This window comes from Pseudokineococcus sp. 1T1Z-3 (genome assembly GCF_037482365.1).
GTDB lineage: Bacteria > Actinomycetota > Actinomycetes > Actinomycetales > Quadrisphaeraceae > Pseudokineococcus.
In genome coordinates this window covers 1-56,736 of record NZ_JBBHZF010000020.1, presented here as the reverse complement: position 1 = coordinate 56,736, position 56,736 = coordinate 1, and the positions used below count along the sequence as shown (strand labels likewise).

The window sequence follows — 56,736 nt, the reverse complement described above, 5'->3', positions numbered from 1 at the left end:
CACCGCGAGCTGCAGTGGATCGCCCACGACGGTCGCCGCGCGAAGAACCACCTGCTCGAGGCCAACCTGCGCCTCGTCGTCTCCCTCGCCAAGCGGTACACCGGCCGCGGGATGCTGTTCCTGGACCTCATCCAGGAGGGCAACCTCGGTCTGATCCGTGCGGTCGAGAAGTTCGACTACACCAAGGGCTACAAGTTCTCGACGTACGCGACGTGGTGGATCCGCCAGGCCATCACCCGCGCGATGGCCGACCAGGCGCGGACGATCCGCATCCCGGTCCACATGGTCGAGGTCATCAACAAGCTGGCCCGCGTCCAGCGCCAGATGCTCCAGGACCTGGGCCGTGAGCCCACGCCGGAGGAGCTGGCCAAGGAGCTGGACATGACGCCCGAGAAGGTCGTCGAGGTCCAGAAGTACGGCCGCGAGCCCATCTCGCTGTCCACGCCGCTGGGCGAGGACGGCGACAGCGAGTTCGGCGACCTGATCGAGGACTCCGAGGCCGTCGTCCCGGCCGACGCCGTGTCCTTCACGCTCCTGCAGGAGCAGCTGCACTCGGTGCTCGACACGCTCTCCGAGCGCGAGGCCGGCGTCGTCTCGATGCGCTTCGGCCTCACCGACGGGCAGCCGAAGACCCTCGACGAGATCGGCAAGGTCTACGGCGTCACGCGCGAGCGGATCCGCCAGATCGAGTCCAAGACGATGTCCAAGCTGCGTCACCCCTCCCGCAGCCAGGTGCTGCGCGACTACCTGGACTGACCGCCGCTCGGCTCGCAGCGGCAGGCGACGGCCCCGGCACCCTCGTGGTGCCGGGGCCGACGTGCGTGGACGAGCTGGTCGGCCCACCACCGACCGACCCCGCCGACCGATCTCACCGGGGTAGTACGACCGCGATGCCGGTGCTCGCCCTCAGTCACCACGGTCACACGATGGAGTGGTCGTGTGTGCCTTCCGGTGGCAGGTCTGCGCACAGTGGTCGGGGGACCAACGACGGTCTCCTCTGCCGGCGAGCGGAGCAGGACCTCACATGGGCAAGCGCTTCAACCCCCCACCCACCTGGCCCGAGCCTCCTGCGGGATGGTCCCCACCGAAGGGGTGGCGGCCGGACCCGTCGTGGCCGGCCCCACCGCCCGGATGGTCCCTCTGGGTGGACGACCAGACCTCCGGTGGCCCTCCCGCCGCTGGTCTGCTGCGCGGTGGGGCGACGCTCCTGGCCGCAGGTCTGCTCGGGCTCGGGGCGCTCCTCGCCCTCGCGGCCCTCGTGACGGGTGACCCGGGCGTCGCGGTCGTGCTCGTCGGCCTGGCCCTCCTGCCTGTCGCTGCGGTGACCGCCCTGGCTGGCGGGACGCAGCTGCCGGGACTGCGCAGCCGCAGGCGCGGCGGCGCCGCCGCCGCGGTCGCGGTGGCGCTCCTCCTGCTGGGGGGGACGGTGGTCGGTGCGGGGGAGCAGACCTCCGACGAGGAGGTCGCCGCCACGGGCACCCCGGCGGCCACGGCGCCGTCGGCTCCGACCCCGGCCACGGCGTCACCCCGGGCGACCCCGTCGGCCACCTCTCCTCCCTCGCCTGCCGAGAGCGCGGCCGCGACGACACCGGAGCCGAGCCCGGAGGCTGCCGGCGAGGAGGCTGTGCCGCCCGTCCCGGCCCAGGTGCCAGACGCGGGGCCGCAGGGCGAGCCGGCAGCACCGGGAGAGGCGGCGCCTGCGGCGGCCAGCGAGGCGAGGGGCGACCGCTTCAGCTGCTCGGACTTCGCCTCCCAGCCGGAGGCGCAGGCAGAGCTCGACCGGGACCCGGCGGACCCCTCCAGGCTCGACGGGGACGGTGACGGCATCGCCTGCGAGGCGCTGGGCGCCGGCACATCCCCTGCCGCCGCGCCCGAGCCGCCGGCTGCACCGGCCGCCGCGCCCGAGCCTCCGGCTGCACCGGCCGCCCCGCCCGAGCCTCCGGCGCCTGCCGACCAGCAGGGCGACGAGGCGGCGACCGACCCGCGCTTCGACTCCTGCACCGCGCTGCACCGGGCGGGGTACCGCGGTGAGTACGTCGCCGGGGTCGACGCGGAGTACGGCTGGTACCGCGACGGCGACTCCGACGGCGTCGTCTGCGAGCGGTAGGACCCACGGCTTCCCGGGTGCTGCGCAGCACCCCCGCCGCGCTCGCCGTCTCGCGTGCCCGCCGCGCCCTCAGGGGAGGCGGGTGCCCAGCCCGCCGAGCGGCGCGAGCGCAGCACCGGACTCCTCGCACACCCAGTGCGGGTCGGGGCCGAGGTCGGGCAGGACGTGGAGCACGTGCGGCTGCGTGCCGTCGTCGTGCCGCGCCGGGCAGGCGGGCCAGCGCACGCCGCGGTCGTCCAGGAGGGCTTCCTGGACGTCCTGGGCCACCTGCCCGGCGACGTGGTCGGCGCCGCCCGGCCAGGCGTCCAGCCACCAGCGGCGCTCGCGCACGCAGCCGTCGACGACGTCGACCAGCGGGGCGACGTCGAGGCCCTCGGCGGTGAGGTCGGCGACCACCCGGACCCGGGCGCTCAGCAGGGCCGGGTGGGTGGGGGAGGCGTCCGGGTTGCCCGGGCCAGAGCCGCCCGGGCCGGACCCGCCCGGGCTCACCGCAGCCACCACAGCACGGCGGAGAACCAGATCGTCGCCGAGACGAGGACGGCGGCCAGCTCGACGAGGAGGGCGACGCCGGCGGCGCGCAGCCCCGTCTTGGTGCTGGACCAGGCGGCGGCGTGGGTGGGCTGGCGGTAGCGCTCGGCGGCGTACAGGCCACCGAGGAAGCCCAGGACCAGCCCGAGCACAGGGACGACGAAGAAGCCGACGATGCCGACCAGCCCGGCGACGACCAACGAGCGGTTGGGCACGCCGGCGCGCTTGAGCGAGACGCCGGCGGTGAGGTACTCCAGCACCTGGCCGGTCACGAGCACCAGCAGGACACCCGCGAAGACCCACCACGCGGCGCCGCCGGTGACGACCGCCCAGACCAGCACCGCGGCGCCGACCAGGAGCCCGCCGGGCAGGACGGGCACGATCGTCCCGACGACACCCACGACGACCGCGATGCCGGTCAGCACGGTGACCGTGTCGGCGAAGCCGGCCATCACCTCAGCCACGGCACGTCGCCGCGAGGCGCCGGAGCCCGGAACGGGGCACGGACGGGGGCACGGACCGGAGGCCGGACGCACGACGGCCGCCGTCCCGGCAGGGGCGGCGGCCGTCGTGCAGCAGCCTGGAGCAGGGGCTGCTCACTCAGGTCAGGAGCCGGCGAGGCGCGCGGACTCGTCGCGGATGTCGGCGCCGGAGGCGCGCAGGCTCTCCTCGTGCGCGCGACCGTGGTGGTTGCAGAAGAGCAGCTCCCCGCCGGAGGGGAGCTTCACCATCAGGTAGGCCTGGGCGCCACAGCGGTCGCAGCGGTCGGCGGCGGTGAGGGTCTCAGGTGCCAGGGTCGAGGTCACGTCGTCCTTCCCAGGATCTCTCGGTGGTGCCGTCCTTCCACGTGGTCAACAGTGCACCACGGGCTGCCAGTTCCCCCATCGGCGACGCTCCCGTTCGCCACGGGAGAAAACGGCCGTCCGCCGCCGGCGTCGGCGACGCGTCACCCGGACGGCGCAACGGGCCCCGCGCCGGCTGTCGTCCGGGACGCTGCCGGGCCATCCCCCTAGCCTGGGGACGTGGCCCAGCAGACCTCCGCCCCCGGCCGACCGCCGTCCCCGCGCGCCGGGGCCCCGCGCGCAGGAGCAGAGGCCAGCCGCGACGACGCCTACACCGCCCGCCACCTCTCGGTGCTGGAGGGCCTGGAGGCCGTCCGCAAGCGCCCGGGCATGTACATCGGCTCGACCGACTCGCGCGGGCTCATGCACTGCCTGTGGGAGGTCATCGACAACTCCGTCGACGAGGCCCTCGGCGGGCACGCCAGCCGCATCGAGGTGGTGCTGCACGCCGACCGCTCGGTCGAGGTCCGCGACGACGGGCGCGGCATCCCCGTCGACGCCGAGCCGAAGACGGGGCTGTCCGGCGTCGAGGTCGTCTTCACCAAGCTGCACGCCGGCGGCAAGTTCGGCGGCGGGTCCTACGCCGCCTCCGGCGGCCTGCACGGCGTCGGCGCCTCCGTCGTCAACGCGCTCTCGGCGCGCCTGGACGTCGAGGTCGACCGCGGCGGGCGCACCCACGCCATGAGCTTCCGCCGCGGCGAGCCGGGCGTCTTCGACGACGGCGAGGCCGGCCCGCGCGTCGACGCGCCCTTCGCCCCCTTCACCGACTCCTCCCGCCTGCGGGTCAGCGGGCGCGCGCGCAAGGACGCCCCCACCGGCACGCGCATCCGGTACTGGGCCGACCCGCAGGTCTTCCTGCGCAAGGCGGCCTTCGCCTACGAGGAGCTGCTCGCCCGGGCCCGGCAGACGGCCTTCCTCGTGCCGGGGCTGCACCTGGTGCTCGTCGACGAGCGCGAGGGCGTCGACGGGCGGCGGGTCGAGGAGTTCCGCTTCGACGGCGGCATCACCGAGTTCGCCGAGCACCTGGCGACCGACGCGCCCGTCAGCGACGTCTGGCGGCTGCAGGGCAGCGGGCGCTTCACCGAGACGGTGCCGGTGCTCGACGCGCGGGGGCACCTGGAGCCCACCGAGGTCGAGCGCGAGTGCGTCGTCGACGTCGCCCTGCGGTGGGGCACCGGGTACGACACGACCGTCCGCAGCTTCGTCAACATCATCGCGACGCCTAAGGGCGGGACCCACGTCGCCGGCTTCGAGGCGGCGCTGCAGAAGGTGCTCAAGGCGGTCATCACCGACAACGCCCGGCGGCTGAAGGTCACCTTCTCCAGCAAGCCGGGCGGGGACAAGCTCGAGCGCGACGACGTCCTCGCGGGCCTGACGGCCGTGCTCACGGTGCGCCTCGCCGAGCCGCAGTTCGAGGGCCAGACCAAGGAGGTGCTCGGCACCGCCGCGGTGCGCGGCATCGTCAGCCGGGTCGTCGAGGGCGAGCTGGCCGCCCGGCTGCGGTCCACCCGGCGGGAGGACAAGGCGCAGTCCGCGGCGGTGCTCGACAAGGTCGTCGCGGAGATGAAGTCGCGCATCAGCGCGCGGCTGCACCGGGAGACCCAGCGGCGCAAGACCGCGCTGGAGAGCTCCTCGCTGCCGCCCAAGCTGAAGGACTGCCGCAGCAGCGACCCCGAGCACAGCGAGCTGTTCATCGTCGAGGGCGACAGCGCCCTCGGCACCGGGATGAGAGCCCGCCAGAGCGAGTACCAGGCGCTGCTGCCCATCCGCGGCAAGATCCTCAACGTCCAGAAGGCGTCGCTGGCCGACATGCTCGGCAACACCGAGTGCGCCGCCATCCTCCAGGTGGTCGGGGCAGGGTCGGGGCGCTCCTTCGACCTGGACGCTGCGCGCTACGGGCGGGTCATCGTCATGACCGACGCCGACGTCGACGGCGCGCACATCCGCACGCTGCTGCTCACGCTCTTCTTCCGGTACATGCGCCCGCTCGTCGAGGCGGGCCGGGTCTTCGCGGCCGTGCCGCCGCTGCACCGGGTCGAGGTGGTCGGCGCCGGGCGCCGACCGGCCGAGGTGGTCTACACCTACTCCGAGGCCGAGCTCGCCCGCACGCTGCGCGACCTGGAGAAGAAGGGGCGGCGCTGGAAGGACGGCATCCAGCGTTACAAGGGCCTCGGCGAGATGGACGCCGACCAGCTCGCCGAGACGACCATGGACCCCACCCGCCGCACCCTGCGGCGCGTGCGCATCGAGGACGCCGCGGCCGCCGAGCGGGTCTTCGAGCTGCTCATGGGCGGGGAGGTGGCGCCCCGGCGCGACTTCATCGTCGAGGGCGCCGCCGACCTCGACCGCGAGCGCATCGACGCCTGAGCCGGCGGCGCGAGCCCGCTCTCGCACCAGCGACCGGGCCCGCGCGCGGTGTCATCCGTCTGCGGGCCCCGGCTCGCGGCGGACGGGCTGGCGCAGGAGCGTGCGCAGCCTCTCCGGGGCGCACCGGCGTGGGTCGCCCAGGTAGATCTCGTGGTGGCGGCCGACCATCCGCAGGGACCGCCCCGGGATCACCTCGTCGTGCATCGTCGCCAGGAGGGGGCCCTCGTCGTCGTACGGGCCGACGTGCAGCGTCTGCACGGCCAGGCCCTCGACGAGGGTCTCCAGCCGGAGCCGCTCGAGGGCCGGCCCACGGCCCTGCCGCCGCACCGCGTCGACGGCCGTCACGACGTCGTCGGAGGTGAACCAGCTGGGCGTCATGACCATGACCGTCCACGACCACCGGCTCTTGTCGCGGGCGGCCGTGAAGGCGTGCATGTCCTCCGCCCACCACAGCGCCTCCAGCGGCATGACGGTGTGGTCGCGGCCTCGCTCCGTGCCGAGGCGCTTCAGCGCGTAGGCCACCGGGTAGACCGTCGCGAGGGCGTCCTCGTAGGCCCGTGAGGTGTTCGGGTCCCCCCGCCCGTCGACCATCACGTACTGCAGCGACGGCACCTCGACCACGTCGAAGCGTCCTCGTCGCGCGCGGTAGGTGCTGATCTCCCGCTTCAGGTCCACCGTCATGACGCCACCGGCCTCCTCGTCGGCGACGGGTGCGCTGGTCAGGGACCTGCGCCCGCCGAGCCCGCCCCCAGGCAGTGTGACGGCGACAGGACGTGGCTGGGTCCGACGCGGCTGGGTTCGAGGCAGCTGGGTCCGACGTCGCCGGGCTGGGCCTCCGCTGCCGGGGGCAGCCCGCGGGCCGCAGCGACGGAGCAGGACGGCGGCCGGTCAGCGCGGGGCGTCCCGCAGCACGCCGTGCGGCGCCGTCGCCTCCCCGAGCGGGCGCCGAGGCCGCGGCGGGACGGCGGCAGAGGGCTGGTGCGCCGGAGGGCCGAGCGCCTGCTCGGCGAAGTCCGCGGCCGGGAGCGGGCGGGAGAAGAGGTAGCCCTGGCCGTAGCGCACGCCGAGGGCGAGCAGGGCGTCGCGCTGCTCGGTGGTCTCGACGCCCTCGGCGAGCAGGTCCAGGCCCAGCGTGGAGGCCATGGCGACGATGCCGGCGACGAGACGGCGCTGGACGGGCGTCGTCACCGAGTCCACGACCGACTTGTCGAGCTTGAGCACCTCGACGGGGAAGCGGCGCAGGTAGGACAGCGAGGTGTAGCCGCGCCCGAAGTCGTCGAGGTGGACGGCGACACCGGCCTCGCGCAGCCGCCGCAGCGTCCTGCCCGCCGGTCCGTCGGCGGGCAGCTCCTCGTGCTCGGTGACCTCCAGGTGCAGCATGGCGGCGGGCACCCCCGCGAGCGCCAGGAGGTCGAGGACCCGGTCGTCGAGGCACGGGTCCAGCAGGCTCGAGGTCGTCAGGTTGACGCTGACCGGCAGGGTGGCCCGCCCCTCCGAGCGCCAGCGCGCGAGCTGGTGGAGCACCTGGCGCAGCACCGCGTCGTCGAGGGCGCTGTCGAGCGAGGCCGCCGAGACCAGGGGCAGGAAGGCGTCGGGGGGCAGCAGCCCGAGCTCGGGGTGCTGCCACCGCACGAGGGCCTCGGCGCCGACGGTCCGGTCCCCGGCCAGCTCCACCAGCGGCTGCTGGTGCACCACCAGCTGTCCGGCGTACCCGGGGACTGCCGGGTCGAGGAGCCGCTGCAGGTCCGTCGTGAGGCGGTGGCGGCGGAGCACGTCCTCCCGCATCTGCGGCGTGAAGGGGACGCAGCGGTCCCGACCGCCGGACTTGGCGAGCGACAGGGCGATGTCGGCGCGGGTCAGCAGCTCGTCCAGGTCGGCGCGGGGGTCGGCGTCGGCGAGCCCCAGGCTCACGCTGGTCGACATCTCGTGCTCCCCGAGGCCCACGGTGGGCCGGTTGACCCGCAGCACCTCCTCGGCGACGGCACGGGCCTGGCCCGCGCGGGCGAGGACGACGAACTCGTCGCCGCCGAGGCGGGCGACGACGCCCGCCGGTCCCACGACGGCCCGCAGCCGGTCGCCCACCCGTCGCAGCAACGCGTCCCCGACCGCGTGGCCGAAGGCGTCGTTGACCTTCGTCAGGCTGTCCAGGTCGACGAGGAGGAGGGCCCAGCCGCCGGGGCTCGACGAGGAGTCGAAGAGCCGTTCCAGTCCGCGGCGGTTGACGAGGTCCGTGAGCGGGTCGTGCTCGGCCGAGTGCTCGCCGCCGCGCATGGCGAGCGACGCCCGCACCAGGCACAGGACGGCCGCGAGCGACGCCCCCGCCAGCAGGACCTCCGTCGGCAGCCCGGTCGCGCCGCTGGCGCGCGCGACGGCCCACAGGGCGACGGGCACGGCCATGAGGGGCAGCAGCCCCAGCAGGGCGCCCGAGGGTGCCCTCCGACTTCTCGGCGAGGGCGGGCGGAAGACCTCGGTCATGCTCGGGTGCAGCGCTGCGGCCCCGAAGAGCAGGGCGGTGACCCCGAGCGCCTGGGCGGTGTCACCGGGCAGCGCGACGCGGCTGCCGTGGATGCCCGAGAGGAGGTCGAAGAGGATCGTCGTCACGCCCGCCGCGACCAGCAGGTGACCCGAGCGGGCCCGGACCCTGTGCGAGAAGACGAAGGCCAGCAGCAGCCCGAGGATGGCGACGTCGACCGCCAGCGACACCACGACCGTCGTGGCGCGGGCGGACCCGGTGGCCGCCGTGGCCACGGCCTGCGCGAGGACGAGGCCGACGACGACGACGACGACCGTGGCGTCCAGCACCCGGGTCGCTCGGGCGCGAGGCGGGCGCCGGGACCTGGCGCGACCCGGCCAGGGGAGCAGGGTGACGGCGACGACGAACGCGGCCAGCTGCGCCAGGGCGAGCAGGGCGACGCCGAGCGGGGGGACTCGACCCTCGACCTGGACGACGGTGATGGAGGTGGACCACGCCGTCAGGGACACCACGAGCGCCCACCACTGCCAGGCGTCCCGAGGTCGGTGCCAGAGGGTCCCCGCGACGAGGAGCGCGACGGTGGTCCACGCGGCGCCCACCACGGCGGCCGGGCGCACCGCGGGCACGGCGAGCAGGAGCAGCACCGCGGCGCCGGTGACGACGACCACGGCGGCGGCGCCGCGGGCCGACGCCCGGGGACCTGCTGCGCAGCCCTCGCCGCCGGAGATGGTCACGCCCTCTCATCGAGCGCCGGGGCACCTGGACGGAGGACCCCGGTGCGTGTGGTCGTGGCGGTCACCCGGTCAGGTGACCGCGGGCGGCCTCGGCTGGCGACGGCAGAGCCGGCCGGGACCCTCAGCCGGTACGGCCGCCCAGGCCGACGACCGGCTGGGCCAGCGGTGTCCCGGAGCCGTCCCGGCGTCCTGGCTCCTCGGGCAGCGGCACCGCGGCGCCCGACGCGGCACCGGCCACGACCGGCCCCGGTCCGACGTGCGCCAGCAGGAGCGCGTCCTCACCGCGGAGGAGACGGTGGCAGCGCACCCCGCCGGTGCCGCGGCCCTTCGCCGGGTACTCGGTGAAGGGCGTCACCTTGGCCGTGCCCGCCTGCGTCCCCGGCAGGGCGCCGGCCGCTCCCGCCACCGTGACGACGACGGCGTCCTCCTCGGACCCCGTGGCCACGGCCCCGAGCGCCAGGACGCTCGCCCCGGCCGAGAGCCGGATCCCGGCCATCCCGCCCGCCGAGCGCCCCTGGGGCCGCACCGCGGAGGCGGCGAAGCGCAGCAGCTGCGCGTCGCTCGTCACGAGCACGAGGTCACGCGCGTCGTCGGGCAGGTCCAGCGCCGCGACGACCTCGTCGCCGTCCCTCAGCCCGATGACGTCGAAGTCCTCCCGCCCCGGCGCCTCTCCCGGCGCCAGCCGCTTGACCACGCCGCCCGCCGTCGCGAGCGCCAGGCCCCCCGCGCCGCCCTCGCCGGAGGTCGGCACGTCCAGGCGCGCGAGCCCGACGACCCGCTCGCCGCGGGCGAGGGAGGGCAGCAGGTCGAGCACGGGCACGCCCCCGGCCAGCGAGGGTGCCGCGCTGGTCGGCGGCAGCGCGGGGACGTCGACGACGGGCACCCGCAGCACCCGCCCGCCGCTCGTCACGGCGCCGACCTGCGCGCGGGCGCTCGTGGGCACCGCGGAGGCCAGGACGTCGTGGGCGGCCCGGTCGGCGCCCGGCAGCCCCGCGGGCACGGGCGCCGGGGGCGTGCCCTCGCCGCCGCCGCCGCTCGTCCGTGCGAGCAGCCCGGTCGCCGACAGCAGCAGCCAGCACGGCGCGTCCGGCACCTCCAGCGGCGCGGCGGGCCCCCGGCCCCGCGCGCCGCGGGCGGTGGGCGCGGCGGTGCCCGAGGCCTCCAGCAGCACCGTGCGCCGCGGGGTGCCGTGCTCGCGGGCCACCTCGGCGAGCTCGTCGGAGACGAGCGTCCGCAGCCGCGTCTCGTCGCCGAGGACCGCCTCCAGCTCGGCGATGGTCGCCTGCAGCTCGTCCCGCCGGGCGGTCAGCTCGATGGTCGAGAAGCGCGTGAGACGGCGCAGCTGCAGCTCGAGGATGTGGTCGGCCTGCGCCTCGCTCAGGTCGAAGACGCTCCTGAGGCGCTCGCGCGCCGCGGCGGTGTCGTCGCTGGAGCGGATGACGGCGATGACCTCGTCGATGTCGGCGACCGCCACGAGCAGGCCCTCGACCAGGTGCAGCCGCTCGGCCGCCCGGGCCAGCCGGTAGGCGCTGCGCCGGCGGACGACGTCGAGCCGGTGGTCGACGTAGACCTCCAGCAGCCTGCGCAGCCCGAGGGTCTGCGGCTGCCCGCCGACGAGGCAGACGTTGTTGATGCCGAAGGTCTCCTCCATCGGCGTGAGCCGGTAGAGCTGCTCCAGCACCGCCTCGGGGTCGAAGCCGGACTTGACCTCGACCACGAGGCGCAGGCCGCTGCTGCTGTCGCTGAGGTCCTGGACGTCGGAGACCCCCTGCAGCCGCTTGGACTTCACGGCGTCGCCGATCTTCTCGATCACCCGCTCGGGCCCGACCCCGTAGGGCAGCTCGGTGACGACGAGGCCGCGGCGGCGCGGCGTCACCTGCTCGACGCGCGTCGTGGCACGGGTCCGGAAGGTGCCCCGGCCGCTCGCGTACGCCTCGCGGACGCCCTCGAGCCCGACGACGCGCCCGCCGGAGGGCAGGTCGGGGCCGGGGACGAAGCCCAGCAGGTCCTCCAGCGTCGCGTCCGGGTGGTCGATCAGGTGACGTGCGGCGGCGACGACCTCGACGAGGTTGTGCGGGGGCATGTTCGTCGCCATCCCGACGGCGATGCCGCTGGCGCCGTTGACGAGCAGGTTCGGCAGCGCCGAGGGCAGCACGGCCGGCTGCTGCAGGGAGCCGTCGAAGTTGTCGACGAGGTCGACGACGTCCTCGTCGAGGCCGGCCACCATCGGCGTCGCCGAGCTCGCCAGCCGCGCCTCGGTGTACCGGTGGGCGGCCGGGCCGCTGTCGAGCGAGCCGAAGTTGCCGTGCCCGTCGACGAGCGGCAGGCGCAGGCTGAAGTCCTGCGCCAGCCGCGCGAGCGCCTCGTAGATGGCCGAGTCCCCGTGCGGGTGCCACTTGCCCATGACCTCGCCGATGATCCGGCTGCACTTGACGTGCGGGCGGTCCGGGCGCAGCCCCAGCTGGGACATCGCCAGCAGGATCCGCCGCTGCACGGGCTTGAGCCCGTCGCGGGCGTCGGGCAGGGCCCGGGAGTAGATGACCGAGTAGGCGTACTCCAGGAAGCTGCCCTGCATCTCGGCCGCGACGTCGATGTCGACGACGCGGCCCTCGCCGGGCGGCGGGGCGGGCGGGGCAGGTCGGCGGGCCATGCCGCCATCCTCGCGGACGCCCCCGACGGCAGGGCGCAGGTCAGCGCCAGGCGGTCAGGCCGGCAGGTCGGCGGCGGGCCGGTGCTACGCCAGCGGCCGCCCGAAGCAGCCGAGGTGCGCGACGTCGTCGAGCGGACGGCGCCGGGAGGGGCGCCGCGGCGCGGCGCCCGCCGGGAGGCCCGGCTCGCCGTCGCCGACGTCACCGAGCTCGTCGTCCGGGTGGCCGGCCGGCGTGCCGAGCGCCACGACCATGACCGGCGTCCGGTCGGCCGGGACGCCGAAGGCCGTCCGGACCGCATCGACGCGCGCGGTCGGGACGGCGAAGGGGCAGGCGCCCAGCCCGTGGTGCTCGGCCGCCAGCAGCAGCAGCGCCACGGCCATGCCGACGTCGACGTGCCAGTAGGGGACGGGCCAGCGCGCGTCGAGCCCCGCCGGGGCGTGGCTCCCAGAGGCCTTGTCGGGCAGCGCGTACCGCTCGCGGTAGGCCGCCTCGCGGCTCCAGGCGAGCACCAGGGCGGGCGCTGTCCGCATCCCGCGCAGCCACCGGTCGGCCGGTCGCGAGGGGTCGGCGGTCGCCGCCCAGTAGCGCCCGACGTCCTCGCCGTCGAGCACGAGGAAGTCCCATCCCTGGCTGGCTCCCGCGCTGGGCGCCCGCGTCGCGAGGTCGACGAGCTCGCGCAGCACCGCCCGCGGCACGGGCGCGCCGGCGTCGAAGGACCGGCGCACGCGGCGCCGGCGCACCAGCTCGGGCAGCTCCACCGGACCCCCTCGGCAGCTCGGAGACCGTCCCGCGACGGCCCATGACGGACTTCATGGCCCTTCTCCCGCGACACGCCGGGAGAGGGCGGAGGAAGGCTACGAAGTCCCGGGGACCACGGCGCCCCGCAGGTGCTCACGAGGGCGTCCGGGACCTCGGGACCCGACGTCGCGAGCGGGGCCCACGGCTACGCTCCGTGCCGTGGAGGCGGCGCAGGAGGGGCCCGTGCCGGCGGCCGCCCCGGCCTACCCCCGCCACTGGGAGGCCGACGTCCTCCTGCGCGACGGGACGACGGCGCACCTGCGGCCCATCAGCCCCGGCGACGCCGACGCGCTGCAGCGCTTCCACGTCGCCCAGTCCGCCGAGTCGACCTACCTGCGCTTCTTCTCGGTGATGCCGCGCCTGTCCGAGCGCGACCTCGAGCGGTTCACGCACGTCGACCACGCCGACCGGGTCGCGCTCATCGCCACGAGCGGCGAGGACATCATCGGCATCGGGCGCTACGACCGGCTGGACCCCGACGAGCACGGCGGCGTCCCCGGCCGGGCCGGCGGCGGCACGGCCGAGGTCGCCTTCAACGTCGCCGACGCCCACCAGGGCCGCGGCCTCGGGTCGGTGCTGCTGGAGCACCTCGCGGCGGCCGCCCGCGAGCGCGGCGTCCACCGCTTCACCGCCGAGGTGCTCCCGCAGAACCGGCGGATGACGAGCGTCTTCGCCGAGGCCGGCTACGAGGTCACCCACGCCTACGACGACGGCGTCGTCACCCTCGGCTTCGACATCGACCCGACCGAGCGCTCCCTGGCCGTGACCGCCGCGCGCGAGCACCGCGCCGAGGCCAGCAGCCTGCGGGCGCTGCTGACCCCGCGCTCGGTCGCGGTCGTCGGCGCCAGCCGCCGCCCCGGCTCGGTCGGCGGCGTGCTGCTGGCCGACCTGCTCCGCGGGGGCTTCACCGGCCGGCTGCACGCCGTGCACCCGGAGGCGCCCGAGGTCGAGGGCGTGCTCGCCTCGGCGAGCCTGCAGGACCTGCCCGAGCCGGTGGACCTCGTCGTCGTCGCCGTGCCGGCCGGCTCGGTGCTCGCCGTCGTCCGGGACGCCGCGAGGGTCGACGCGCGCGGCGTCGTCGTCGTCTCCAGCGGCTTCGCCGAGACGGGGCCGGCGGGGCTGGAGCGCCAGCGGGCGCTGGTGCGCCTGGCCCGCGAGGGCGGCATGCGCGTCGTCGGGCCCAACTCCTTCGGGCTGCTGAGCACCGACCCGCAGGTGCGCCTCAACGCCTCCCTCGCCCCGGACCTGCCGCCCGCGGGCGGGCTCGGGCTCTTCAGCCAGTCCGGGGCCCTCGCCGTCGCCCTGCTGTCCTCCGCGGCCCGTCGCGGGCTCGGGGTCTCCAGCTTCGTCTCGGCCGGCAACCGCGCGGACGTCTCCGGCAACGACCTCATGCAGTTCTGGGAGGAGGACGAGCGCACGCGCGTCGTCGGCCTGTACCTGGAGAGCGTCGGCAACCCCCGCAAGTTCTCCCGCGTCGCCCGGCGGCTGGCGCGCAGCAAGCCCGTCGTCGTCGTGAAGTCCGGCGGCTCCGGCGGCGCCCCGCCCGGGCACGCCGTGCGCACCTCGCGGGCGCCGCAGGAGGCCTTCGACGCGATGCTGCGCCAGGCCGGGGTCATCCGCGTCGAGACCGTGCACCAGCTGTTCGACACCGCGCAGGTGCTGCTCACCCAGCCGCTGCCGGCCGGGGAGCGGGTCGCCGTCGTCGGCAACTCGGCGGCGCTGGGGGCGCTGGCGGCCAGCGCGCTGCGCAGCTGGGGGCTCGTCGTCGCGGGCGAGCCGCGCTCGGTGCACCCCGAGGCCACCGCGGCGCAGTGCCGCCAGGTGGTCGAGGAGGTCTTCGCGCGCGAGGACGTCGACGCCGTGCTCGCCTGCTTCGCCCCGCCGGTCGGTGGCGTCGACACCGACGTCGCGGGCGCGCTCGCGCAGGTGGCCGCGCGCTCGCGGCTGACGACGGTCGCCTGCTTCGTCGGCGTCCACGGCGCCGAGGAGGCCCTGACGGCACCGGGACCGGACGGCGGCCCGCGAGTCGTGCCCGCCTACCCGAGCCCCGAGGAGGCCGCGCGCGCCCTCGTCGCCGCCGTGCGCTACGCGCAGTGGCGCCAGCGTGACGCGGGCCCACGGGTCGACCCCGACGGCGTCGACGCCGCGGCGGCGCGGGCGCTCGTCGAGGACGCCCTCGCCCGGGTCCCCGCCGACGAGGACGGCCGGGTGGCCCTGGAGCTCGGCGCGGACGCCGCGGCGCGGCTGCTCGCCTGCTACGGCGTCCGCCTGGAGCCCTCGCGCGTCGTCGTGGACGCGGGCGCCGCGGCCGAGGCCGCCGAGGAGCTCGGCTACCCCGTGGCGCTGCGGTTCGCCGACCGTGCCCTGCGCCGCCGCCGCGACCTGGCGGGGATGCGGGGGGACATCGCGACGCCGGGCGAGCTGCAGCGGGACTGGGCCGCGCTCACGGCGCAGGAGGGCGCGGGCGGTGCGCCCGTCCTGGTGCAGGCGATGGCGCCGCCCGGGGTGCCCGTGACCGTCTCCAGCATGGAGGACGAGCTCTTCGGGCCGCTGGTCTCCTTCGGCCTGGCCGGCGACGCCTCCGAGCTGCTCGGCGACGTCGCCCACCGCATCCCGCCGCTGACGACCGGGGACGTCGCCGACCTGGTCCGGGGCGTGCGGGCCGCGCCGCGCCTGTTCGGCTACCGCGGCTCCCCGCGGCTCGACGTCGCCGCGCTGGAGGACCTGCTGGCCCGCGTCAGCGTCCTGGCCGACGACCTGCCCGAGGTGGCGCAGCTGTCGCTGACCCCCGTCGTCGTCTCCCCGCAGGGGCTGCGGGTGCTGCTGGCGCGCATCCGCCTGTCGCGGGTCGAGCGTCGCCGCACCGACACCGGCTCCCGGCGCGTCCTGCGCTGAGCCTCAGCCGCCCAGCGGCACCACCGGCAGGCCCAGCGCGGCCAGCTCGCCGCCGGCCCGCGGGGTCAGCAGCCAGTCGCGGTGGCGGGCGTCGGCGTGCGGGCGGGCGTGCTCGACGAGGGCGTCGTCGGTGACGAGGTAGGCGCGCAGGCCGAGGCCCTGCAGCGCCCGCTCGACGCCCGGGACGTCGGCGGCCGGCAGCAGCTCCAGGAGCAGGTCAGGCCGGGTGGCCTCCAGGAAGCGCCGGCCCGAGCCGAGCACCTCGACCTCGGCGCCCTCGACGTCGACCTTGACGAGGGCCGGGCCGAGGCCCTCGCGCACGGGCCCGCCGCCGCCGTCGGGCGCGGCGCCCCCGCCCGTCAGCAGCGCGTCGAGCGAGCGGGTCGGCACGAGGACGCCGTCGGCCGCCTCGCTCTCGACGGAGAGGAAGTCCGGCAGCGCCGAGCCGCCGCGCCCCGACGGCACCCGCAGGGTGCCGCCGTCGCGGCCCACGCCGGCCAGGTGCACCTCGACGCGGGGCAGCAGGTCGTTGGCGAGGAGGTTGTCGAGCAGCGCGACGGCGTTGGCGGGCACGAGCTCGACGGCCACCACCCGCGCGGACGGCGCCGCCAGCGCCCCGAGGAGCGAGAAGACGCCCGTGTAGGCGCCGACGTCGACGACCGTGCGGGCCGAGGGCGCCAGCGCCGCGAAGGCCTCCAGCGCGAGGTGGTCGGCCCCCGCGGGGCGCCGGCCACCGCCCCAGTAGAGCTCCTTGGCCACGACGCAGCGGGAGGGGTCGAGCATCGTGAACTCCTGGCCGCCGACGCGGGCCGTGACCCGGCGGACCGTCAGCGGCACCGGCAGGCGGGCCGCGGCCACGGCGCCCGAGCGGCGCGCGAGCACGGCGTGCGCGGCGGGGGAGACCCCCGGCAGCGAGACGGCGCGCTTGACGTGCCGCTTGGCGCCCCACCACGACTGGCGGCGGCGGCGGGCCTCGCCCGCACGAGGTGCACCGGCCGGGCTGTCCACGTCCGCGGGGGCCATCGCGCGACGGTATCGCCGCGGGAGCGCGCCGCGACCCGGCAGGGGCGGGCAGGCGGCAGAACGCGGCTCTCGCGCGGTGCGGGGCCGTCGTCGGGCCCCGGTGGCACGATGCCCCCGTGCCGTCCTCGCGACCCCATCGCCCCTCCCGTCCCGCCGCCCACCGCGCCCCGGCGCCGGGGGACGCCCTGCCCGCGCCGCTGCGGCGCGCCGTCGACCACGCGGGGTACTACCCCGACCTCGTCGCCGACGTCGTCGCGGTCGCGCTGGGCGGGGAGGAGGTCACCGAGCACCTCGTCCACCAGGAGACGACCTTCGACGGCGAGGAGGTGCGCCGGCACGTCACCGTCGTCGTGCTGACGCCGAGCCGTCTCGTCGTCGCGCACGCCGACGACGGCACCGACCTCGTCGAGGGCCCCGCCGCCGCCGCGCCGCGCTCGCACGCGGCCGCCGCCACCACCGAGGCGGTGCCGCTGGCGCAGGTGCGCTCGGTGCTGCTCTCGCACGTCGTGCAGCGCCCCGACCGCTACCGCGGGGGCGACCCGTCCGCGGAGCTCACGGTCACCATCGGCTGGGGCTCGGTCCAGCGCCTGGACCTCGAGCCGGCCAGCTGCGCCGACCCGCAGTGCGAGGCCGACCACGGCTACAGCGGCTCCCTGGCCGGCGACGACGTCGTGCTGCGGGTCAGCGCGGCGGCCGACGGGGCCGACGCCGTCGCCCGGGCGCTGCGCTTCGCCGCGGCGCTGTCGGCGGCCACGGGCGGTCGGGCCCGCGCGTGAGCGCTCCGGGCCCGGTGTGAGCCGCCGGTGACGCCGGGGGAGGGGCCGGGCGCCACGCTGTCCGACGTCCTGCCCGCCGCGGCCGCGGCGCTGGGCGCCCCGCAGCGGCCCGTCGACCTCGCCCTGCCGGGCGCCGCCCGCGTCGTGGTCCTGCTCGTCGACGGTCTGGGCGAGCGTCAGCTGGCGGCGGCCGGGCGCGACGCCGCCTTCCTCGGCGAGCTGCGCGCCGACGGGCAGGTGCTCACGGTCGGGCACCCCTCGACGACGGCGACGTCGATGGCCTCCTTCGGCACGGGGCTGCTCCCCGGCGCGCACGGCCTGGTGGGGTACGAGGTCATGGACCCCGCGCGCGGGGTCCTGCTCAACGAGCTGTCCTGGGACCCGGCCGTGGACCCGCGCGCCTGGCAGCCGGCGCCGACGGTCTTCGAGCACCTCGTGGCCGCGGGGGTGGCGTGCGTGCACGTGGGGCCCCACCAGTTCGCCGGCTCAGGTCTCACCGAGGCGGCGCTGCGGGGGGCGCGCTACGTCGCGGCGAGGAGCCTGGCCGACCGGGTCGACGCGACTGCCGCGGCGGTCCGGCGGGCGCCGCGCTCGCTCGTCTACCTCTACTGGGGCGAGCTGGACAAGGCCGGCCACGAGCACGGCTGGCGCAGCGAGGCGTGGCGCCGCGAGCTCGGTGACGTCGACCTCGCCGTGCGCGAGCTGGGGCGCCGGCTGCCGCCCGACACGCTCCTGCTCGTCACCTCCGACCACGGCATGGTCGACGTGCCGCTGGCCCGCCCGGACCTCGCCGACCCGGCCGAGGCCGTGGGCGACGGCCTGGCGGTGGGCGTGCCCGTCTCGGGTGGGGAGGCCCGGGCGCCGATGCTCTACTGCGCGCCCGGGCAGGCCGAGGCCGTCGCCGCGCGGTGGCGGGAGCGGCTGGGGCCCGGCGCGCTGGTGCTGCTGCGCGACGACGCGGTCGCGGCGGGCTGGTTCGGGCCGGTGGCCCCCCACGTCCTGCCCCGTCTGGGCGACGTCGTCGTCGCCTGCCCGCCGGGCGTCGGCGTCCACGACTCGCGCACCCAGCGCCGGCAGCTCACGCGGCTGGTCGGGCTGCACGGCGGACGGTCCCCGGAGGAGACCGAGGTGCCGCTGCTCGTCGTCGCCGGCGCCCGGACGGGATGAGGGGCCGAGCGTCTGAGGGACTGAGGGGCTGAGGGGCTGAGGGGCTGAGGGGCGCAGCGGCTCGGGCAGGATGGACGCCCGTGGCCGAGCTGGTGTTCTTCTCCGGGACCATGGACTGCGGCAAGTCGACGCTCGCGCTGCAGGTCGACCACAACCACGCCGCCCGCGGCAAGGGCGGGCTCGTGCTGACCCGCCAGGACCGCGCGGGGCAGGCCGTGGTCTCCAGCCGTCTCGGTCTGCGCCGCGAGGCCGTCGAGGTCGACGACGGCACCGACGTGTGGGCCGAGGTGACGGCGCGCCGCACGCGCGGGGAGCGCGTCGACTACCTCGTCTGCGACGAGGCGCAGTTCTACGCCCCGGAGCAGGTCGAGCAGCTCGCCCGCGTCGTCGACGACCTCGGCGTCGACGTGTTCGCCTTCGGCATCACCACGGACTTCCGCAGCCGGCTGTTCCCCGGCTCCCAGCGGCTGCTGGAGCTCGCCGACCGCGTGCAGGTGCTGCAGGTCGAGGCGCTGTGCTGGTGCGGCGCGCGGGCCACCCACAACGCCCGCACCGTCGGTGGCGTCATGGTGGTCGAGGGCGACCAGGTCGTCGTCGGGGACGTCGCGGCGCAGGCCGCCGACGGGGCGGGCGTCGGCGTCGACGACGTCGGCTACGAGGTGCTCTGCCGGCGACACCACCGGCGCCGCACGACCGCCGCCGCCGCGCACGCCGCCGCCCTGTCCCCGGACCTGCTGCCCTTCGGGTGAGCTGCTGCGGCGGCGGGTCGTCGCCCCGCGGTACCGGCCGTCTGCGCGGAGGGCCAGTTGCGGAGGGTCAGTCGCGGAGGCTCAGCCGCCGCGGGGTCAGTCCCGGCGCTGGCCGAAGACGATGTCGTCCCAGCTCGGCACCCCGGCGCGGGCGCCGCGCCGGGCGCCGTCCCGACGCCTGCCCGCAGCCTCGGCGCCGCCGTCCTCCTGCGCCCCGGCCTCGTGCGCGCCGTCGTCCTGCTCGTCGGCCCCGGCCTGCTCCGTCGCGGCCTCCGGCAGGGGGATCAGCTCCTCCTGGCCCGGCACGCCGGCGTCGTCGGCGCGGCTGGCGGCACGCCGTCGACGCCGGCGCCCGCGCTGCGGCTCCTCGAGGTCGCCCTCCCCGGGCTGCTCCTGCCCGGCGGCGGGTGGACGAGGCACCAGCACCTCGTCGTCGGTCGCGTCCTGCGGCCGTGAGGCCGGGGGGTGCGCGGCCGGCGGGTCCCCGGCCGCGTCCCACGGGCCGCCGCCGCCGCGCCCGTCCGCGTCGCCCCGGTGGTCCTCCCGGTGGTCGTCCGAGACCTCCACGCGGGCCGAGAGCGCCTCCAGCTCGGCCCAGGTGAGGGCCTCGACGGCCTCGTCGTCGGGGTCGGCGAGCGGCTGGCGCCGGCCCCGGCGCCCGCGCAGGGCCTCGAGCAGGTCCAGCGTGCGGCTGACCCGCTCGCGGCGGTCCTGCTCGGCGGCCTCGTCGCCCGTCCCCGTCTCCTCGGGTCCGTCCGCCCCGGCGTCGTCCCCCGTGGCGTCCGACGGGGTCGCGCCGGCCTGCGCCGCCCGGCGGGCGGCGAGGTCGACCGGGGGAGAGGCGCCAGCCCCGGGGCGCCGGGCCCGGCCGGCGTCGTCGACGTCGAAGACCTCCTCGCGGACGGCCGCCAGCCGCAGCGTCGCGTCGGCCGGCGGGGCGGCGGGGCCCGCGTCGACCGAGGAGAGCCAGCGGGCCTCGTCGTCGAGCGCCTCCAGGGAGGAGCGCTGCAGGTCCAGCGCCCACGTGGCCCGTCGCTCGCGCGCGCCCGCCGTGAAGACGGCCTCCACGAGCCACGCGCCGTCCTCGCGCCTCCAGGCGTCCCACCCCGGCTCGCCCTGGACGCCGCGCTCCCCCAGGCGCTCGCCCGCCAGGTCCTCCAGCGCCGGCGAGCGGCCGGACCCGTCGCGCCAGCGCACGGGCAGGGCGCGTGCGCGCGCGGCCACGTGGGCGCGCTCGGCGAGGACGGGCGCCTCGAAGCGCCGCACCCGCTCGACCGACGTGCCGGTGGCGCTCGCGATGGCGTCCGCGTCCTCGCCCGCCCGCAGCCGCGCCTGGATCTCGCGCGGCGTCAGCGGGGCCTGCTCGGTCACCCCGGCCGAGGTCGCCGTCGTCCGGCGGGCCGCGAGGCGCAGCGCGTCGTCGGCGGGCAGCCGGAACCGGGTGCCGTCGGCGCCCGCCAGCACGAGGTGCTCGCCGTCGTCGTGCACGCCGACGAGCCTCAGGTCCTGCATGGCGCTCCGCCCTCCGCGACGTCGTGGACCGGCTCGACGAGCCGGCGTCGCCTCGCAGGGTGCCACCTGGGCGCCCGGGCGGGGGTGAGGCGACGCCGCGGGCCTGCGACCCGCGCGCCTGCTCGGCGCGAGCCGACCAGGAGGCTGCGGCACGATGGTGGGGTGCCCGCTGCCGACGTGACCTCCGCCGCTGCTGCCCGCGACCTGCCAGGCGCCTCCTCCGGGGCGTCGCTGGAGCCCTACGACGCGGTCCTGCTCCTGTCCTTCGGCGGGCCGGAGCAGCCCGACGACGTCATGCCGTTCCTGCGCAACGTCACCGCCGGGCGGGGCATCCCCGACGAGCGGCTGGCGGACGTGGCCGAGCACTACCACCACTTCGGCGGCCGGAGCCCCATCAACGACCAGAACCGGGCGCTGCTCGCCGCGCTGCGCCGCGAGGTCGCCGGCCGCGGGCTCGACGTCCCGGTCGCCTGGGGCAACCGCAACTGGGCCCCCTACGTCACCGACGCCCTGCGCGACCTCCACACCGGCGGCGCCCGGCGCGTCCTCGTCGTCGCGACCAGCGCCTACGCCTCCTACTCCGGGTGCCGGCAGTACCGCGAGGACCTCGGCGGAGCGCTCCTGACGCTCGCGCAGGAGGGCCGCGACCTCGCCGTCGACAAGGTCCGCCACTACTTCGACGCGCCCGGCTTCGTCGCGGCCAACGCCGACGCGCTCGAGGCGGCGTGGCGCCGGCTGCCGCAGGACGTCGCCGAGCGGGCCGAGGTCGTCTTCGTCACCCACTCGATCCCGACGGCGATGGCCGAGAGCGCCGGGCCGGCGGGCGGGGCCTACGAGCGCCAGCACCAGGCCGTCGCCGACGCGGTGCTCGCCCGCGTGCGGACCCGCACCGGGGCGACGCTGCCCGCCGCGCTCGTCTACTGCTCGCGCAGCGGGCCGCCGAGCCAGCCGTGGACCGAGCCCGACGTCAACGACCACCTGGAGGAGCTGTCGGCCCGGGGCGTCCCGGCCGTCGTCGTCGCGCCGATCGGGTTCGTCAGCGACCACATGGAGGTCGTCTACGACCTCGACACCGAGGCGGCCGAGACCGCCGGGCGGCTCGGGCTGTCGATGGAGCGCGCCGGCACCGCGGGCGTCGCCCCCGCCTTCGTCGCGGCCCTCGTCGACCTCGTGGTCGAGCGCGCCGCGGTCGAGCGGGCCGCCGCGGGGCGGCAGGAGCCGCCGGAGCGTCCCTCCGAGGGCGCCGAGGGCCCCTCGCACGACGTCTGCCCCGTCGGGTGCTGCCCGAACCTGCGCGCCGGCAAGCCCGCGGCCTGCGGGCGGGACTGGCCGGGCCCCCGCGCGGTCCTCGCCGGCGCCGCCGCCGGCAGCGACGCGTGAGCACGCCCGCCCCCGGCGCCGGCTCGTCGCAGGCGGGGCCGCCCGGCGAGCACCACGACCTCGCCGAGCTGCTCGCGGTGGCCGAGCGGGCCGCGCGGGCCGCGGGCGAGCTGGTCTCGCGGGGACGTCCGGCCCGCCTGGAGGTGCTGCGCACGAAGTCGAGCACCACGGACGTCGTCACGGCGATGGACACGGCGTCGGAGGAGCTGCTCGTGCGCCTCCTGCGCGGAGCGCGCCCGGGCGACGGCGTCCTCGGCGAGGAGGGCGGCGCGAGCGCGGGGACGAGCGGGGTCACGTGGGTCGTCGACCCCATCGACGGCACCGTCAACTACCTGTACGGCCTGCCGACCTACGCGGTCAGCGTCGCCGCCGTCCTCGGCGACGAGGACGGCGCCGTCCGCCCCGAGACGTGGACCGCGCTGGTGGGCTGCGTCCACGAGCCGACGAGCGGCCGGACCTGGACGGCCGTCCGCGGCGGGGGGGCCTGGTTGGACGGGACCCCGCTGGCCGGCCCCGCCGACGTCGCGCTCGGCGAGGCCCTCGTCGGCACCGGCTTCGGCTACACGCCGCGCCGGCGCACCGCCCAGGCCCGCGTCCTGGCGGGGCTCGTGCCGCAGATCCGCGACGTCCGCCGGGGCGGCGTCGCCTCCCTCGACCTGTGCGCCGTCGGGACCGGGTGGCTGGACGCCTACTACGAGCGCGGCCTGCAGCCCTGGGACCACGCCGCCGGTGCCCTCGTGGCCGCCGAGGCCGGGGCGGTCGTCCGCGGGCTGTCGCCGCAGGACCGGGCGGGGGAGGCCTTCGCCCTGGCCGCCGCCCCGGGGCTGGCCGCCGAGCTCGGTGACCTGCTGGAGGGCCTCGACCCGCTGGCCGAGTGAGCTCGGACGCCCCGGCAGGCCGCCGGGCCGCCGCGGCGTCCGGCCCACCGTGGGAGGGGTCAGGCCCCGGCAGGCTGCCCCTCGGCGCGGACGGGCTCGTCGGCGTCGTCCACCGTGAGCCGCAGGTCGTGCTCCTGGGCCAGGCGGGCCAGGGACTCCAGCTCCCCGGTGTGCACGCCGACGAGGTAGTCGTCGCCCTCCGCGCGGGCGTGGTCGCGTGCGCTGCGGGCCTCCCGCATGCGCTCGGTGACGTTGCTGGCGAACTCGCTCATGGCACACCTCCGGTCGGTCGGTGCGGCCGGCCCGCAGGGCGCCGGGCCCTGCCCACGGCGTGACCGCGTGCCCTCCGATCGTAGGGCCGGCCCGCCGACCGGGAGACCTGCGAGCACCGTCCGGGACGACGACGACTCGCCGTCGCGGCGACGTCGCGCAGGTGACGGGCGCAGGTCCGGGCGGTGACGCGACCGACGTCCGCCAGCCGGAGCAGGCCCCGTGCGGGGCAGCCCGCCGTGGTGCCCGCCGGGGTGCCCGCCGTGGTGCCGGCTGCGACGTCTGCTGACCCGGCGTGCCCGGCCGTGACGTCTGGTGCACAATGCGCCGTCACCTCCCGCTGCCCCCGCCCCGGTGGCCGGCCGCGTGAGGCCGCGTGCCGGGGGCGCTCGCGTCTCCGGGCACCGGCGGGCGGCCTCCGACGGCGGGCATCCTCGCGGCCCCTCGCGCGTTGGAGGAGGGATGCCGGCGATGCTGGCCGGCACCCGTGGTCCGCCTCTGGGCGGGTCCCGCCCGGGGGCTCGCAGGCATCGACGGACGCAGACGCCAGCACCACGAGAAGCACCAGACGGACCAGAGACCAGAGACAAGGACGAGATGGCCACCGACTACGACGCGCCGCGCAAGACCGACGACGAGCTCAACGAGGACTCCATCGAGGAGCTCAAGGCACGACGCAACGAGCAGAGCTCGGGCCAGGTCGACGAGGACGAGACCGAGGCGGCCGAGGGCTTCGAGCTGCCTGGTGCGGACCTGTCCAACGAGGAGCTGTCGGTGCGGGTGCTGCCCCGCCAGGCCGACGAGTTCACGTGCTCCTCGTGCTTCCTCGTGCACCACCGCAGCCAGCTGTCGGACGAGTCGACGACGAGCCGTCTCATCTGCACCGAGTGCGCGGCCTGACGGCGCCGCGTCGCATGGCCCTGGCCCTGGCCCTGAGCGCCTGACCCAGGCCGGTCCGGGCGCCCTCAGGCCGAGGGTGGCGCCCCCGGGGCGGGGCCGGGTGCTGGTGGTCCCGGCGACGTCTCGGTCGGCCGGACCTCGGGCTGCAGCGCCCGGGCCAGCGCCTCGGGCCGGTGGGTCGAGACGAGCCAGTAGGGGGTCGGGTCGCCCGGGTCGGCCACCTCGACGCGCACGACGCCGTCCGCCCACCCCCGCATGAGGAGGAACGCCCGTGCGTCGAGGGCCGGCCCGCGCTGGCGGCGGGCGTCCTCGCCGTCGTACCCGCTGGCCGGGCCCAGCACCGAGCGCGGGACGCGGGCGCGCCCGGCCCTCAGCTCCCCGGCGGTGACGACGACGAGCGGGCTGGCGCGCACGAGCAGCAGGGCGACGAGCCCTCCGACGCCGAGCACCGCGGCGACGACCGCGGCCGTGCCGACCGGGGCCACCGCCAGGCCGGACAGCGCGGCCAGCGCGGGGACGGCGAGCCACGCCCCGGGCGAGGGCAGCACGCGCTCGCGGAAGAGCGCACCCCCGGCGGGCGCGTCCGGTGCCGCCGCGTGCTCTCTCGCCCGTCCCACCCCCCGAGGGTGCCACGGCAGACCGGGGGCGGACCTCTCGCTAGCCTCCTCCCCCGTGGAGGTCCCCGACGCGCCGGTGCTCGACCTCCCCCGGCAGGCGGAGGTCGTGGAGGTGCTGCTGCGGCGCCTCGACCCCGACCTGCCCGTGCCCACCTACGCCCGGGACGGGGACGCGGGAGCCGACCTGCGGGCCCGGCACGACGCCGACCTGCCGCCCGGCGGGCGCGCGACCGTCGCCACCGGTGTCGCCCTGGCCCTGCCCGAGGGGTTCGCGGCCTTCGTCCACCCCCGGTCCGGGCTCGCCGCCCGGCACGGCGTGACGACGCTGAACGGGCCTGGCACGGTGGACGCCGGGTACCGCGGCGAGGTCCTCGTGACGCTGGTCAACACCGACGCCCACGAGACCTTCTCGGTGCGCCGGGGGGACCGGGTCGCGCAGCTGGTGGTGCAGCGGGTGGCCCGCGCGGCCTTCGCGGTCGTCGCCGAGCTGCCGCGCTCGGCGCGGGGCGAGCGGGGGCACGGCTCGACCGGCGGGTGGGACGCGGCAGCAGGGACCAGGGCCGCCGGGACGTGTGCTCCCGGGACGAGGGCCGACGAGACGAGGGGGAGCGCGAGCTCCCGTGCGGAGGAGCAGCCGTGAGATGGCGCCGGAAGAAGGACGAGAGCGAGCCCGCCGGGCCCGAGGGCGAGCAGGGGCCTGCCGAGACCGCGGCGGAGGACCCGCGCGTCGTCGCGGAGCGGGCGGCGCGGGTCGCCGTCGAGGCCGAGGCCGAGCGGGTGCGGACGGCGGCGCTGGCCCGCGAGGCCGTGCGCCAGGAGCAGGGGCCCTTCGACGTCCGTGAGCTGTCCGACCAGGACGCCGCGCGGACCCGGGTGGACCTCGGCGCCCTGCGGCTGCCGGCCGTGCAGGGGCTGGAGCTGCGCCTGGAGATGGAGGAGAAGACCCAGCGCGTCATCGGCGCGGTCGTCGTCCTCGGCCCGTCGACGCTCCAGCTGCAGGCCTTCGCCGCCCCGCGGACCGAGGGCATCTGGGAAGAGGTCCGGGCGGAGATCCGCGGGCAGGTCAGCCGGCAGGGGGGTGCGGGCGAGGAGGTCGAGGGCGCCTTCGGGCCCGAGCTCCTCGCCCGGATGCCGGTGCGCACCGACGACGGGCGCACGGGGCACCGCGCCGTGCGCTTCGCCGGCGTCGACGGGCCGCGCTGGTTCGTGCGCGCCGTCTTCGGCGGCAAGGCGGCGGTGGACCAGGGCGCCTACGCCCAGCTGGCGACCCTGCTGCGGGGCGTCGTCGTCGACCGCGGCGACGAGGCCATGGCGCCGCGGGACATGCTGCCGCTGCGGCTGCCGCCCCAGGACCAGGCCCGGCCGGCGGGCAGCCCCGGTGGGCCGCCCGAGGCGGGAGACCACCCCGAGGCCGGCGCTGCGGCGCTGGGCCGGACGGGTGAGGGGTCGGCTGGTGACGAGCAGCCGGCCGACGGCTCCGCCGATACGCACGGCGAGGGCGACCTCGGGCCGCTGGACCCCTTCCACCGCGGTCCGGAGATCACCGAGACCCGCTGAGGCACAACGGCTCCGGCAGGCCCGAGGGTGGCGGGTCGCCGTCGCCGGCGGCGCCTAGGCTGGGAGGCCGCCCGCGCACGCCGACGGGTGGCCAGGTCCGCGGCGCCACCAGGCGCGCAGGCGGCCGAGGACGACCACGACGAGGAGGTAGCGGTGGGGGCCACGCGCCAGGAGCGCTTGCACGCGGTCGGGGTCGTCGCCGGCTCGGGAGGCCAGCCGGTCCGCCGCGGTCCTCTCGCCGGTCTCCGCTCGGCCGTGACGCGCTGGGGCAGCCGGGAGCAGCTGGAGGCAGCCGACGCCCAGTCGGACTCGGTCCTCGAGGGCGGGCGGCCGTGCGCGCTGCTCGGTGACCGCCACCGCGTGCTGGTCTGCGGGACGCTGCGCAGCGTCACCCTGCGCCCGCGCGCCGGCACGCCGGCCCTGGAGGCCGAGGTCTTCGACGGCTCCGGCACCTTGTCGGTCATCTGGCTCGGGCGCCGCGGCATCGCGGGCGTGGAGGCCGGCCGGCGGATCAAGGTCGAGGGCCTCGTCAGCGTCGTCGACCGCCACGCCGTGATGTACAACCCCCGCTACGAGCTGCTCCCCCTGGCCCCGGCGTCGGCGTGAGCGGGACGCAGCCCGGGGCCTCCGGCGACGGCCGGCCGCACGGCGAGGAGAGCACCGTAGACGCGTCCACCGAGGTCGAGCGGCGGGCCGCCCCGGCCTCGCGGGCCGCGGGCCGCTCCGGGCTGGCGGCGGCGCTCGGCGACGACTTCTCGGTCAAGGAGGCGATCGGCGGGCCCCGCGGCGTCGCCGAGGTCGCCCTGCCCACCGTCGTCTTCCTCGTCGTCCTCACGCTCGTCGAGGACCTGCGGACGGCGGTCTACGCCTCTCTCGGCACGGCGGCCCTCTTCGTCCTCGTCCGGCTGGTCGCCCGCAGCTCGCCGAGCCAGGCGCTCTCGGGCTTCCTCGGGGTCGCGATCTGCGCCTTCGTCGCCTCCCGCACGGGTGAGGCGCGGGACTTCTTCGCCTTCGGCATCCTGGTCAACACCAGCTACACGCTGGTGTACGTCCTGTCGACCCTGCGGACCCCGGCGGTCAGCGTGCCGCTCGGGCGCGGCCGCCGGCTGCGCCTGCCGGAGGGCCCGTGGCCGGTCCTCGGGCTGGCGCTGGGGCTGCTGACCGACGAGCGCCTCGCGTGGAAGCAGGACCCGCGACGGCTGCGTGTCTACGTCCAGGTGACGTGGATCTGGGTGGCCGTCTTCGTCCTTCGGCTGCTCGTCCAGGTGCCCCTGTACCTCGCCGACGAGGTGGCTGCGCTGGGAACCGCCCGTCTCGTCATGGGCTTCCCGATGTTCGGCCTGGCCGCCTACCTCACGTGGGTGCTCGTGCGGCGCGTCCCGCGGGCCGTCCGCCCCGACGAGGCCCCGGCGGGGGCGCCGGGCTAGCCCAGACGACCAGCCCGGACGACCAGCCCAGACGACCGGCCCTGACGAACGGCTCAGACGACCTCGGCGCCCTGCGTCGCGGCCCCGACGTCCTGCTGCCAGCGCTCGGGCGCGAGCATCTCGCGCAGCTCCTGCTGGTCCCCGTCCCCCGCGAGCAGCAGCAGCTCGTCGCCGGCCTCGAGCGCGTCGTCGTCGCCCGGGGCGAGGGGTCGCCCCTCGCGGACGAGCCCGACGAGCACCGTCTCGGGCGGCCACGTGACGTCCCCGACGGCGCGGCCGGCCAGCGGCGAGGCGTCGGGGAGGGTGTAGCCCAGCATCGTCGCGCCGCCGCGGAAGGAGAAGACCTCGACCACGTCGCCCACCGCGACGGCCTCCTCCACCAGCGCCGTCATGAGCCGCGGCGTGGACACCATGACGTCGACGCCCCAGGCCTCGTCGAACATCCACTCGTTCTTCGGGTTGTTGACCCGGGCGACGGTGCGGGGGACGCCGAACTCGGTCTTCGCGAGCAGGGAGACCACGAGGTTCGCCTTGTCGTCGCCCGTCGCGGCGACGACGACGTCGGTGCTCTCCAGGCCCGCCCCGCCGAGCGAGGTGATCTCGCAGGCGTCGGCGAGCAGCCACCGCGCCCCGGGCACCGAGGCGCGCCCGACGTTCTCGGGGTTGCTGTCCACCAGCAGGACGTCGTGGCCGCCGGCCAGCAGCTCGCGGGCGATCGAGCGGCCGACGCTGCCGGCGCCGGCGATGAGCACGCGCACGGGCGCTCCTTCGGGTCGGGCGGGGGTGAGGGGGCTGGTCCACCAGGGTCAGGGTGACGGCGCCGGGGTCGCCGGCGACGGTCTGGGAGGCTGCACGGAGGTCGGGCGCGTCAGTCGGGCTCGGGGCCGGCGTCGAGCACCTTCTCGACGCGACCGGCCAGCTCGTCGGGCACGAGCAGGTGCAGCAGGTCGCCCTCCTGGTGCACCGTCCCGGGCCGGGGCAGCTGGGCCGTGCCGAGCCGGGTGAGGAAGGCCACGCGCGTGCCGGTCGCCGTCTCCAGGGCGCTGAGGCGGTGGCCGACCCAGGTGTCCGGCACCGAGACCTGGGCCAGGTGCACCGCGCCGCTCGCGTCGGTGTAGTCGGGGACGACGCCGCGGGGCAGCAGGCGGCGCACCATCTGGTCGGCCGTCCACTTGACCGTGGCGACGGTCGGGATCCCGAGCCGCTCGTACACCTCGGCGCGGGCGGAGTCGTAGATGCGCGCGGCGACGTGCTCGACGCCGAAGACCTCCCGGGCCACCCGTGCGGCGAGGATGTTGGAGTTGTCCCCGCTGCTGACGGCGGCGAAGGCGTAGGCCTCGCCGACACCGGCCTCGGTGAGGACGTCGCGGTCGAAGCCGACGCCCGTCACGGTGCGCCCGCCGAAGCCCGCCCCGAGCCGGCGGAAGGACAGCTCGCTCTTGTCGACGACGGCGACGGAGTGGCCGTTGCGCTCCAGCTCGAGGGCGAGGGTCGAGCCGACGCGGCCGCAGCCCATGACGACGAAGTGCACGCCGCGACGCTACTCCGGGCCGGTCGCCCGCCCCAGCGGGACGGACCTCGTGGCGCGTGCGGGGGCACCCGCCCGCGGTCCCTACCATCGGCGCCGTGAGCATCGCGGACGGCGCCCGACGTCTCCTCGTGGGCAGACCCTTCCGCAGCGACCGGCTCGGGCACACCCTGCTGCCGAAGCGGGTAGCCCTGCCGGTCTTCGCCTCCGACGCGCTGTCCTCGGTGGCCTACGCCCCGGACGAGATCTTCCTGACCCTGGCCATCGCGGGCATCAGCTCCTACGTCATCTCCCCCTGGGTCGGCGTCGCCGTCGTCGTCGTCATGACGGTCGTCATCGCCTCCTACCGCCAGAACGTGCACGCCTACCCCTCCGGCGGCGGCGACTACGAGGTCGCGACCGTCAACCTCGGGCGCCGGCCCGGGCTCGTCGTGGCGAGCGCGCTGCTCGTGGACTACGTGCTCACGGTCGCCGTCTCGATCTCCTCCGGCGTGCAGTACGCGGCTTCGGCGCTGCCCTTCCTCGTGGGCCACGAGACGACCCTGGCGGTGGTGCTCGTGCTGCTGCTCATGACCATCAACCTGCGCGGGGTGCGGGAGTCGGGCACCGCCTTCGCGGTCCCCACCTACGTCTTCATGGCCTCCGTGGTCGGCATGTGCGTCTGGGGCTTCGTCCGCGTCGCGACGGGCGACGTCCCGCAGGTCGAGAGCGCCGAGCTGGAGCTCGTCGCCGAGCCGGGCTTCGAGGAGGGGCTCGTCGGCGTCGCCGGCGCCTTCCTGGTGCTGCGGGCCTTCTCCTCCGGGTGCGCGGCGCTCACCGGGGTCGAGGCCATCAGCAACGGCGTCCCGGCCTTCCGCAAGCCCAAGAGCGCCAACGCGGCGGCGACGCTGGCGCTGCTGGGGCTCGTCGCGGTCGTCATGCTCATGGGTGTCGTCACCCTCGCCAACGTCACGGGCCTGCGCTTCGCGGAGCTGCCCGCCACGCAGCTGCTGCGCGACGGCGTCCCGGTGGGGGAGACCTACCAGCAGGACCCCGTCATCGGGCAGCTGGCGCGCGCCGTCTTCGACGGCGTCCCCGTCGCCTTCTTCGTCGTGACGGCGGCCACGGGCCTCATCCTCGTGCTGGCCGCCAACACGGCCTTCAACGGCTTCCCCGTGCTCGGGTCGATCCTCGCCCGGGACGGGTGGCTGCCCCGCCAGCTGCACACGCGCGGGGACCGGCTGGCCTTCAGCAACGGCATCATCCTGCTCGCGGGCGCGGCGATCGTGCTCGTCGTCGCCTTCGACGCCCAGGTCACGAGCCTGATCCAGCTCTACATCGTGGGCGTCTTCATCTCCTTCACCCTCAGCCAGCTCGGCATGGTGAAGCACTGGAACCGGCACCTGCGCACCGAGGCCGACCCCCGGGCCCGCCGCCGGATGCGGCGCTCGCGGGTCATCAACAGCGTCGGGCTCGGCCTGACGGGCGTCGTCCTCGTCATCGTCCTCGTCACGAAGTTCACGCGCGGCGCCTGGATCGCCCTGCTGGCCATGGCGGTCCTCTTCCTCCTCATGCGCTCCATCCACCTGCACTACCAGCGGGTGGCCGACGAGCTGGAGCTCGCCGAGGGCAGCGACACCCCGCGCGTGCTGCCCAGCCGAGTGCACGCGCTCGTCCTGGTCTCCAAGCTGCACCTGCCGACGCTGCGGGCGCTCGCCTACGCCAAGGCCTCCCGGCCCTCGGTCCTGGAGGCCGTCACCGTCAACGTCGACCCCGAGGAGACCCGCACCCTCCAGCGGGCCTGGGAGGAGCGCGGGCTCCCGGTGCGGCTGCGGGCGCTGGACTCGCCCTACCGGGAGATCACGCGGCCCGTCGTCGACCACGTGCGCGAGCTCAAGCGCGAGCACCCGCGCGACCTCGTCGTCGTCTACGTGCCCGAGTACGTCGTCGGGCACTGGTGGGAGCAGCTGCTGCACAACCAGAGCGCGCTGCGCCTGAAGTCCCGGCTGCACTTCATCAAGGGCGTCGTCGTCGCGAGCGTCCCGTGGCAGCTGGCCTCCTCCGAGGGCGCCGAGGAGCGGGCCGACGCGCCGGCGCCGGGTGACGTGCGCCGGGGCGCGGTCGGCCCGGCGCCGGAGGTCTCCCAGCCGACGTCGCCGCCGCAGGCCCCGCGGTGAGCGAGCAGGCGGTGCTGCTGGAGCTGGAGGTCGGGGCCGTCGCGCACGGCGGGCACTGCGTGGCCCGGCACGAGGGCCGGGTCGTCTTCGTGCGGCACGCGCTGCCGGGGGAGCGGGTGCGGGCCCGCGTCACGGAGGCGGGCGAGGGCGCCTCGTTCTGGCGCGCCGACGCCGTCGAGGTGCTGGAGCCCTCGCCCGACCGGGTCGAGCCCGCGTGCCCCGTGGCCGGGCCCGGCCGGTGCGGTGGCTGCGACTGGCAGCACGCGCACCTGCCGGCCCAGCGGGCCCTCAAGACGGCGGTGCTGCGCGAGCAGCTGGCGCGCCTGGCCGGGCTGGAGGTCGACGCCGTCGTCGAGGAGGTTCCCGTGCCGGCGTCGGCGGGCACCTCGGCGGAGGACGCCGCGCGCGGGCTCGGCTGGCGCACGCGCGTGGGCTACGCCGTCGACGGCGACGGGCGGCTCGGCTTCCGCGCGCACCGCGAGCACCGGGTCGTCCCCGTCGAGCGCTGCCCCCTCGCGACGCCCGGCGTCGTCGACCTGGGGCTGCCCGAGCACCGCTGGAAGGGGTGGCGAGCCGTCGAGGCCGTCGTGCCGGCCGGGGACGGCGGGCGGCTCGTCGTCGCCGAGGGGCGCTCCGGTGCGGGGCGCGGGCCCTCGCTGCCGGCCCTGGCGACCGAGGTCGCGACGGCGACGACGGCGCCGACCGGCCCACGCCGCCCGCCCGCCCCCGTGCGGCAGGTCCGCGGGCGGACCTGGGTGCGGGAGACGGTCGGCGGCCGCTCCTTCCGCGTCACCGGCGGGGGCTTCTGGCAGGTCCACCCCGGCGCGGCGCAGACGCTCTCGTCGGCCGTGCTCGAGGCGGCGCGACCGCGGGGGGGCGAGGTCGTGCTCGACCTGTACAGCGGCGCGGGCCTGCTCACCGCGGCGCTCGCCGAGGCCGTGGGGGAGGGCGGCCGCGTCGTCGCCGTCGAGGGCGACGCCCGGGCCGTCGCCGACGCCCGCCGCAACCTGCACGACCTGCCGCAGGTGAGGCTCGTCCAGGCTGACGTGCGGGTGGCGCTGGCCGGTGCCGTCGGCGGCGGGGGGCAGGCGGGACGTGCCGGCGAGGTGCCGGCGACGGCGGACGTCGTCGTCTTGGACCCGCCGCGCACGGGCGCCCGGGCCGCCGTCGTCGCGGCCGTGGCCGCCCGCGCGCCGCGCGCCGTCGTCCACGTGGCGTGCGACCCGGCCGCGCTGGCCCGCGACGTCGCCCTCTTCGCCGAGCACGGCTACGCGCTGGCGTCGCTGCGCGCCTTCGACCTCTTCCCCAGCACCCACCACCTCGAGGCCGTCGCCCTGCTGGCGCCCGCCGCCCCTGCCCGCGACGCCTGAGCCCGTCCGGCGAGGGAGGGTGCGGCGGGTCACGGGGCGAGGGACCAGGGGGCGACGGCTTCAGGGAGTCAGGGGCAGCGCGAGCAGCGCGTCGACGGTGGCGCGAGCGCCGCTCGCCCTCGCGCCGGCGGCCTCGGCGGCCGGCAGGTCGAGGCGGCGCCACAGGAGCAGCGCGAGGACGTCGGCCGGACCGGCCAGCTCGGCCACGGGCTCGTCGTGCCCGACCGGCCCCTGCGCGACCGGCCCCTGCGCGACCGGCCCCTGCTCGACCGGCCCGAGCGCCCAGGTCCGCGACGGCGTCACGAGCCGGACGACGTCGGCCGGGGCGCTGGCCCGGCCGAGGCGGACCTGGCGGGGCCACATCGTCGAGACGACCTCGTCGACCGCGTCGACGGCGACCTCCTCGCTCGTCGACCACGCCGGCCAGGCGCCCACGGCACGAGCGAGGTCGTGGCGGTGGACCAGCACCTCGTGCAGCTGGCGCCGCACCCACCACGCCCGGGTCCCACGACCGACGAGGGTCGGGCAGGGCGCCGCCTCGTCGACGAGGGCGGCGCGCAGCTCCCCGGCGGCGTCCCGGTACTCCTCGACCCCTGACCCGCGGGCCGAGGCGGCCGCCTCGAAGGGCGCGTCGTCCGGCAGCCCGGCCGCGCCGGAGCTTGCCGCGGCCGCGGCCCACCGGTGCACGGCGACGACGTGGCGCACCAGGTCCGCCACGCGCCACGCACCGCACGCCGTCACGGGTGCGGAGGGGTCGGCGCCAGCCACCAGGGCCGCGAAGGCGGACGTCTCCACGGCGAGGGCGTCGGCGCGTCGCAGGCGGACGGGCGCTCCCGAGGGGGCGAGGGGCGGCGGGGGCACCTGAGGGCTCGTCACGTGGCCATGGTGGGGCCGCCCGGTCGCCGCCGGCGTCGTCCGCAGGAGACGGGCGAGGAGGCCGCCGGCGGCGCGTGGCGCCCGCGGCGACGAGGCTCGCCGTACGCCGAGCCCCGCGGCGCGCCCCGTGGGACGGTGGAGCATCAGCACTGGTATCTTGACGTCAAGATACTTCGGGCGGTGGCGGCGAGGCCACCGCGCGGGGGAGCGGGCACCGCCGCCGCTCCTGCGCCCGACCCTCGGGCCCGGCCTCGGCCGGCTCCCGGAGGACGGTCCCGGGCCACCCAGGCCACAGCCAGGTCAGCGTCGACGGGAGACGACATGAGCAGCAGCAGCACCGCCACCGGCAGCACGGGGCCCGACAGCTTCGGGGCGCGCGGCGTCCTGGCCGTCGGCGGCGCCGAGCACGGCATCTACCGGCTCTCCGCCGTCGAGGGGGCGCAGCGGCTGCCGTACAGCCTCAAGGTGCTGCTGGAGAACCTGCTGCGCACCGAGGACGGCGCCAACGTCACCGCCGACCACGTGCGCGCCCTCGCCGGCTGGGACCCCGGCGCCGAGCCCGACACCGAGATCCAGTTCACCCCCGCCCGCGTCGTCATGCAGGACTTCACGGGCGTGCCGTGCATCGTCGACCTCGCCACGATGCGCGAGGCCGTCGCCGAGCTGGGCGGGGACCCGACGAAGATCAACCCGCTGGCCCCGGCCGAGCTCGTCATCGACCACTCCGTCGTCATCGACGTCGCGGGTCGTCCCGACGCCTTCGAGCGCAACGTCGAGATCGAGTACGAGCGCAACGGCGAGCGCTACCAGTTCCTGCGGTGGGGCCAGGGCGCCTTCGACGACTTCAAGGTCGTGCCGCCCGGCACCGGCATCGTCCACCAGGTCAACATCGAGCACCTCGCGCGCGTCGTCTTCGACCGCGACGGCGTCGCCTACCCCGACACGCTCGTGGGCACCGACTCGCACACGACGATGGTCAACGGCCTCGGCGTCCTCGGCTGGGGCGTCGGCGGCATCGAGGCCGAGGCGGCCATGCTCGGCCAGCCGGTGAGCATGCTGATCCCGCGCGTCGTCGGCTTCAAGCTGTCGGGGGAGATCCCCGCGGGCGTGACGGCGACCGACGTCGTCCTCACCATCACCGAGCAGCTGCGCCAGCACGGCGTCGTCGGCAAGTTCGTCGAGTTCTACGGCGACGGCGTCGCCCAGGTGCCGCTGGCCAACCGCGCCACCATCGGCAACATGAGCCCGGAGTTCGGCTCCACCGCGGCGATGTTCCCGGTCGACGAGGAGACGTTGCGCTACCTGCGCCTGACGGGCCGCAGCGAGGAGCAGGTCGCCCTCGTGGAGGCCTACACGAAGGAGCAGGGCCTCTGGCACGACCCGAGCGCCGAGGCGGTCTACTCCGAGTACCTCGAGCTCGACCTCTCCACCGTCGTCCCGAGCATCGCCGGCCCCAAGCGCCCGCAGGACCGCGTCGCCCTCTCCGAGGCCAAGGAGGCCTTCCGCGGGGCGCTCGGCGCCTACGCGAGCGAGGACGACGTGCCGCAGAGCCCGCAGGACGAGGCGCTGGGGGAGACGTTCCCGGCCAGCGACGCGCCTTCGGGCGGGGAGGGCAGCGTCGACGGCCAGCCGGTCGAGACGCCGACCGCCTCGCGCCGGGCGACGCACCGGGTCCCGGTCACGCTGGGCGACGGCACGCGGACCGAGCTCGACCACGGCCACGTCGCCATCGCCTCGATCACCTCGTGCACCAACACCTCGAACCCGACGGTCATGGTCGCGGCGGCGCTGCTGGCCAAGGCCGCCGTCGAGCGCGGGCTGGTGGCCAAGCCGTGGGTCAAGACGTCGCTGGCGCCGGGCTCGAAGGTCGTCATGGACTACTACGCCCGCGCCGGCCTCACGCCGTACCTGGAGAAGCTGGGCTTCCACCTCGTCGGCTACGGCTGCACGACGTGCATCGGCAACTCGGGCCCGCTGGCGCCGGAGATCTCCCAGGTCGTGAACGACGAGGACCTCGCCGTCGTCTCGGTGCTCTCGGGCAACCGCAACTTCGAGGGCCGGATCAACCCCGACATCAAGATGAACTACCTGGCGAGCCCGCCGCTGGTCATCGCCTACGCCCTCGCCGGCACGATGGACTGGGACCCCGAGACCGAGCCCCTCGGCACCGACGAGAGCGGCGCGGAGGTCTTCCTGCGCGACCTCTGGCCGAGCGCCGCCGAGGTCGACGAGGTCGTCACCGGCTCCATCACGACGGAGATGTTCACCGACGACTACGCCGACGTCTTCGCCGGCGACGAGCGGTGGCGCTCGCTGCCCACGCCGGAGGGCGAGACCTTCGCCTGGGACGACCGCTCCACCTACGTCCGCCGGCCCCCGTACTTCGAGGGCATGGGCGTGCAGCCGTCCCCGGTCTCCGACGTGGAGGGCGCCCGTGTGCTCGCCAAGCTCGGCGACTCGGTGACGACCGACCACATCAGCCCCGCCGGCTCGATCAAGGCCGACAGCCCCGCCGGGCGCTACCTCGCCGAGCACGGCGTCGGGCGCACCGACTTCAACTCCTACGGCTCCCGCCGCGGCAACCACGAGGTGATGATCCGCGGCACCTTCGCCAACATCCGGCTGCGCAACCAGCTGCTGGACGGCGTCGAGGGCGGCTTCACGCGGGACTTCACCGCCGGCGGGGAGCAGACGACGATCTACGACGCCGCGCAGTCCTACGCCGCGGCGGGCACCCCGCTCGTGGTCCTCGCCGGCAAGGAGTACGGCTCGGGCTCCAGCCGGGACTGGGCCGCCAAGGGCACGCGCCTGCTCGGCGTCCGGGCCGTCCTCGCCGAGAGCTACGAGCGCATCCACCGCTCCAACCTCATCGGGATGGGCGTGCTGCCGCTGCAGTACCCCGACGGCGAGAGCGCCGAGAGCCTCGGGCTCGACGGCACCGAGACGTTCTCCGTCACCGGCGTGACCGGGCTGAACGAGGGCTCGACGCCGCGGACGCTGCACGTCACCGCGACCAAGGAGTCCGGCGAGGTCGTGGAGATGGACGCCCGGCTGCGCATCGACACCCCCGGGGAGGCGGACTACTACCGCCACGGCGGGATCCTCCAGTACGTCCTGCGCTCGCTGCTGGGGAGCCGCTCCGATGGCTGAAGGTCTGCTGACCAGCGGGGACCAGCCCGGCGCGCACCCGCCCGGCAGCCTCGTCGTCTGGGCGACGGTGACGGTCCGCGAGGACGCCGTCGAGGACTTCCTCGCCGGCATCGCCGACGACGCCCGCTGCTCGGTGCGCGACGAGCCGGGGTGCCTGGAGTTCACCGTCTCCCGGCACGTCGAGGACCCGCTGCGCTTCTCCTTCCACGAGGTGTACGCGAGCCGGGAGGCCTTCGAGGTCGACCACCGTGGCTCGGAGCACTTCGCCCGGTGGGACGCCGTCGCGCAGCGGTGCGTCACGAGCACCGACGTGGTGCTCAGCGAGGTGCAGGCGCTGCCGTAGCCACCCGCTGGTGTGGCGGTGGCCCGCCGGGTCGGTGGCCCGTCGTCGGTGGCCCGTCGTCGGTGGTCGGGCGCACGATGGTGGGGTGCCGCCACCTCGACCTTCCTCGCGTCCGCCGGTGCGTCTGCGGGGCGGCCAGCCGTCGGGCCACGTCCCGGTCGGCTGGCCGCCGGGCGTCCCGCCGCCGGGCGTCGAGGGGTGGCAGGGCAGGGCGGTGTCCTGGCTGCTCGACGTCTGCCCGCCGGACTACCGGGGCCACCCCGTCCTCGCCCGTCAGCCGCGGGTGCTGGCACGCCTGGCGGTCCTGCACGCGAGCGCCCAGCTCGACGGCCTGCGCCGGGCCGTCGCCACGGTGCGGGCCGACCTGTCCGACGCCGTCGGACCGCGTGTGGTCGACGAGGCGCTGGCGGCGCTGGAGTCCGAGCGGGTACGGCTGCTCGCCGTCGAGGAGGGGGCCGTCCTGGTCGAGCGCGCCCTCGCAGGAGCACAGGTGGTGCCCTCGCTGTGACCTCCCGCCCGGCCTCGCCGGCTGCGCCGACCAGCGCCGTGGTGGCCCGCCGGATGCCACGTCGGGCCGCGGGGCGGGTGGGGCCGGCGGGCTCGCGCACCTAGAGTGGGTCCCTTCCGGGGGCGGCCGGCCCGAGCCGGCGCGGGACGCCGGCGACACGAGACGACGAGGTGGTGCGCGGTGGCGAGCGCGGAGGCGGCCGGAGCGGCCGACGAGGGCTCAGGGGAGGGCCGCCCCAGCGGCCCGGCGCCGCGGCCGGCGGTCCTGCCGACCATCACGGCGCCCCAGGACCTGCGGCGCCTCACCGCGTCCGAGCTGGGCGCCCTCGCCGACGAGGTGCGGGTGCACCTGGTGCAGTCGGTCTCCCGGACGGGCGGCCACCTCGGCCCGAACCTCGGCGTCGTCGAGCTGACCATCGCGCTGCACCGGGTCTTCGACAGCCCCTCGGACACCGTCGTCTTCGACACGGGCCACCAGTCCTACGTGCACAAGCTGCTCACCGGCCGGCAGGACCTGTCGACGCTGCGGACCCGCGGCGGCGTCGCCGGCTACCCGAGCCGGGCCGAGTCCGTGCACGACGTCGTCGAGAACAGCCACGCCAGCACGGCGTTGTCCTGGGCCGACGGCATCGCCCGGGGGCGGGCGCTCACGGGGCAGCCCGGCCGGTGCACGGTCGCCGTCGTGGGTGACGGCGCCCTCACCGGCGGCATGGCCTGGGAGGCGCTCAACAACATCGCCGCGGCTCCCGACCGGCCGCTCGTCATCGTCGTCAACGACAACGCGCGCAGCTACGCGCCGACCATCGGCGGTCTCGCGCACCACCTCTCGACGCTGCGGGCCACGCGCGGGTACGAGCGCTTCCTCGACTGGGGCAAGCAGGCGCTGCACCGCGTCGGCACGCCGGGCCGGCTGGCCTACGACACGCTGCACGGGATGAAGAAGGGCCTGAAGGACATCGTCGCCCCGCAGGGGATGTTCGAGGACCTCGGCCTGAAGTACCTCGGCCCCGTCGACGGCCACGACCTCGACGCGCTCGAGCGGGCGATGACCATCGCCAAGGACTTCGGCGGGCCCGTCATCGTCCACGCCCTCACCGTCAAGGGCCACGGCTACGCGCCGGCGCTGGCCGACGTCGCCGACCAGTTCCACGCCGTCGGGGTCATCGACCCCGTGACGGGGGCGCCGGTGGCCGCCGGCGGCGCGCCGAAGCGGGCGTCGTGGACGTCGGTCTTCGCCGACGAGGTGCTGGCGGTCGCCCAGGAGCGCGAGGACGTCGTCGGGCTCACCGCCGCCATGCTCATCCCCGTCGGGCTGCACAAGATGGCCGCCGAGATGCCCGAGCGGGTCGTCGACGTCGGCATCGCCGAGCAGCACGCGACGACGTCGGCCGCCGGCATGGCCTTCGCCGGCCTGCACCCCGTCGTCGCCGTCTACGCCACCTTCCTCAACCGGGCCTTCGACCAGGTGCTCCTGGACGTCGCGCTGCACCGGGCCGGCGTCACCTTCGTCCTGGACCGGGCGGGCGTCACAGGCCCCGACGGGCCGAGCCACCACGGCGTGTGGGACATGGCTCTGCTCCAGCACGTGCCGGGCCTGCGCCTGGCCGCGCCGCGGGACGGCGCCACGCTGCGTGAGGAGCTGCGCGAGGCCGTCGCCGTGGACGACGCGCCCACGGTGGTGCGCTACCCCAAGGGCAGCGTGCCCGCCGACCTGCCAGCGCTGGAGCGGCTCGACCCGAGCTCGTGGGGAGCACCGGACGTGCTGGCGCGCACCGGCCCTGGCGGCGCGCAGGACGGTCAGGACGCCGACGTGCTCGTCGTCGCCGTCGGGGCGCTCGCCGGCCTCGGCCTGGAGGTGGCGCGGCGGCTGGAGCCGCACGGCGTCACCGCGACGGTGCTCGACCCCCGCTGGGTGCTGCCCGTGCACCCCGCGCTGCTGGCGGCCTGCGCCCGTCACCGGCTCGTCGTCGTGCTGGAGGACGGGCTGCGCACCGGGGGCGTCGGCTCCCGGCTGCGCGACGAGCTGGCCGACGCCGACGTCCGCGTCGACGTCCGCACCGCCGGCGTCCCGCTCGCCTTCGTCGACCACGCCGAGCGCGCCGAGGTGCTCGACGAGCTGGGGCTCACCGCCCAGGACGTCGCCCGGGACGTCCTGGGGCGGGTGGTCGCGCTGGAGCGGCCCGAGCCCGATCCCGATCCCGAGGGCGCCGTCGCCCCGAGCCGCACCGGCGCCTGAGCCGGGTCGCGAAGACCGCCTGCCACCGGCTGCGCCGCCGACCTCCCAACGACCGTCTGCGGCGGGGTCCGGCGTCGTGCTCCAGCCGCCCGCCCCGACGACCTGAGCGTAGAGGGGCCGCCATGACGAGCACGCCGAGCCCCGCACCCTGGGACGACGACCCACGGCGTCCCCCCGCCGACGCCACCGGGCAGGCGGGCGACGAGAGCGCCCCGGCGCCGGGCTACGGGCACGGCTACCCCGGCCGGCCCGGCGGCGGCGTGCAGCCGTACCAGCACCCCCAGCCGCCGTACCCCCAGCCGCCGTACGTCCAGCCGCCGTACCCCCAGCCGTCGCATGCCGAGCAGCCTTACGCCCAGCAGCCGTACGCCCAGCAGGTGCCGCCGCCGGGCTACGGCCCCGGAGCCCCGGCGCCTCCGCCGGTGGGGTACAAGGACACGACCGTGGCGTACCTGCTGTGGTTCTTCCTCGCCTGGGTCGGTGCCCACAAGTTCTACCTGCGCCAGCCCGGCATGGGGGTCCTGTACATCGGCCTCTACGTCGTCGGATGGCTGACCGTGTGGTTCCTGGTCGGTGGTCTCGCCTTCCTCGCCCTCTTCGTGCTGTGGGTCGTCGACGCCGTGACGATGCCCGACCGGGTGCGGTACCTGAACCAGGAGATCCACGCGGCGGCGGTGCGCGGCTACCGCTGACGCCCCCCGCCGCGCCGGCACCGCCTGCCAGGCCGGCCGCCGGGGTGGCGAGCTGTGGGAGCCGGGTCAGCCCAGCAGCGACCGCCCCCACCAGTCGCCCGCTCCTGTCACGCCCGGCAGCACGGCCCACACGCCGGAGCCGGTGTGCCGCAGGTACTCGCCCATCGCGTCGGCGCGGGAGAGCGCCTCTTGCACGGGGGTGAAGGCCGTCCGCGGGTCGCGCTGGTAGGCGAGGAAGACCAGTCCCGCCGACAGGTGGCCGAGCCCGTCGGCGCCGTCGACGAAGCTGTAGCCGCGGCGGAGCATCTGCGCCCCGCCGAAGCGGCTGGGGTGGGAGAGGGAGACGTGGGAGTCGGCCGGCAGCCGGGCGAGCGCGGCCGCGTCGAGGACGTCGTGCTCCCCGGTACCGCCCAGCGGGGCCCCCTCGCCCTTCGTGCGGCCGACGACGGCCTCCTGCTCGGCGAGCGGGGCGCGGTCCCACGTCTCGACGTGCATCTCGACGCGCCGGGCCACGAGGTAGCTGCCGCCGACGAGCCAGTCGCCGGCCGGGTCGTCGCCGCCGGCGACCCACACGTGCTCGGCCATGAGGGCCTCGTCGCGGGCGTCGGGGTTGGCCGTGCCGTCCTTGAAGCCGAAGAGGTTGCGCGGCGTCGGCTCCGACGGGTCGGTGCTCGACGCCTTGCCGAAGCCGAGCTGGGCCCACCGGACGGCGGCCGTGCCCGCCGCCAGGCGCACGAGGGTGCGGACGGCGTGGACGGCGACCTGCGGGTCCTCCGCGCACGCCTGGACGACGAGGTCCCCGCCGCACCGGGCCGGCTCCAGGGCGTCGCCGGCGAAGGCCGGCAGGTCCGTCAGCGCGGCGGGACGGCGCCCCGCGAGGCCGAAGCGGTCGTCGAAGAGGGACGGCCCGACGCCGACCGTCAGCGTCAGCCGTGCCGCCGTGAGGTCGTGCGCCTCACCGGTGTCCGCCGGTGGGGCGAGCGGGTCGCCGTCGACCGCGCCACCCTCGCCGACGTCCCGGCCGCTCGTCAGCGCCCGCGCGGCCTCGCTCCAGCGGGCGAGCAGGTCGGCCAGGTCCTCGCGCCGGTCGGTCGTGACGTCGAGCGCCGCCAGGTGCAGGTGCGCCTGGACCGGCGTCGTGATCCCGGCCTGGTGCGCGCCCTCGAAGGCCACCGTGGCCGAGCGGGCCCGCCCGAGGACGGTTCCCGCGGCCGGGCTCGTGGCCGCCGTGAGCCCCGCGGTCGCCCCGGCCCCGGCCAGGGCCGCCCCGGCCACGCCGAGACCCGTGAGGAGCCGGCGGCGCGAGGGGCCAGGGCGCGAAGGGCCGTCGCCGGCGACCGGTGCGCTCACCGCGACGCGGCCGCCGCGAGGCCCGAGAGGGGCTCGGCGACACCGTCGACGGCGCGGCTGAGGTCGCGGCGCTGGGCCTCGTCGAGGGTGTCGTAGGAGACCCAGCCGTCGCCGTCGCGGTAGGGCTCCAGGGCCTCCCAGAGGTCGGCGAAGCGGGCGTCGAGCTCGGCGAGCAGCTCGGGGTCGCTGCGTCCCACGAGCGGTCGCAGCGCCTCCAGCGCCTCCTGCGCGCCGTCGACGTTGGCCTCGACGTCGACGAGGTCGGTGTGGGAGAAGGCCTCCTCCTCACCGGTGATCTTCCCGGTGGCCACCTCGTCGAGCAGCTCCTTCGCGCCGTTGCCGATGGACGTCGGCGTCAGCGGTGCCTCGGGCACCCGCCCGGCCAGCTCGGTGACGTCTGCGACGAGCTGGTCGGCGACGTCCGCCACCGGGGCCAGCTCCTCACCCGTCCACAGCGCCTTCTCCAGGCGGTGCCAGCCCGTGAAGTCCTCGCCGGGGGCCAGGTCGGCCTCGCGGGCGTCCATGCGGGGGTCGAGGTCGCCGAAGGACTCGGCCACCGGCTCGATGCGCTCCCACGGCACCCGGGACGGCGCGTACAGCTCCCGGGCCCGCTCGGCGTCACCGGCCCGGACGGCGTCGGCGAGCCCGGTCACGAGCGGCACGGCCGCGTCCGCCTGCTCCTGCACGTAGGCGCGGTAGTCGGCCACCGCCTGCTCGGCGAGCGGGTCGACCTCCTCGGCCTGCGCCGACGCCGCGACGACGAGGTCCTGGCGGATGCCGTCGCCGACCATGCCGGGCTTGCACGCCAGCTGGTAGCTGCCCTCGGCGAGGTCGACCGTCAGCTCGTAGCTGGTCCCCGGCCCGATGTCCTCCTTCTCCGTGACGATGCGGTCGCCGTCGTAGACGTAGACCTCGGTGACCTGGCTGCCGGCGTTGGTGACCTCGAAGGTGCTGATGCCGGCGGTGAGGTCCAGGCGCGAGGCCTCGCACGCGTCGTCGGAGGCGGTGACGACGACGGTGCTCCCGGCCTCGGCGCCCTCGGCCGGCGCCGGGGCGTCCGTGGCGCAGGCCGACAGCGGCAGGAGGAGGCCGAGCGCGACGAGGGCGGCGGCCGGGACGGGGCGGGCAGGAGTCATGGAGTCTCCGGGGAGCGGTCGGGTCGGGTCGGGCAGCGGTCGACGGGCAGGTGGTCGACGGGCAGGTGGTCGACGGGCAGGGGTGTCAGGCCGCCGGGGCGTCCTGCAGCGCCGGCTGGGTACGGCGGGTGCCGGCCGGGCGCAGGACCACGAGGAGCATCGGCACGACGTAGAGCACCCACGCGACGGCTTGCAGCACCGTCGTCGCGGGCGTGAAGCCGACCGTGCCCTTGAGCAGGGCGCCGTACCAGCTGGCCGGGGGCACGGCGGCGCTGACGTCGAAGGCCAGCGTCGTGAGCCCGGGCAGGACCCCGGCCTCCTGCAGGTCGTGGACGCCGTAGGCCAGCACGCCGCCGGCGACGACGACGAGCGCGGCGCCGGACCAGGTGAAGAAGCGCCGCAGGTCCAGCCGCAGCGCGCCCCGGTAGACGAGGTACCCGAGGACCACGGCGAGGGCCAGGCCGACGGCCGCACCGGCCAGGGGCCCGGCGCTGGAGCCGGTCGCGCGGGCGGCGGCCCACAGGAAGAGCGCCGTCTCCAGCCCCTCGCGGCCGACGGCGAGCAGGGCGACGACGCCCACGGCGAGCGGTCCGAGCGTCAGGGCGGCGTCGACGCGGGCGCCGAGGTCGGTCCGCAGGTCTCGGGCGACCCGGCGCATCCACAGCACCATCCACGTGACGAGCCCCACGGACACGATGGACAAGGAGCCGCCGAAGAGCTCCTGCTGCCGGAAGGTCATGTCGCGGGAGGTCAGCTCCAGCACGGCGCCGAGGCCGATGCTCGCGAGCACGGCGAGGGCGACTCCGGCGGCCACGGCCGGGAGGGCGTCACGACGGCCGGCCCGCACGAGGGCGGCGACGAGGAGGCCGACGACGAGCGAGGCCTCGAGGCCCTCGCGCAGGCCGATGAGCAGGTTGGCGGTCACGCCGGCTCCTTGCTGGAGCGCCCCGGACTCGGGGCGAGCAGCGAGAGGTTAGCCTACCCTGAGAGGTGCCGCGCTGGCCGCCCGACCGATGTCACGCCCGTGGGGTCAGCGCGCTCCGCCTCGCTGACGGGGTCCGGGCTCGTGGGGGCCGCGCTGGTGGGGGAGCGCGCCACCCGGCGGTGCAGGGGCAGCGCCCCCCGGGCGTAGCAGGAGCTCGTGGACGAGACCGGCGGCTCCGACCGCGAGCAGGCCGGCCGCGAGGGACCAGACCGGCAGGGTCGACCCCCACGTCGGCGCGGCGAGGTCGCCGGCCAGGAGCAGCAGCAGACCGCCGAGCAGGACCGGGACCGACCGCAGGACCAGCCGCAGGCGCGGCCTGCGCCGCGGAGGGGCAGGCTCCCACCGCAGGTCCAGGTCGTCGTCGGCCACGGGCGTCAGCCTAGGCCGTCGTGGGGGATCAGCCGCTCGCTGCCGCCGCCGGAGCGCCGGCGCCGGCCAGGGCCGAGGCCAGCGGCTGCACCAGCAGGTCGACCTGCCACGCCCTGGCCCCGCCGGCGTGCAGGGCGTCGGCGAGCGACGTCGCGTCCAGCGGCGTCGGCGGCTCCCAGCAGGTGCGACGCAGCAGGTCCGGCAGCAGCAGGTTCTCCACCGGCAGGTCGTGCTCGACGGCGGCGGCGGCGAGCACGTCGCGCGCGGCCGCGAGACGCGCGGCGGCAGCGGGCTCGCGGTCCTTCCACGTCCGCGGTGGAGGCGGCCCCGTGCTGGGCGTCGCGGAGCGGGGCAGCTGGTCCTCGGGCACGGCCTGGCCCCGGTGGACGGCTTCCAGCCACTGGGCGGCGCGTCGCCGGTTCGCCGGCCCGGAGAAGACCGGCAGCGCCGTGAGCGCCGCGACGGTCGTCGGCATCGCGCTCGCGGCCGCGACGACGGCGCGGTCGGGCAGCACCCGGCCCGGGGCGACGTCGCGGCGTCGGGCGAGCCGCTCGCGCTCCTCCCACAGCTCCCGGACGACGGCGAGCTGTCGGCGGCTGCGGACGGCGTGCAGGCCCGACGTGCGCCGCCACGGGTCGACCCGGGGCGCCGGGGGCGGGGCGTCGCGGACGGCGGTGAACTCCTGCGCCGCCCACTCGCCCTTGCCCTGGCGGTCGAGCTCGGCGAGCAGGGCGTCGCGCAGCGGCAGCAGCAGCTCGACGTCGAGGGCGGCGTAGCGCAGCCATGGCTCCGGCAGGGGGCGGGTGGACCAGTCGACGGCCGAGTGCTCCTTGGCCAGGTCGACGCCGAGCAGGCGCTGCAGGACGGCGGCGAGGCCGACGCGCGGGAAGCCGGCGAGGCGGGCGCCGAGCTCGGTGTCGACGAGCGCGCCGCCAGGTCGCAGCCCGACGTCGGCGAGGCACGGCAGGTCCTGGGACGCGGCGTGCAGCACCCACTCGGCGTCCCCGAGGGCCGCGGCGAGCACCGAGAGGTCGCCGAGGGCCTCGGGGTCGACCAGGAGCGTGCCGGTGCCCTCGCGTCGCAGCTGCACGAGGAAGGCCCGCTGGCCGTAGCGGTAGCCCGACGCGCGCTCGGCGTCCACGGCGACGGGCCCGGTGCCGGCGGCCAGGCGCCGGGCCGCGTCGGCCAGCGCCCCGGGGGTGTCGACGACGTCAGGTACGCCGTCCGCCGGCTCGGTGAGCACCGGCAGGGGCTCGGGCTCCTCCGGGGCCGCCGGCGGGGTGAGCCCGGGCGCGGCGGAGCCGTCCCCGGTCTGCTCGGGCGCTGCGGCAGGGGCTCTCGTGGCGTCGAGCCCGTCGGCGCTGGCGGTCATGGCCTCACCGTAGGCCTGTCGGCCGCCAGGGCCGGGAGGCAGGGAGGGGAGGCAGGGCGGGGAGGCAGGGCGGGAAGGCAAAGCGGGGAGGCAGGGAGGAGAGGCAGAGCCGCGAGGCAGGGGTGGGCACCCCGCCGCGCCGGGGCGGCCGGCGCGGCGGGGGGGCTGGGGGGCGGTGAGGAGCTCTGGGTGCGGTGGGGGCTGGTGGTCCTCAGCTGACGAGGCCGGCGCGCAGCGCGATGGCGACCATCTCGGCGCGGTCGCCCGTGCGCAGCTTGCGCGCGATGCGCGCCAGGTGGCTCTTGACCGTGAGGGCGGACAGGCCGAGGGCCTCGCCGACGTCGCGGTTGGAGCGACCGTCGGCGACGAGGGCGATGACCTGGACCTCCCGCTCCGACAGCTCCTGCCAGGCACCGGTCGGGGCGATGGCGTCGGCGTGACGGGGAGAGCGGGGCGCGGCGCCCTCCTCGTCGGCGGGGTCGACGACGAGGTAGCAGCGGGTGCCGGCGGCCAGCGCGGCCCCGGCGGCGGCGGCGGCGTCGGCGCCCTCGCGGTGGTGGTCGACGACGACGGTGGTGCCCCAGCCGCCGACCGAGGAGTCACGGACGAGGCCGAGGCCGGTGCCACCGCCGAAGGACGGCTGCACGACGGCGACCGCTCCGGAGCGGCGGGTCGCGAGGCTCCAGGCGGCGGCGGCGTCGGGGGCGGCGAGCACCTCACGGGCACCCAGCGCCCGCAGGACGCGGACGGCGGCCCGGCGCAGCGACGGGGAGGACAGGGCGACCAGGGCGGTGCCGCGGCCGGCCGCCGTCTGCTGCTGCGTGCGGGCGTGCTGGCTGGGGATGCGGGCGACACCGGGGACGGCGGCGTGGCCGTGTGCGGCTCGCGGCACCGGGGGCGGCAGGACAGCAGGCACGGGAGCTCCCTTCGGGTGGCGCCCTTCCGTGGGCGCCGTCAGGGAGTCCATCGGCAGGTGCCCGAGATCACTTGAGCCGGTGCGGGATCGGCCGGACGGGTGACGCCGGCTCGCGGACCTCCCCACCGCTCTGGCGATGTGGGACAAGGGCTCGGGACGCGGCGACCACGGCGGGGCAGGTGACCGGCGGCCGACCGGCAGGCAGCGACGGGGCGGTGCCGGCTGCGGCGGACCCGGTGGCCTCGGTGGACCCGGTGGCCTCGGTGGACCCGGTGGAGCTGCGCGCGGCTCAGCGCGAGGACGGGCGCAGGGCGCTCACGCCCGCCGGCAGCGGGGGCAGGCCCGCGACGGTGCAGAGGAGGTGGTCGGCCCAGGCCCGCAGGTGCTCGCCGACGGCGTCCGGACCGCCGAGCGGGGTCCACGACGCCCGTACCTCCAGCTCGACCGAGGAGGGCCGCTCGGCCAGGCTGCCGTAGCTGTCGGAGAGGACGCGGGTGACCGTGCCGCCGGCCGCGACGTGCTGGACGCCCCCCTCCTCCAGCGCGTCCAGGAACCAGGACCAGCCGACGTCGCCCAGCACCGGGTCGCTGCCGGTCTCGGGGTCCAGCTCGGCGCGGGCGAAGGTGACGACGCGCAGGTCGCCCTCCCAGGCCTCCTGGCCGGCGGGGTCGTGCAGCAGGACGAAGCGGCCCGTGGCGAGGTCCTCGTCGTCCCCGGCGCGGGCGACGTCGGCCGACAGCGCGACCGCGAAGGGCGCGACGCGCGAGGGGGCCGGGACCTCGGCGAGGTGCACCTCGGGGCGCACGCGCGCGGACTGCAGGCCCGCCCCGAGTCGCTCGGGCACCGAGGCACCCTGGCCGACGGGCCGGGGGCGCCCGGGCGCGGCGCCGCGCGGGGGCAGGCCGCGCCGCCCGCCCGTGCCCTCGTGCCCGTCCACGACCGGCAGGCTAGGTGGCCCCGCGCCGGCCGCGGGGAGGAGCGCACCCGCCACGCCGGGCAGGCCCCCGACCGGGCCGTGGGACCATCGGGCGTGCCCCGCGCGACGACGACACCAGCCGCACCGACGTCGGGGTCGACGGGCGAGCCGCCCTCGGGCGGCGGCCCCCGCGGGGGCCAGCCGTCGGGGACGACGCCGGTCGAGGAGCTCGTGCCGGTCGACCTGCCCCCGGCGCTGCCCGGCGAGGGCCCCTTCTGCGCGGCGGCGAACGGCCGGCGCGGCGCGCACACGCCGGTGTGGTTCATGCGCCAGGCGGGCCGCTCGCTGCCGGAGTACCTGGCGGTGCGCGAGGGCGTCGCCATGCTGGAGGCCTGCCGCACGCCGGACCTCGTCACCGAGATCACGCTCCAGCCCGTGCGTCGCTACGGCGTGGACGCCGCCGTCCTCTACAGCGACATCGTGGTGCCGCTGGCGGCGGCCGGGGTCGACGTCGACATCGTCCCCGGCACCGGGCCCGTCGTCGGCTCGCCCGTGCGCGCCGCGGCCGACGTCGAGGCGCTGCCCGAGCTCGACCCGGCGCAGGTCGGCTTCGTCGCCGAGGCCGTGCGCCAGCTCGTGCCCGAGCTCGGCGAGGTCCCGCTGCTGGGCTTCGCGGGGGCGCCCTTCACCCTCGCCAGCTACCTCGTCGAGGGTGGCCCCAGCCGCCACCACGAGCGGACGAAGGCGCTGATGTACGGCGACCCGGGGCTGTGGGACGCGCTCATGCGTCGGCTCGCCGCCCTGACCACGACCTTCCTGCGCGTGCAGGTCCAGGCCGGTGCGCAGGCCGTGCAGCTCTTCGACTCCTGGGTGGGGGCGCTGCCGCTCGTGGACTACCGCCGCTACGTCCTGCCGCACTCACGGGCCGTGCTCGACGGCGTCGCGGACCTCGGCGTGCCCCGCATCCACTTCGGCACCCAGACCGGGGAGCTGCTCGGCGCCATGGCCGAGGCCGGCCCCGAGGTCGTCGGCGTCGACTTCCGGACCCCGCTCGACGAGGCCGCCGCACGGGTCGGGCGGCCCGTCGCGCTGCAGGGCAACCTCGACCCGGCCCTGCTCTTCGCGCCTCCCGAGGTGGTGCGGGAACGGACGCTCGACGTCCTCGCCCGCGGCCGCACCGCGCACGGGCACGTCATGAACCTCGGCCACGGCGTCCTGCCGACGACCGACCCGGACGCCCTGCACCGCGTCGTCGACCTCGTGCACGAGAGCACCGCCGCCTCCGCGTGAGCGGGGCAGCGGTCGGTCCGCCGGGCACGGCGCCGACGCCGGCGGGGGAGGCGGCGACCGGAGCCGGCCCGGGCGGGAGCGCCCCGCTCGTCGTGGTCGGGGCCGGCATCAGCGGCCTCGCCGCCGCCTGGGAGGCCTCCCGGGCCGGCGTGCCCGTCGTGGTCCTGGAGGCCACCGAGCGCGTCGGCGGCGTCATGGCGCGCGGCGAGCTGGAGGTCCCCGGCGCCCGCCGCCCGCTGGTGGTCGACCTGGGGCCGGAGTCGCTGCTCGCGCGCCGCCGGGAGGCGCTGACGCTGCTCGCCGAGCTGGGCCTGGCGGACCAGGTGGTCCACCCCGAGCCGGTGCCCGCCGCGGTGGCGACCCGCGGGCGCCTGCACGCCCTCCCGCCCGGGACGGTGATGGGCGCCCCCCGCAGCAGCGCCGCCCTGGAGGGCCTGCTGACGCCGACCGAGGTGGCTCGGGTGCAGGACGAGCGGGTCGAGCCCCTGCCCGGGGGCGCCGCCGACGTCGCGGTGGGTGCCCTCGTCGCCGGCCGGGTGGGCCGCGCCGTCGTCGACCGGCTCGTCGAGCCGCTGCTCGGCGGCGTCTACGCCGGCAGCGCGTGGCACCTCTCGGCGCGGGCGACCGTCCCCGCGCTGTGGGACCTCGCCGTCCGCGGCGAGCCCCTGCTGCGTGCGGGGAGCCCCGGCGGGGCCGGGCCGCAGGCTCCCGGCGCGACGGCGGCGGGCGCGCCCACCACGGCCGGGGCGCCCGCGGCCGGGCCGGTCTTCGCCGGGCTGCGGGGCGGCGTCGCCCGGCTGGCCGAGGAGCTCGCGACCCGGCTGGGTCGCGAGGGCGTCGAGATCCGCCTGCGCGCACCGGTGACCGCCCTGCGCCCCTTGCCTCCGCCCACGGCGGGTGACCTCGACGCGGCAGAGCGCGGCGGGTGGCTCGTCTCGACGGCCGAGGCAGACCTGCGCGCCCGGGCCGTCGTCGTCGCGCTGCCCGCGCCCGCGGCGGCGCGGCTGCTCACCGGCGTCGTCCCCGCCGCCGCGCGGGCGCTCGCGCGCGTGCGGACGGCGAGCAGCGCGCTCGCCACGGTGGTGGTCCCCGGCCGGGTGCTCGCGGGGGTCGGCCGGTCGGGGCTGCTGGTGCCGCCCGTCGACGGGCGGACGGTCAAGGCGTCGACGTTCTCCAGCCTCAAGTGGGGCTGGCTCGCCGAGGCCAGCCGGGCGCTGGGTGACGGGGCGCACGCCGACGGGGACCCGCCCGCCGTGCTGCGCGTCTCGGCCGGCCGCGCGGGGGAGGAGGAGGTGCTGGAGCGCGAGGACGCCGACCTCCTGCGCACCGCCGCGGACGAGCTCGGTGCCCTGCTCGGCGGCGAGGCGCTGCCGGTGCTCGCGGGACGGGTCGACCGGTGGTGGCAGGGGTTGCCGCAGTACGACGTCGGCCACCTCGACCTCCTCGACCAGGTGCACGCGGCCGTCGCCGGGGTCCAGGGCCTCGCGCTCGCCGGTTCCGCCTACGACGGCGTCGGCGTGCCCGCGTGCGTCGGCCGGGGGCGGGCCGCCGCCCGCGAGGTGCTGGCCGGCGCGCACCGCGGTGGCCCCGCCGCCCCGGTGGAGGCGCCCGCAGCGCCTGGGAGGATGCCCCCGTGAGCGACACGAGCACCGCGTCCGAGCGCCCGACGACCGATGGCCCGGCCCCGACGCCGGCCCAGATCAACGAGACGATCCGGTACACGATGTGGTCGGTGTACCGGTCTGCCCGCCGTCTGGGCGCCGACCGCGAGGCCGCGGCGGAGGAGCTGGAGCGGCTGCTCGCCGAGGACGACGACGTCACCGTCCGCGGGCTGTACGACGTCAGCGGGCTGCGGGCCGACGCCGACCTCATGGTCTGGTGGCACGCCGCGTCGGTGGAGGCCCTGCAGGACGCCTACCAGCGCCTGCGCCAGTCCGTCGTCGGCCAGGTGCTCGAGCCGGTCTGGTCGTCGGTGGGCCTGCACCGCCCGGCCGAGTTCAACAAGGGCCACGTGCCGGCCTTCATGTCGGGGGAGGAGCCCAAGGGCTACCTGTGCGTCTACCCCTTCGTGCGCTCCTACGACTGGTACCTGCTGGACGACGCCGACCGCCGCACGATGCTGCGCGACCACGGCATGGCGGCCATGCCCTACCCCGACGTGCGGGCCAACACGGTCAGCGCCTTCGCCCTCGGCGACTACGAGTGGCTGCTCGCCTTCGAGGCCGACGAGCTGCACCGCATCGTCGACCTCATGCGCGAGCTGCGGGCGACCGAGGCCCGCCGCCACGTCCGCGAGGAGCTGCCCTTCTACACCGGCGCGCGCGTGACGGCGGCCCAGGCGGTCGACCGCCTGCCCTGACGACGGACCGGCGGGGTCGTCACCGGCTCGCGGTGGAGGCCACCGTCGTCCGCGGGGCTCAGCCGGGTCGTCCCCGGCGGCGCATCGGCACGTGCGGGATGCCGTCCTCGAGGTACTCCTCGCCGACCCGCTCGAGGCCGAAGCGGGCGTACCAGTGCTCCAGGTGCGCCTGGGCGTCGAGGACGAGGTCGACGTGGCCGTGGCGCTCGACGACGTCGGTCATGAGGACCGAGGACAGCCCCTGGCCGCGGGCGGTCGCGGCAGTGACCACGCGGCCCACCCGTCGCGGCGCGGCCGAGCCCCCGGGCTCGCGCAGCACCCGGAGCGCTGCGGCGACGGCGACGAGCTCGCCCGGCCGCACGGCGCCGTCGCCGACGTGCCACACGTGCTCGGTGCCGGGCGCGAGGTCCTGCCCGTCCACGTCGGGGTAGGGGCAGGCCTGCTCGACGACGAAGACGTCCGAGCGCAGCCGCAGGACGGCGTGCAGGGTCGCCGCGTCCAGGTCACGCCCCGCAGACCGGCGGATCCCCGCCGGGTCGGCCGGGGTGCCCGGCGGCGACGCGGGCGTGCGGGCGGGCACGCCCTCGTCGCCGGGGCGGACGGCCTCGGCACGGCGGGCGCTCACGGGCTCTCCCGTCCCTCGCGCGCCGTCAGCCGCGCGCCGGCTGCAGCGTCAACGAGATCGAGTTGATGCAGTACCGCTGGTCCGTCGGCGTGCCGTAGCCCTCGCCGTCGAAGACGTGACCGAGGTGGGAGTCGCACGTCCCGCACCGGACCTCGGTGCGGACCATGCCTAGGGAGTCGTCGCGGATGTAGCGCATCCGGTCCTCGGCCAGCGGCGCGTAGAAGGACGGCCAGCCGCAGTGGGAGTCGAATTTGGTCTCCGAGCGGAACAGCTCGGCCTGGCACGCCCGGCATCGGTAGACGCCGACGCTCTTCTCCTCGGTGTACTCGCCGGTGAAGGGCCGCTCGGTGCCACCGCCTCGCAGGACCGCGTACTCCTGCGGGGTGAGCTGCTCGCGCCACTCGGCGTCGCTGCGGCGCACCGGCTCCGGCGGTGCCCCGACGCTCTGACGGCGTCCGGTCTGCTCCTGCGACGCGGCGCTGCTGGTGGGCTGCGAGGTGCTCATGGTCTTCCCCTCGGGTCGGGTGCGGTGCTGCGGAGGACGGCGCGCGCCTCCTGGTGTGGTCAAGGCACGGGGCACAACACGGCCACCCGCCCGTGCGTTCCGCAGGACCGCCGCCCGGCGAACCCGGGCGGTGGTCCATGCTGGCCCTCATGGAGCGTCCCGCACCCGCTGATCACACCGGGGACGAGAGCGGTGAGGGCGGGCCGACCCTCGCGGTCCCCTCCGAGGCCAGCCCCGGCACGCCCGCCCGCGAGCCGGCCGCCACCACCGCGGCGGGCGACGACGAGCCCGTCGACGCGTGGCGCCAGGGCATCCATCTCGCCAGCGCCGACGCCGCGGACGCCGACGGCAGCGACCAGGCCCGCTCGGGCTACTGGGACGACCAGGACGACCCCGAGGGCCCGGACGAGACCTGACCCGCCCCGTCAGCGTCCGCGGGTCGAGGCGGGCGCCTTCGCGGGGCCTCGCGCGCAGCCACCCGGGCCGTCAGCCCGAGGCGTGCTGGTCGGGGTCGGGCTCCAGGTGCTGGACCTCCTCGGGGATCTCCTTGGGCCCGATGACGACGACGCGGCCGGCGGACAGCTCGGCGGAGCAGTCGCGCACCCAGGACTCCGACTGGTCGGGCAGCCCGGCCTCGGCGACGGCCCCCCTCAGCACCTCGCGCACCTCCGAGGGCGGGCGACCCTCCAGGTACCGCAGGTCGGCCAGGACTCCCTGGAGGGTGCGCTGCATGCGGTCGAGGGCCTCAGCGTCGATCTCCGTCATGGCAGGACGGTAGTGCCGGGCGCGGACCGGCGCAGGGCCACGCCCGGGCCGGCCGCCCGGCGGCGCCCCGCCTGCCGGCCTGAGCCCCTCAGCCCAGGTGGGCGGTCCCGGCGTAGACGTGCAGCACCGGGACGCCGAGGGCGTCGCGGGCCCGGGAGGCCCAGTCGCGGTGGAAGGTGTCCTCCACGGCGTGCGGCCGCGTGACGACGACGACCTCTCGGACCCCGCCGGCGGCCACCGCCTGCTCCAGCGCGGGCAGCGGGTCGTCCGCCACGACCTCGCCCTGCGCGCTGGCGCCGGCCCCCTGCAGCGCGTCCAACGACCTCTGCAGCGCGGTGCCGGCCTCGGCGCGCGCCTCCCGCTCGTCCGGCTGGCCCTCGCGGACGACCTCCAGCGCCTCGCGGAGCTCGAACAGGCTGAGGTGGTCGACGACGTCGACGAGCAGGGTGCGCTGGGTGTCGGCGGGCACGAGCACCCAGTACCCGGGGAGGCCGCCGGTCTCCTGGTGCAGCGCGGTGATGCGCGCGGCGTCGCCGTCGTCGAGGGCCTCCTCGGTGAGCAGGAGGACGACGTCGGGCGCGTCGCCCGAGCCCAGCTCGGTCGAGGCGTCGGTCGCGGCGTCGGTGGGCGTCTCGTCGGGCACGGGCGAAGGCTACCGATGCCCGCGTCAGGGCGAGGAGAGCACCTCGGCGAGGTCGTACGCGGCCGGCACCTCGATCTGCTCGGTGGTGCAGGACATCGGGTCCCGGTCGGGCCGCCACCGCAGGAAGCGCACGACGTGCCGGAAGCGCCCGTTCTCCAGCTGGTCGTAGCCGACCTCGCAGACCAGCTCGGGCCGCACGACGACGAAGCCGCCGTCCCGGCTGGCGGAGAAGCGGTTCCGCTCGCCCTCGCCGCGCACGGGTTCGCCGGCCGCGTCCCGCTCGAGGTGGGGCTCGAGCTCTTCGACGAGCTCTCGCCGCCGCGCGGCGGTGAAGGCGGACGCGCCGCCGACCTGGGCGAAGCCCTCGCCCTCGGGCGGGCGGAGCCCGAGCAGCAACGAGCCGACGCCCTGACCGCTCTTGTGCACCCGGTACCCGACGACGACGACCTCCGCCGTCCGGGCGTGCTTGACCTTCGTGAGCGTCCGCCGTCCCGGCTCGTACACCGCGTCCGCCGGCTTGGCGAGGACGCCGTCGAGCCCCGCGCCCTCGAAGTCGGCGAGCCAGCGCCGGGCGAGGTCGGCGTCGTCCGTGCGTTGGGTCAGGTGCAGTGGTGCGCGGACGTGCGACCAGACCTGCTCGAGCCGCTCGCGCCGCACGCGCGCGGGCCGGCCGGTCAGGTCGTCCTCGCCCTCGGCGAGCAGGTCGAAGGCGACGAAGGAGGCCGGCGTCGTCTGCGCGAGCATCGCGACCCGGGAGGCGGCCGGGTGGATGCGCTGGGACAGCGCGTCCCAGTCCAGCCGCTCGGACCCCTCCGCGCCGCTGCGGACGACGAGCTCGCCGTCGACGACGCAGCGCGCCGCGCCCAGCTGGCCGACGAGCTCGGCGACCACCTCGGGGAAGTACCGCGTGAGGGGCTTCCCGCCCCGGCTGCCGAGCACCACGGCAGGCCCGCCCTCGGCCGTGCCGTCGTAGAAGACGATGCAGCGGAAGCCGTCCCACTTCGGCTCGTACCACAGGCCGCCGGGTGCCGAGTCAGCGGCCGGCACCTCCTGCGCGGCCTTCGCGAGCATCGGGTCGACGGGCGGCAGCACCGGCAGGCGCAGGCGCCCCGCGCCCTCCGGTCCTCCGCCGCCGCGCTCGCCGTCAGCGTCACGGCTCGGGGTGCGACGGGTTCGGGACGGGGTCACGGAGGGATCCTGCCTGTCCGGGGCGACGGGCGGCGGGCAGGATGGCGCCATGGCGTCGAGACGCAGCCCCCAGGCGGGCGAGGTGGCCGGGACGTCAGGCGAGGTGGCCGGGACGTCGGGTGAGGGGCGGGTCCGGGCGTCCGCTCTCCGGATGGCGGCGGCGCTCACGGCGACCGGCACCCTGCACCTCGTCCGGCCCGGCGTCTTCGACGTCGTCGTGCCGCGCTCGCTCGGGGCGCCGAGGCCGTGGGTGCTGGCGTCGGGGGTCGCCGAGCTCGTCTGCGCCGCGGCGCTCGCCGTCCCGCGGACGCGACGGCTGGGTGGGGTCCTGACGACGGCGCTGCTGCTGGCGGTGTGGCCCGGCAACCTCGCGATGGCTCGGGCCGCCGACCGTTCGGCGCGGGCCTCGCGCGCCCGCCGGGTGCTCACCGCCGCCCGGGTACCCCTCCAGCTGCCGATGGTCGGCGCAGCCGTCGACGTCGTCCGGGGCCGGTCATGACGCGCGCCGGCCGCGGGGGCGGACCGGCCGCCGCGGTCGTGCGCGGCGCCTCCGTCGTGCGGAGCCACCTGCCCGTCGGGCCGGTGGCGCGTCGCCGTGCCCGTACGGCGGCCCGGGTCGCGGCGTGGACGGGAGCCGGGGCCGTCGCCGCGACGTCGCTGTCGGCGGCGGCCGTCTCCGGGCTCGCGGCCTTCTTCGTCCGCCGGGTCATCACCCCCGTCCACGAGCGGCCCGACGACGTCCGCGTGCTGGCCGCCGACGTCGACGGGACGCTGACCGGGACCCCCTCGGTCACCGTGACGGCCGACCCGCAGACGCGCGCGCAGGGGCGTTACGCCCTCGTGCTGGACGGCGGGCGTCGCAGCGCCCAGGTCGGGGAGGTGCTGGAGGAGGGCCCCGGCGTCGTCACCCGTGCCCTGCTGTCCGCGCCGCCCGGTGGCATCCGGCCGGGTCCGGCGCGCTGGAGCGGCGCCGTCCACCTCGGCGACCCCGCCACGGGGCTGGGTCTCGCCTTCGACGACGTCCTCGTGCCCACCCCGCTCGGCGGCATGCCCGCGTGGTTCGTGCCGGCGAGCGGGGGAGAGGCCCAGGACACGTGGGCGGTCCTCGTGCACGGTCGCGGGGCCACCCGCGAGGAGTGCCTGCGGGCGGTCCCGCTGCTGCACCGGCTCGGGCTGCCGTGCCTGGTCCCGGCCTACCGCAACGACTCCGACGCCCCGGCCGCCGCCGCCGGCCACTACGGCCTGGGGGACACCGAGTGGCTCGACGTCGAGGCCGCCGTCCTGCACGCCCTCGACCGGGGCGCCCGCGAGGTCGTCCTCGTCGGCTGGTCGATGGGCGGTGCGATCGTGCTGCAGCTCGCGACGCGCTCGTGGACGGCCGACCGCGTGCGCGCCCTCGTCCTGGACTCACCCGTCGTCGACTGGCGTGACGTCCTGGAGCACGCCGCGCGCCAGCACCGGCTGCCCCGGGTGGCGACCCGTCTCGGCGTCGCGATGCTCGCCGGGCGCCAGGCCCGCGCCCTGCTCGGGGTTAGCGCGCCCATCGACATCACCCGCCTGGACTGGGTCGTCCGGGCCGACGAGCTGCGCCTGCCCGTCCTCCTGCTGCACGCCGCCGACGACGACCTCGTGCCCATCGGTCCCTCGCGCCGGCTGGCCCAGGCACGCCCGGACCTCGTGACCTTCCGGGACTTCGCCGGCGCCCAGCACACCAAGGAGTGGAACACCGACCCCGACCGCTGGGAGCGCGAGGTCGCCCGCTTCCTCCTGCACCACCTCTGACTGCACCACCTCTGACTGCACCACCT

General features: G+C 77.0%; 52 protein-coding genes and 1 pseudogene (1 of these 53 only partly in view). 27 read left to right on the top strand and 26 right to left on the bottom strand.

Annotated features, from left to right (window positions below; all coding sequences use genetic code 11):
* Together WDV86_RS07280 and WDV86_RS07275 are read left to right on the top strand one after the other, a co-directional pair.
* Positions 1–756, top strand: partial view of an RNA polymerase sigma factor gene (locus WDV86_RS07280; RefSeq protein ID WP_339566946.1) — the 3' portion only. 852 nt of this gene lie to the left of the window's left edge; 756 of the gene's 1,608 nt are visible here — the last part of the coding sequence; its start codon lies beyond the left edge, outside the window; the stop codon is at positions 754–756.
* 388 nt (positions 757–1,144) lie between these two features.
* The gene (locus WDV86_RS07275) at positions 1,145–2,107 is read left to right on the top strand and encodes an excalibur calcium-binding domain-containing protein (RefSeq protein ID WP_339566945.1); all 963 of its coding nucleotides are present in this window, start codon (positions 1,145–1,147) and stop codon (positions 2,105–2,107) included.
* Between the two features lie 69 nt (positions 2,108–2,176).
* Here WDV86_RS07275 and WDV86_RS07270 read toward each other — a convergent pair whose 3' ends face one another.
* The 3 genes from WDV86_RS07270 to WDV86_RS07260 all read right to left on the bottom strand — a co-directional run bounded on the left by WDV86_RS07270 (position 2,177) and on the right by WDV86_RS07260 (position 3,441).
* A complete protein-coding gene (locus WDV86_RS07270) occupies positions 2,177–2,596 on the bottom strand; it encodes a hypothetical protein (protein WP_339566944.1) in 420 nt (139 codons plus the stop codon).
* A complete protein-coding gene (locus WDV86_RS07265) occupies positions 2,593–3,099 on the bottom strand; it encodes a DUF456 domain-containing protein (RefSeq protein WP_339566943.1) in 507 nt (168 codons plus the stop codon). Before WDV86_RS07265 ends, WDV86_RS07270 begins: the two co-directional genes overlap by 4 nt.
* Positions 3,100–3,240: 141 nt before the next feature.
* Positions 3,241–3,441, bottom strand: coding sequence for a DUF7455 domain-containing protein (locus WDV86_RS07260; protein ID WP_339566942.1), 201 nt, complete (start codon positions 3,439–3,441; stop codon positions 3,241–3,243).
* Positions 3,442–3,768: 327 nt separating this feature from the next.
* On the opposite strand from WDV86_RS07260, the gene WDV86_RS07255 reads away from it, so the two are divergent.
* On the top strand, positions 3,769–5,844 hold the full coding sequence (locus WDV86_RS07255; protein ID WP_445262981.1) for a DNA gyrase/topoisomerase IV subunit B: 2,076 nt from the start codon (positions 3,769–3,771) through the stop codon (positions 5,842–5,844).
* Between the two features lie 51 nt (positions 5,845–5,895).
* Here the strand turns inward: WDV86_RS07255 and WDV86_RS07250 are convergent, their stop codons facing one another.
* The 4 genes from WDV86_RS07250 to WDV86_RS07235 all read right to left on the bottom strand — a co-directional run bounded on the left by WDV86_RS07250 (position 5,896) and on the right by WDV86_RS07235 (position 12,460).
* Entirely contained in the window at positions 5,896–6,525 is a 630-nt protein-coding gene (locus tag WDV86_RS07250) for a GyrI-like domain-containing protein (RefSeq protein WP_339566940.1), read from the bottom strand.
* Between the two features lie 207 nt (positions 6,526–6,732).
* The gene (locus WDV86_RS07245; protein WP_339566939.1) at positions 6,733–9,051 is read right to left on the bottom strand and encodes a putative bifunctional diguanylate cyclase/phosphodiesterase; all 2,319 of its coding nucleotides are present in this window, start codon (positions 9,049–9,051) and stop codon (positions 6,733–6,735) included.
* A gap of 121 nt (positions 9,052–9,172) precedes the next feature.
* Positions 9,173–11,701: a DNA gyrase/topoisomerase IV subunit A gene (locus tag WDV86_RS07240; RefSeq protein ID WP_339566938.1), complete on the bottom strand. Its 2,529-nt coding sequence runs from the start codon at positions 11,699–11,701 to the stop codon at positions 9,173–9,175.
* A gap of 84 nt (positions 11,702–11,785) precedes the next feature.
* Positions 11,786–12,460, bottom strand: a complete 675-nt coding sequence (locus WDV86_RS07235) for a nitroreductase family protein (RefSeq protein ID WP_339566937.1) — start codon at positions 12,458–12,460, stop codon at positions 11,786–11,788.
* Between the two features lie 199 nt (positions 12,461–12,659).
* Between WDV86_RS07235 and WDV86_RS07230 the strand changes: the two genes are divergently transcribed.
* Positions 12,660–15,395 (top strand): bifunctional acetate--CoA ligase family protein/GNAT family N-acetyltransferase, encoded by a 2,736-nt coding sequence (locus WDV86_RS07230; protein WP_339566936.1) that lies wholly within the window; start codon positions 12,660–12,662, stop codon positions 15,393–15,395.
* Between the two features lie 3 nt (positions 15,396–15,398).
* Here the strand turns inward: WDV86_RS07230 and WDV86_RS07225 are convergent, their stop codons facing one another.
* Positions 15,399–16,418 carry an FkbM family methyltransferase gene (locus tag WDV86_RS07225; protein ID WP_339566935.1) on the bottom strand — a complete coding sequence of 340 codons (1,020 nt, stop codon included), beginning with the start codon at positions 16,416–16,418 and terminating at the stop codon, positions 15,399–15,401.
* Between the two features lie 116 nt (positions 16,419–16,534).
* On the opposite strand from WDV86_RS07225, the gene WDV86_RS07220 reads away from it, so the two are divergent.
* From WDV86_RS07220 to WDV86_RS07210, 3 genes are all read left to right on the top strand, one after another.
* The gene (locus WDV86_RS07220) at positions 16,535–17,194 is read left to right on the top strand and encodes a DUF5998 family protein (RefSeq protein WP_339566934.1); all 660 of its coding nucleotides are present in this window, start codon (positions 16,535–16,537) and stop codon (positions 17,192–17,194) included.
* A gap of 27 nt (positions 17,195–17,221) precedes the next feature.
* Positions 17,222–18,361 carry an alkaline phosphatase family protein gene (locus tag WDV86_RS07215; protein WP_339566933.1) on the top strand — a complete coding sequence of 380 codons (1,140 nt, stop codon included), beginning with the start codon at positions 17,222–17,224 and terminating at the stop codon, positions 18,359–18,361.
* A gap of 80 nt (positions 18,362–18,441) precedes the next feature.
* Complete coding sequence (locus WDV86_RS07210; RefSeq protein ID WP_339566932.1) at positions 18,442–19,110, top strand: thymidine kinase; 669 nt, start codon at positions 18,442–18,444, stop codon at positions 19,108–19,110.
* A 96-nt stretch (positions 19,111–19,206) separates the two neighbouring features.
* On the opposite strand, the gene sepH is transcribed toward WDV86_RS07210, so the two are convergent.
* The gene (sepH, locus tag WDV86_RS07205; RefSeq protein ID WP_339566931.1) at positions 19,207–20,622 is read right to left on the bottom strand and encodes a septation protein SepH; all 1,416 of its coding nucleotides are present in this window, start codon (positions 20,620–20,622) and stop codon (positions 19,207–19,209) included.
* 204 nt (positions 20,623–20,826) lie between these two features.
* Here sepH and WDV86_RS07200 point away from each other — a divergent pair, with 204 nt between their 5' ends.
* Positions 20,827–22,002 (top strand): ferrochelatase, encoded by a 1,176-nt coding sequence (locus WDV86_RS07200; RefSeq protein ID WP_445262980.1) that lies wholly within the window; start codon positions 20,827–20,829, stop codon positions 22,000–22,002.
* Positions 21,999–22,880: an inositol monophosphatase family protein gene (locus tag WDV86_RS07195; RefSeq protein ID WP_339566929.1), complete on the top strand. Its 882-nt coding sequence runs from the start codon at positions 21,999–22,001 to the stop codon at positions 22,878–22,880. The genes WDV86_RS07200 and WDV86_RS07195 overlap by 4 nt, the downstream gene beginning before the upstream one ends.
* 59 nt (positions 22,881–22,939) lie before the next feature.
* On the opposite strand, the gene WDV86_RS07190 is transcribed toward WDV86_RS07195, so the two are convergent.
* Positions 22,940–23,152 (bottom strand): hypothetical protein, encoded by a 213-nt coding sequence (locus WDV86_RS07190; RefSeq protein ID WP_339566928.1) that lies wholly within the window; start codon positions 23,150–23,152, stop codon positions 22,940–22,942.
* A 595-nt stretch (positions 23,153–23,747) separates the two neighbouring features.
* Between WDV86_RS07190 and WDV86_RS07185 the strand changes: the two genes are divergently transcribed.
* A complete protein-coding gene (locus WDV86_RS07185) occupies positions 23,748–24,050 on the top strand; it encodes a DUF4193 domain-containing protein (protein WP_339566927.1) in 303 nt (100 codons plus the stop codon).
* A gap of 65 nt (positions 24,051–24,115) precedes the next feature.
* Here WDV86_RS07185 and WDV86_RS07180 read toward each other — a convergent pair whose 3' ends face one another.
* On the bottom strand, positions 24,116–24,667 hold the full coding sequence (locus WDV86_RS07180) for a DUF3093 domain-containing protein (RefSeq protein WP_339566926.1): 552 nt from the start codon (positions 24,665–24,667) through the stop codon (positions 24,116–24,118).
* Positions 24,668–24,722: 55 nt separating this feature from the next.
* Here WDV86_RS07180 and dut point away from each other — a divergent pair, with 55 nt between their 5' ends.
* From dut to WDV86_RS07160, 4 genes are all read left to right on the top strand, one after another.
* The gene (gene dut, locus WDV86_RS07175; RefSeq protein WP_339566925.1) at positions 24,723–25,307 is read left to right on the top strand and encodes a dUTP diphosphatase; all 585 of its coding nucleotides are present in this window, start codon (positions 24,723–24,725) and stop codon (positions 25,305–25,307) included.
* Positions 25,304–26,224, top strand: coding sequence for a DUF3710 domain-containing protein (locus tag WDV86_RS07170; protein WP_339566924.1), 921 nt, complete (start codon positions 25,304–25,306; stop codon positions 26,222–26,224). Before dut ends, WDV86_RS07170 begins: the two co-directional genes overlap by 4 nt.
* Positions 26,225–26,377: 153 nt before the next feature.
* Entirely contained in the window at positions 26,378–26,830 is a 453-nt protein-coding gene (locus WDV86_RS07165; RefSeq protein ID WP_339566923.1) for an OB-fold nucleic acid binding domain-containing protein, read from the top strand.
* Entirely contained in the window at positions 26,827–27,651 is an 825-nt protein-coding gene (locus WDV86_RS07160; RefSeq protein WP_339566922.1) for a DUF3159 domain-containing protein, read from the top strand. The genes WDV86_RS07165 and WDV86_RS07160 overlap by 4 nt, the downstream gene beginning before the upstream one ends.
* A 53-nt stretch (positions 27,652–27,704) precedes the next feature.
* Here the strand turns inward: WDV86_RS07160 and WDV86_RS07155 are convergent, their stop codons facing one another.
* Together WDV86_RS07155 and WDV86_RS07150 are read right to left on the bottom strand one after the other, a co-directional pair.
* A complete protein-coding gene (locus tag WDV86_RS07155) occupies positions 27,705–28,409 on the bottom strand; it encodes a potassium channel family protein (RefSeq protein WP_339566921.1) in 705 nt (234 codons plus the stop codon).
* Between the two features lie 110 nt (positions 28,410–28,519).
* Positions 28,520–29,182, bottom strand: coding sequence for a potassium channel family protein (locus WDV86_RS07150; RefSeq protein ID WP_339566920.1), 663 nt, complete (start codon positions 29,180–29,182; stop codon positions 28,520–28,522).
* A 95-nt stretch (positions 29,183–29,277) separates the two neighbouring features.
* Between WDV86_RS07150 and WDV86_RS07145 the strand changes: the two genes are divergently transcribed.
* Positions 29,278–31,335 carry an APC family permease gene (locus WDV86_RS07145; RefSeq protein ID WP_339566919.1) on the top strand — a complete coding sequence of 686 codons (2,058 nt, stop codon included), beginning with the start codon at positions 29,278–29,280 and terminating at the stop codon, positions 31,333–31,335.
* Positions 31,332–32,705: a class I SAM-dependent RNA methyltransferase gene (locus tag WDV86_RS07140; protein WP_339566918.1), complete on the top strand. Its 1,374-nt coding sequence runs from the start codon at positions 31,332–31,334 to the stop codon at positions 32,703–32,705. Before WDV86_RS07145 ends, WDV86_RS07140 begins: the two co-directional genes overlap by 4 nt.
* A gap of 60 nt (positions 32,706–32,765) precedes the next feature.
* Here WDV86_RS07140 and WDV86_RS07135 read toward each other — a convergent pair whose 3' ends face one another.
* Positions 32,766–33,581 (bottom strand): maleylpyruvate isomerase family mycothiol-dependent enzyme, encoded by an 816-nt coding sequence (locus tag WDV86_RS07135; RefSeq protein WP_339566917.1) that lies wholly within the window; start codon positions 33,579–33,581, stop codon positions 32,766–32,768.
* Positions 33,582–33,902: 321 nt separating this feature from the next.
* On the opposite strand from WDV86_RS07135, the gene WDV86_RS07130 reads away from it, so the two are divergent.
* The 5 genes from WDV86_RS07130 (at position 33,903) to WDV86_RS07110 (ending at position 40,509) form a co-directional block, all read left to right on the top strand.
* A complete protein-coding gene (locus tag WDV86_RS07130) occupies positions 33,903–36,731 on the top strand; it encodes an aconitate hydratase (RefSeq protein ID WP_339566916.1) in 2,829 nt (942 codons plus the stop codon).
* Positions 36,724–37,074, top strand: coding sequence for a putative quinol monooxygenase (locus WDV86_RS07125; RefSeq protein WP_339566915.1), 351 nt, complete (start codon positions 36,724–36,726; stop codon positions 37,072–37,074). Before WDV86_RS07130 ends, WDV86_RS07125 begins: the two co-directional genes overlap by 8 nt.
* Before the next feature lie 118 nt (positions 37,075–37,192).
* Positions 37,193–37,582, top strand: coding sequence for a hypothetical protein (locus WDV86_RS07120; RefSeq protein ID WP_339566914.1), 390 nt, complete (start codon positions 37,193–37,195; stop codon positions 37,580–37,582).
* A gap of 264 nt (positions 37,583–37,846) precedes the next feature.
* Positions 37,847–39,817 carry a 1-deoxy-D-xylulose-5-phosphate synthase gene (gene dxs / locus WDV86_RS07115; RefSeq protein WP_445262979.1) on the top strand — a complete coding sequence of 657 codons (1,971 nt, stop codon included), beginning with the start codon at positions 37,847–37,849 and terminating at the stop codon, positions 39,815–39,817.
* 122 nt (positions 39,818–39,939) lie between these two features.
* The gene (locus tag WDV86_RS07110) at positions 39,940–40,509 is read left to right on the top strand and encodes a TM2 domain-containing protein (protein ID WP_339566912.1); all 570 of its coding nucleotides are present in this window, start codon (positions 39,940–39,942) and stop codon (positions 40,507–40,509) included.
* 66 nt (positions 40,510–40,575) lie between these two features.
* On the opposite strand, the gene efeB is transcribed toward WDV86_RS07110, so the two are convergent.
* The 7 genes from efeB to WDV86_RS07075 form a co-directional block, all read right to left on the bottom strand.
* Positions 40,576–41,859 carry an iron uptake transporter deferrochelatase/peroxidase subunit gene (efeB, locus tag WDV86_RS07105; protein WP_339566911.1) on the bottom strand — a complete coding sequence of 428 codons (1,284 nt, stop codon included), beginning with the start codon at positions 41,857–41,859 and terminating at the stop codon, positions 40,576–40,578.
* On the bottom strand, positions 41,856–42,995 hold the full coding sequence (gene efeO, locus WDV86_RS07100) for an iron uptake system protein EfeO (protein WP_339566910.1): 1,140 nt from the start codon (positions 42,993–42,995) through the stop codon (positions 41,856–41,858). The genes efeB and efeO overlap by 4 nt, the downstream gene beginning before the upstream one ends.
* A gap of 85 nt (positions 42,996–43,080) precedes the next feature.
* A complete protein-coding gene (gene efeU / locus WDV86_RS07095; protein ID WP_339566909.1) occupies positions 43,081–43,920 on the bottom strand; it encodes an iron uptake transporter permease EfeU in 840 nt (279 codons plus the stop codon).
* A 105-nt stretch (positions 43,921–44,025) separates the two neighbouring features.
* Positions 44,026–44,349, bottom strand: a complete 324-nt coding sequence (locus WDV86_RS07090) for a hypothetical protein (protein ID WP_339566908.1) — start codon at positions 44,347–44,349, stop codon at positions 44,026–44,028.
* Positions 44,350–44,377: 28 nt separating this feature from the next.
* Positions 44,378–45,721, bottom strand: coding sequence for an HRDC domain-containing protein (locus WDV86_RS07085; RefSeq protein ID WP_339566907.1), 1,344 nt, complete (start codon positions 45,719–45,721; stop codon positions 44,378–44,380).
* Positions 45,722–45,932: 211 nt separating this feature from the next.
* The gene (locus tag WDV86_RS07080; protein WP_339566906.1) at positions 45,933–46,637 is read right to left on the bottom strand and encodes a helix-turn-helix transcriptional regulator; all 705 of its coding nucleotides are present in this window, start codon (positions 46,635–46,637) and stop codon (positions 45,933–45,935) included.
* A gap of 289 nt (positions 46,638–46,926) precedes the next feature.
* Complete coding sequence (locus WDV86_RS07075; protein WP_339566905.1) at positions 46,927–47,574, bottom strand: DUF3000 domain-containing protein; 648 nt, start codon at positions 47,572–47,574, stop codon at positions 46,927–46,929.
* A gap of 188 nt (positions 47,575–47,762) precedes the next feature.
* On the opposite strand from WDV86_RS07075, the pseudogene hemE reads away from it, so the two are divergent.
* The 3 genes and pseudogenes from hemE to hemQ form a co-directional block, all read left to right on the top strand.
* Positions 47,763–48,843 (top strand): annotated as a pseudogene (hemE, locus tag WDV86_RS07070) (uroporphyrinogen decarboxylase); the annotation flags it as partial.
* Positions 48,840–50,480, top strand: a complete 1,641-nt coding sequence (gene hemG, locus WDV86_RS07065; protein WP_339566903.1) for a protoporphyrinogen oxidase — start codon at positions 48,840–48,842, stop codon at positions 50,478–50,480. The pseudogene hemE and the gene hemG, both read left to right, overlap by 4 nt.
* A 62-nt stretch (positions 50,481–50,542) precedes the next feature.
* Positions 50,543–51,202: a hydrogen peroxide-dependent heme synthase gene (gene hemQ / locus WDV86_RS07060; RefSeq protein WP_445262978.1), complete on the top strand. Its 660-nt coding sequence runs from the start codon at positions 50,543–50,545 to the stop codon at positions 51,200–51,202.
* Positions 51,203–51,260: 58 nt separating this feature from the next.
* Here the strand turns inward: hemQ and WDV86_RS07055 are convergent, their stop codons facing one another.
* Positions 51,261–51,827 carry a GNAT family N-acetyltransferase gene (locus WDV86_RS07055; protein WP_339566901.1) on the bottom strand — a complete coding sequence of 189 codons (567 nt, stop codon included), beginning with the start codon at positions 51,825–51,827 and terminating at the stop codon, positions 51,261–51,263.
* A gap of 25 nt (positions 51,828–51,852) precedes the next feature.
* Positions 51,853–52,332, bottom strand: coding sequence for a peptide-methionine (R)-S-oxide reductase MsrB (gene msrB / locus WDV86_RS07050; RefSeq protein WP_339566900.1), 480 nt, complete (start codon positions 52,330–52,332; stop codon positions 51,853–51,855).
* Between the two features lie 149 nt (positions 52,333–52,481).
* Here msrB and WDV86_RS07045 point away from each other — a divergent pair, with 149 nt between their 5' ends.
* Positions 52,482–52,748 carry a hypothetical protein gene (locus tag WDV86_RS07045; RefSeq protein WP_339566899.1) on the top strand — a complete coding sequence of 89 codons (267 nt, stop codon included), beginning with the start codon at positions 52,482–52,484 and terminating at the stop codon, positions 52,746–52,748.
* Positions 52,749–52,818: 70 nt separating this feature from the next.
* On the opposite strand, the gene WDV86_RS07040 is transcribed toward WDV86_RS07045, so the two are convergent.
* The 3 genes from WDV86_RS07040 to WDV86_RS07030 form a co-directional block, all read right to left on the bottom strand.
* Complete coding sequence (locus tag WDV86_RS07040; RefSeq protein WP_339566898.1) at positions 52,819–53,097, bottom strand: hypothetical protein; 279 nt, start codon at positions 53,095–53,097, stop codon at positions 52,819–52,821.
* A gap of 88 nt (positions 53,098–53,185) precedes the next feature.
* The gene (locus tag WDV86_RS07035; protein ID WP_339566897.1) at positions 53,186–53,740 is read right to left on the bottom strand and encodes a hypothetical protein; all 555 of its coding nucleotides are present in this window, start codon (positions 53,738–53,740) and stop codon (positions 53,186–53,188) included.
* Between the two features lie 24 nt (positions 53,741–53,764).
* On the bottom strand, positions 53,765–54,844 hold the full coding sequence (locus tag WDV86_RS07030) for an ATP-dependent DNA ligase (RefSeq protein WP_445262977.1): 1,080 nt from the start codon (positions 54,842–54,844) through the stop codon (positions 53,765–53,767).
* 133 nt (positions 54,845–54,977) lie between these two features.
* Here WDV86_RS07030 and WDV86_RS07025 point away from each other — a divergent pair, with 133 nt between their 5' ends.
* Together WDV86_RS07025 and WDV86_RS07020 are read left to right on the top strand one after the other, a co-directional pair.
* A complete protein-coding gene (locus tag WDV86_RS07025; protein WP_339566895.1) occupies positions 54,978–55,427 on the top strand; it encodes a DoxX family protein in 450 nt (149 codons plus the stop codon).
* A complete protein-coding gene (locus WDV86_RS07020) occupies positions 55,424–56,710 on the top strand; it encodes an alpha/beta hydrolase (protein WP_339566894.1) in 1,287 nt (428 codons plus the stop codon). Before WDV86_RS07025 ends, WDV86_RS07020 begins: the two co-directional genes overlap by 4 nt.
* The last annotated feature ends 26 nt before the right edge of the window (positions 56,711–56,736 follow it).

Excerpts from the sequence above, each read along its gene's own strand:
- WDV86_RS07085 (WP_339566907.1), bottom strand. The coding sequence starts at position 45,721 with ATGACCGCCAGCGCCGACGGGCTCGACGCCACGAGAGCCCCTGCCGCA.
- WDV86_RS07045 (WP_339566899.1), top strand. The coding sequence starts at position 52,482 with ATGGAGCGTCCCGCACCCGCTGATCACACCGGGGACGAGAGCGGTGAG.
- WDV86_RS07225 (WP_339566935.1), bottom strand. The coding sequence starts at position 16,418 with ATGGCCCCCGCGGACGTGGACAGCCCGGCCGGTGCACCTCGTGCGGGC.
- WDV86_RS07020 (WP_339566894.1), top strand. The coding sequence starts at position 55,424 with ATGACGCGCGCCGGCCGCGGGGGCGGACCGGCCGCCGCGGTCGTGCGC.
- WDV86_RS07125 (WP_339566915.1), top strand. The coding sequence starts at position 36,724 with ATGGCTGAAGGTCTGCTGACCAGCGGGGACCAGCCCGGCGCGCACCCG.
- sepH (WP_339566931.1), bottom strand. The coding sequence starts at position 20,622 with ATGCAGGACCTGAGGCTCGTCGGCGTGCACGACGACGGCGAGCACCTC.
- msrB (WP_339566900.1), bottom strand. The coding sequence starts at position 52,332 with ATGAGCACCTCGCAGCCCACCAGCAGCGCCGCGTCGCAGGAGCAGACC.
- efeO (WP_339566910.1), bottom strand. The coding sequence starts at position 42,995 with ATGACTCCTGCCCGCCCCGTCCCGGCCGCCGCCCTCGTCGCGCTCGGC.
- WDV86_RS07130 (WP_339566916.1), top strand. The coding sequence starts at position 33,903 with ATGAGCAGCAGCAGCACCGCCACCGGCAGCACGGGGCCCGACAGCTTC.
- WDV86_RS07250 (WP_339566940.1), bottom strand. The coding sequence starts at position 6,525 with ATGACGGTGGACCTGAAGCGGGAGATCAGCACCTACCGCGCGCGACGA.
- WDV86_RS07040 (WP_339566898.1), bottom strand. The coding sequence starts at position 53,097 with ATGACGGAGATCGACGCTGAGGCCCTCGACCGCATGCAGCGCACCCTC.
- WDV86_RS07025 (WP_339566895.1), top strand. The coding sequence starts at position 54,978 with ATGGCGTCGAGACGCAGCCCCCAGGCGGGCGAGGTGGCCGGGACGTCA.
- WDV86_RS07240 (WP_339566938.1), bottom strand. The coding sequence starts at position 11,701 with ATGGCCCGCCGACCTGCCCCGCCCGCCCCGCCGCCCGGCGAGGGCCGC.
- WDV86_RS07190 (WP_339566928.1), bottom strand. The coding sequence starts at position 23,152 with ATGAGCGAGTTCGCCAGCAACGTCACCGAGCGCATGCGGGAGGCCCGC.
- WDV86_RS07110 (WP_339566912.1), top strand. The coding sequence starts at position 39,940 with ATGACGAGCACGCCGAGCCCCGCACCCTGGGACGACGACCCACGGCGT.
- WDV86_RS07185 (WP_339566927.1), top strand. The coding sequence starts at position 23,748 with ATGGCCACCGACTACGACGCGCCGCGCAAGACCGACGACGAGCTCAAC.